A 57,671-nucleotide genomic window follows, 5' to 3' on the forward strand; every position below is an offset into this window, starting at 1 on the left:
GCATGGCTTAAAATTCGATTCGCGCTTTGGAAACCACAGACGAATCTGTGAATTTGTCGTGTAAATATTTCTGATAACCTACGATGCCAATCATCGCGGCATTGTCGGTGGTGTATTCAAATTTCGGTATAAAAGTTTTCCAACCATATTTTCCTTCGGCTGCTTTCAAAGTGGTTCTGATTCCGGTATTGGCCGAAACACCACCGCCAATGGCAATTTGCTTGATTCCGGTTTCAGCGACAGCCAATTTCAATTTGTCCATCAAAATTTCGATGATGGTATGTTGTACCGAAGCACAAATGTCATGTTTGTTTTCCTCAATAAAATTTGGGTTTTCCAAGACATTCTTCTGAACAAAATAAAGTATCTGTGTTTTTAAACCCGAAAAACTGAAGTCCAGGCCATCCACTTTTGGTTTGGTGAACTGGTATTTTTTTGGATTGCCTTCTTTGGCAAATTGGTCTATTAATGGTCCGCCCGGATAAGGGAAACCTAATATTTTAGCAGTTTTGTCAAAAGCTTCTCCAACCGCGTCATCTGTGGTTTCGCCAATGATTTCCATGTTGAAAAAGTCGTTCACTTTTACAATTTGGGTATGGCCACCGGAAATCGTCAGCGCCAAGAAAGGAAAGGTTGGTTTGTCAAAACCTTCTTCGTCAATAAAATGCGCCAAAATATGAGCATGCATGTGATTTACGGCAATCAACGGAATGTCCAATGCCATCGATAAAGATTTGGCAAAAGACGAACCGACCAATAGCGAACCCATCAAGCCCGGACCTTGCGTAAACGCTATGGCAGAAAGCTGTTCTTTGGTGACGTTGGCTTTCTTCAAAGCGACATCAATCACCGGAACGATGTTTTGCTGGTGCGCACGCGAAGCCAATTCAGGAACGACACCACCATATTCTTCATGGATGCTTTGTCGGGCAACGACATTGGAAAGTACTTTGTCTGAGCGCAAAACAGCAGCAGCTGTATCGTCGCACGAACTTTCAATAGCCAGAATAAAAACTTCCTCAGGATGCATAAAAGGCACAAATTTTGATTTATATTTGACAAGCCTACAAAAAGTCAAAAATAAAAATTTTTTGCAAAGGTAATTTTCTTTCCTAAGTCACACACCATTTGGAAAAAAATAAAAAAAATAGCAAGTTAAAAAGAGTCAGAAAGTTTGTTTTGCGCACCATAGCGGTGTTGCTATTGCTTTTGCTATTGACTGTTATTTCACTTTCATTACCTTACGTACAGACTAAAATTGCCCATTATGCGACTGATAGGCTAAACGAAGATTATGGTACCAACATCAACATCGACCAAGTAGCCATTACTTTTTTTGGCGGTGTTAAACTGAAAACCGTCCTCGTTTTAGACCATCATAATGATACTTTGATTTATTCAGACCGTATTAAAACCAGCATATTAGATTTTAAAAACTTGGTTGATGGCAAATTGAAGTTTGGCGATTTGCGATTTGACAGTTTGACTTTAAACATTGTCAATTACAAAAAAGAAAAAGAAACCAATTTAGATTTGTTTATCGCAGCTTTCGATGATGGTAAAAAAGGTTCGGGAAAATTTTTGATGACTTCTTCCAATGTGTATGTTAAGGATTCTCATTTTACGATGATGGATTATAACAGAACAAATCCCAAAGATGTTGATTTTACCAAACTCAATGCCCATCTAAAGAATTTCAGAATACAAGGGCCAAATGTAATGGCCAATATCGCCGAAATGTCTTTTAAAGACCACAGAGGTTTGTTTGTAAAAGAACTGACTTCGGATTTCACTTACACCAAGAAAAACATCAACCTTGAAAACCTCCGACTTGAAACCGATGAATCCTCTCTGAAAGGAAAGGTTTTGCTCTCGTATAGCAGAGAAAATAAAGATTTCAGCGACTTTAATAACAAAGTTGTGTTTGATGTTGAGCTTGACAGCGCCACTTTGTCCACCAATGATATCCGTTATTTTTATGCAGAATTAGGCAAAAACAAAAAGTTCTTTTTGAAAACCAAAGTCAGAGGAACACTCAACGATTTTTATGCGACCAATCTTTATTTGAGAGATGATAAGAATTCCATTATCAAAGGGGATGTGAATTTTAAAAACCTGTTTCCAAGAAGTCCGGCTGCTTTTTACATGAAAGGTGATTTTGATAAAATCACTTCTAATTACACCGATTTGACGAAGCTTTTGCCCAATATACTTGGTAAAAAACTGCCAACTTCTTTGAGCAAATTAGGCCAATTCAATTTTGTGGGAACTGCCGAAGTAACCCAAAAGTTTATCAATGCCAATTTTGTGATGAACACGGCTTTAGGTCTTGTAGAATCTGATTTAAGCATGTCAGAAATCAATAATATTGACAACGCCAGATACAAAGGATATGTCATATTGGACAATTTTGATGTTGGCGCCATGATTAATGACAAAACCATTGGTAAGGTAAGCCTCGATTTGGATGTGGACGGAAAAGGATTTACCCAAAAATACCTCAATACCTCTTTTGTAGGTGATATTTATAAAGTGTATTATAATGGTTATAACTACAGTGAAATTATAGTCGATGGTTCGTTCAAACAGCCCATCTTTAAAGGAAAATTTATCGCCAACGATCCGAATTTGTTCATGGATTTTGACGGTACGGTTGATTTGTCCAAAAAGGAAAATGTGTATGATTTCCATTCTAAAATCGATTACGCCAATTTAGTAGCACTTAATTTTATCAAAGATTCCATTTCGGTTTTCAAAGGTGATATAGTGGTCAAAGCCACCGGAAATTCGTTTGATAATCTCCAAGGGAATTTGGTCATGACCAATGCTTCCTATCAAAATAAAAAAGACATTTACTTTTTGGATTATCTTGAAGCCAATTCAACTTTTGACAGTGCCGGAGAACGGGCTATAACCATCAATTCCCCTGATGCGGTTAATGGTTCGGTTGTTGGTAAATACAAATTCAATCAGGTGCAAAAAATGGTGGAGAACTCGTTGGGTACTTTTTATTCGAATTATAAGCCCAATAAAGTTCTGCCCAACCAGTATTTGAAGTTCAACTTTGCCATCAACAGTAAGATCATTGAGATTTTCAATCCCGAAATTACTTTGGCGCCCAATACACTTTTAAAAGGAAACATAGGTTCGGATACCGAGAATTTCAACCTGAATTTCAGTTCGCCCAAAATCAACGCCTACAACAATACGTTTGACAATGTATTGGTTCAGGTAGACAATAAAAATCCGCTGTATAATGCCTATGTGCAAATGGATTCCATCAAAACGAAGCACTATAAGATTAGGGATTTCAGTATGATTAATACGGTTTCCAATGATACGCTGCGTTTCAGAACGGAGTTTCGCGGTGGCAATAAAGGACTGGATTTTTACAATCTGAATTTTTACCACACCATCAATGCTGACAATAATAATGTGGTTGGTTTTGACAAATCGGAGTTGCAATTCAAGGATTATTTGTGGTATCTGAATGAGAAAGAAGATCCAATGGCCAGCAGGATTGTCTTTGACAAAAAGCTAAAAAACTTTTCTTTTGAAAATTTAATGGTTTCCCACGAGAACCAAAGCATCAACTTTGTTGGTGTCATCAAGGAAAGCCTGACGAAGGATTTACAACTCACGTTTAACAATGTCAATCTGAATAAGGTCACGCCCGATGTGGAGAAATTCAGGTTTGACGGAAACCTGAACGGAAAAGTAAACTTCAAGCAAAGCAGTACGGCTTTCCAGCCAACGTCTGAGTTGAGGATAGAGAAATTATCGGTTAACGATTTGGCTTTGGGTGACTTAAATCTGAACATTGAAGGCGATGAGACGCTGAGAAAGTTCCATATTGCGTCCAATCTGGAAAACGAGAACGTAGATGCTTTCACCGCTGACGGTAATATCGAAATAGTAGACAATCAGACTTTCCTGGATGTGGATTTGAATTTTGATAAATTTAATTTAGGCGTTTTGCGAAAAATTGGTGGCGACGTGATTACCAATATCCGTGGTTTTGCCACCGGAAATGCCCGGATAGATGGCAACATCAATAGTTTGGACTATAACGGCCGATTGTATATCAACGAGGCCGGATTGACCATTCCATATCTTAATACCGATTATGAATTTGTCAATAATTCGATTGTTGATGTCACCGAAAACAAATTTATCATCAGGGAAACGACCATAAAAGATACTGAGTTTGACACCAAAGGATCTTTGAGCGGTTATATCAAGCACAAGCAATTTGGGGATTGGCAATTGGATTTGGCCATCAATTCAGACCGACTTTTGGCTTTGAATACCAAAGACCATGAAGATGCGGCTTATTACGGAAAAGCTTTTATGGATGGCTCGGCTTCGATTACCGGACCAACCGACGCTTTGATGATCAGGGTGAATGCTGAATCCGCCAAAGGAACCGATATCAAGATTCCTATCAATGATGCTGAATCTATTACAGAGAACAGTTCTATCCACTTTTTGACACAACTAGAGAAAGACAATGCCAACCGACCAAAGTTTGTACAGGAAAAGAGATTTAACGGACTCGAATTGGATTTCAATTTTGAGATCAACAAAAATGCAGACATCGAGGTAATTCTCGACAGGGATTCCGGACACGGAATGAAAGGAAGAGGTTATGGTACGCTCTTGTTCAGGATTAATACACTCGGAAAATTTGAAATGTTTGGAGATTTTATCGCTTTGGAAGGTTCGTATAACTTCAAGTATGGCGGTCTGATTGATAAAAAGTTTGATGTAAAAAAAGGCGGATCCATCAACTGGCAGGGCGATCCTATGGCAGCAACGCTGAATTTGGAAGCCGTTTATAAAACCACAGCCAACCCGGCGGTTCTGATTGACAATCCATCGTTCAATAAAAAAGTGGACGTTGAAGTGGTCATAGCCGTGAAAGGAAACCTGGCGAATCCGGAACCCGATTTCAATATCAATTTCCCAACTGTTGGTAGTTCGCTTAAATCGGAAATACAATACCAGTTAGATGACAAGGACAAACGCCAAACGCAGGCTTTGTATTTGCTTTCTACGGGTAGTTTCTTGAGTCAGGAAGGTGTTGACCAAAATCAGTTGTCTAACAATTTATACGAAAAGGCGAGTAGCCTTTTCAAAGATATTTTTTCGAGTGAAGGCGATAAAATCTCTTTTGCACCTGAGTATGTTGTTGCCGACAGATTACAAACCGGTCAGCAATCTGATGCGAGAGTAAATGTAAATGTATCTTCCAAAATCAATGACCGTATTACCGTGAATGGAAAAGTCGGAGTTCCGGTTGGCGGGATTTCCGAAACCGCGATTGTAGGTGATGTGGAAGTACAATACAGGGTTAATGAAGACGGAACGCTTAACCTGAGAGTATTCAATAAGGAAAATGATATTACCTATATTGGTCAGGGAATCGGCTATACTCAAGGAATCGGGATGTCTTATGAGGTTGACTTTGATACGATGAAAGAGTTGATCAATAAGATCTTTAAAAATGCCAAAATAGACAGGGCCAAAACCGAAAACCATGACGACCATGATTCTGATATGCTTCCAAACGATGTCAAAATGAGAGGTAAAAAAGACTCAGAAAAAGACAAGAAAAAATCGGATCCTGTCCAAAATAAAGAAGCTGCTCCCGCAGAGGATTAAGCTTTGACTTCCTTATCCTGTCTGTGATAATTAAAAACTTATCAACGAAAACGATTGAATTTCATCTATTTTATTAATATATTAATAATATGGACGAAAAACTACTTCATCTTTGCTAATTTTACATTTTAATCCAAGAAAAATGTCTAAAAGCATAAAAAAAATTGGCGTACTAACTTCTGGTGGAGATTCTCCCGGAATGAATGCCGCCATCCGTTCTGTGGTCAGAACATGTGCCTATCACCATATTGAGTGTATAGGGATTTACAGAGGTTATCAGGGAATGATTGAAGGCGATTTTAAGGAAATGGGTCCGCGTAGTGTAAACAATATTGTAAACAAAGGCGGAACGATTTTGAAATCAGCCCGTTCTAAAGAATTCATGACGCCTGAAGGCCGAAAAAAAGCCCATCAAAATTTAGTGAATGCAGGCGTTGATGCCTTAGTAGTCATCGGCGGAGATGGTTCTTTTACCGGTGCCGAAGTCTTTAATGATGAATATGGTTTTCCGGTAATGGGAATTCCGGGTACGATTGATAATGATATTTTTGGTACAAGCCACACTTTAGGGTATGATACCGCTTTAAATACCGTAGTGGAAGTAATCGATAAAATCCGTGATACTGCGAGTTCGCATAACCGATTGTTCTTTGTGGAAGTTATGGGAAGAGATGCCGGGCACATTGCTTTGAATGCCGGAATTGGTGCAGGAGCAGAGGAAATCCTTATTCCTGAAGAAGATTTAGGTTTGGAGCGCTTATTAGATTCCTTAAAGAAAAGCAAGGCTTCAGGAAAATCATCCAGTATTGTTGTGATTGCCGAAGGCGATAAAATAGGAAAGAACGTATTCGAACTCAAAGATTACGTGGAAGCCAACTTACCTGAATATGACGTTCGTGTTTCTGTTTTAGGTCATATGCAGCGCGGTGGTGCACCTTCTTGTTTTGACCGTGTTTTAGCGTCAAGATTAGGGGTAAAAGCAGTGGAATCTTTATTGGAAGGCAAAACCAATTTTATGGTTGGACTATTGTCTGATAAAGTAGCCTTAACGCCATTGGAACAAGCCATCAAAGGACGTTCAGAAATTGACAGGGAATTGTTGAGAGTATCAGATATCATGACCACATAAAAAGTGTATTCGGTTATTTTGTTATTCGGTAATTCGATAACAAATAACCAAATCAACATATTAACAAATTAACAAGTAAAAGAAAAATGTCAAAAGTAAAATTAGGAATTAACGGTTTCGGTAGAATTGGTAGAATTGTTTTTAGAGAAACCTTTAATCGAGATAATGTAGAAGTTGTAGCCATCAACGATTTATTAGATGTTGACCATTTGGCTTATTTATTAAAATACGATTCAGTTCACGGTCGTTTCAACGGAAAAGTTGAAGTAAAAGACGGCAAATTATATGTAAACGACAAATTCATCAGAGTGACGGCCGAAAGAGATCCAAAATTGGTGAAATGGGATGACAAGGATGTTGATGTTGATGTAGTTGCAGAATGTACAGGTTTCTTTACCACAATTGATACTGCAAAAGCACACCTAGATGGTGGAGCCAAAAAAGTAATCATTTCAGCGCCATCCGCTGATGCTCCGATGTTTGTAATGGGAGTGAACCATACGGAGGCTAAAGCTACGGATACTGTAGTGTCTAACGCTTCTTGTACAACCAACTGTTTGGCGCCATTGGCCAAAGTAATCAACGACAATTTCGGAATTGTGGAAGGTTTAATGACCACGGTTCACGCCACGACTTCAACGCAAATGACGGCTGACGGTCCATCAAGAAAAGACTGGAGAGGCGGACGTGCAGCCAGTGTAAATATCATTCCATCTTCTACCGGTGCGGCGAAAGCAGTAGGAAAAGTGATTCCTGCCTTGAACGGAAAATTAACCGGTATGTCTTTCCGTGTGCCAACGGTTGACGTTTCTGTAGTTGATTTAACGGTAAAGGTGGCCAAAGAAACTTCGTATGAAGAAATCATGGCGGTATTGAAAAAAGCCTCTGAAAATGAACTAAAAGGGATTTTAGGATTTACAGAAGATGACGTAGTGTCCCAAGACTTCGTGGGTGATTCAAGAACGTCTATTATTGATGCTAAAGCCGGAATCGGTTTGAACTCAACGTTCTTCAAATTGGTTTCCTGGTATGATAACGAATATGGTTATTCAAGTAAATTAATCGATTTGTCAGTTCACATTGCAAACTTAAAATAAGAACATAGAGAATAGAGTAAAGAGAATAGATTAAAATCTGAATCTTTACTCTATTTTTGTTTCAAACAAACTAACCAATAGTAAAAAGTAATTATCTGTATTCTTTTTTCTATTTTCCATACTCTAAAAATATATGAAATTATTAGTTGATAGTGGTTCTACCAAAGCCGATTGGATAGCGATTGATGACAACGGAAAAGTGCTTTTTACCACACAAACTTTAGGCCTCAACCCTGAAGTATTAGACAAAGATGCGGTGATTGAACGTCTTAACGATAAATTTGATATCGAGCACAACAAAGACAAAGCCACACACCTGTTCTTTTATGGCGCCGGTTGCGGTACCGACAGAATGAAAATTTTCCTGACCAAAGTGTTTGAAGAGTATTTCAAAAACGCAGTGGTTTCGGTGCATGAAGATACTTATGCAGCAGTTTACGCTACAACACCAAAAGACGAGCAAGCGATTGTTTGTATTTTAGGAACCGGTTCGAATTGCAGTTATTTTGACGGTAAAGTGTTGCACCAAAAAGTGCAATCGTTAGGCTATATCGCCATGGATGACGGTTCCGGAAATCGTTTCGGAAGACATTTGATTCGTGGGTATTATTTTAACAATATGCCTAAGGAATTGGCCAAAGAATTCGAAGAAGAATACAACCTGGATGCCGATTATATCAAAGCTAATTTGTATAAAGAAGACAATCCGAATGCGTACTTAGCGACTTTTGCCAAGTTTATCATCAAACACAAAGACAATGAGTTTTGCAAAAAAATCATCAAAAAAGAATTGAAATCTTTTGTCAAAAACTACATCATGCAGTTTGACAATTGCAAAGAAGTTCCGGTGCATTTCGTAGGTTCGATTGCGTTTTATCTGAAAGAGGAGTTGGAGCAAATCTTAGCCAAATACGATATCAAAATAGGCAACGTACTCCGCAGGCCAATCGATGGACTGATAGCGTACCACATTTTAAATAAATAATAAAAAAACCTAACAGCGATGTTGGGTTTTTTGTTTTTCAACGGTGTGTTTTTATAATGACTAATAAAACCAACAGCGATTTTTATTCTGATTTTCGGGAGGCTAATTCCCGTTGCATTTCTTTTTGCAGGATTTTATTATTAGCCGAATTTCTAACGATGACATAGGTCAAGAGTAAGGGAAAGAAGGTAAAAAAGCCAAGACCGTTTTTCGCCGCACTGTAAATTACAATTCCAATGGTGAACCCAACAATGGCTGCATCAATTATTGCATTGGTTTTCAATGTTTTTATTTTCTGCATAAGTTCCTGATCGCTAAATCCAGTCAGGTTTTCGGGTTTCATTTTTTCAGTTTTTTATAATTACTCAAATATAAAAAAAATCCTTCATCGTTTTACACAATAAAGGATTTCATTAAAATCGGGTAGTGGTGTATTGTTATTGCTGAACTACAATTTTCTTGTAAACCGAGCTATTTTCAGTGTCGAATTTAACAAAATAGATGCCGTTTGCGATTGTGCCAATGTTGATTGTATTTGATTGGATTGTAGGTGTGGTAACTTGTTTACCGCTTAAATCATAAAGAGAAACCGTTGAGACCACAACATTGGATACAAAAGTAAGGGTGCCGTTGGTCACCGGATTTGGATATATCGTTAGGGAAACAGTGCTAATCTCATTCAGCGACAGATTGTTTACAGTATCCTTCAGGTTGATAGTACCGTCATTGTCATCGTCATCATCCATCAAATTCAGGTTGTTGTTGGTGTCTTCGGCTGCGTTCGTGATACCGTCTCCATCCATATCCTGATTGAAAGGAACCGGTACTAAATAAACATTGATATTGGTATTAAGTGGCCAATAGCATGGAGGTTGTGGTTCAAACATTGGACCACTGCCTGAATAAGTAGCCACAACAAAGTGATCTTCATTGGCCGTAACGTTGGTGTACTGCAAAGGCAAAACAGGGCCAAATAAGTCCTGAAAAGTTAAATTATAGCCCGAAGAGCTCACACCGTAAATATTTTCCAATCTTGGTCTTTGTACGTTTGTGATGTAATAATCCATGTCAAAAGTGGCATGACCATCATTGTCTGTGTCGAGGGCATACACATAATCAGCTCCCGGCGGCGGCGGAGTACCACCACATTGGCCGTTACTCTTTACCATACAGCATATCGAAAAGAAAAGAAGTAGTTTTATTTTCATTTTATCTAATTAAGATTTAATCGCCGTCATCGAAATCTCGACATTGACGCCTTTGGGCAAACCTGCTACCTGAACCGTTTCCCTCGCCGGAGCCGTAGCTTCGTCAAAATAAGAGGCATAAACCGAATTGATTCGAGCAAAATCGCCCATATTCATGATAAAGATAGTCGTTTTAACCACATGGTCAAATGTCATATCTGCTGCTTCAAGAACCGCTTTCATATTTTCCATGACTTGTCTGGTTTCGGTTTCGATATCATCTAAAACCAATTCCATGGTGACCGGATTCAAAGCAATCTGTCCCGAAGTGTATAATGTATTGCCTACTAAAACCGCTTGATTATAAGGTCCAATCGGGGCTGGTGCTTTGTCTGTAAAGATTATTTTTTTCATCAGTATTCTTTTTCTATTATCTCAAACTTCTGTCGGGAAGTGAACGTTTATCCCATTTGATATCGCTCAACACACCCGATTTGATTCCAATAAAGAATCCCCAATAGGCATTGTCGCCAAAAGGAACCCAGTTGAAATCCATTCGCCAGCTCAACAAATCACGCTCAAAACGGAACTGTGTAAACGTTACGCCGTTCTGTACAAAGTCATAACCGGTTGAAACTCCAATTTTCCACTTCGGCGTCAAATCGGTATTCATCGAAATCATAACGGTATTTCCGGTGATTTTCTGCTCGCGGTTTCTGTTGGAGTAGGTTAAGGAATAAGCCAAAGTCATGTCCCATGGCAATTCATATTTGAAAAACTCCGTAGGTTTTTCTTTTTCGCCTTCCCCATCTACTGCAAACTGGCTTTGTCGTCGGTCACTCAAATCGGTATTGGTTCCGAATAAATCATCTTCACGGCCACCATTTCGCTTGCCCTGTTCATTTTTCTTGTCCTCATCGCCATCTTTGCTCGAGAAAGAATAATTCAGCGTCATATTGGCACTGGTCATTCTGAACAAACTTCCGCCGTTATCAATGTTCCAGGTATTGATTCTGCCACCGCTGTTGTTTATCGCATAAGGGTCAAGCGTAGTGGCAAAGTTGATATTCATTTTTTCCTTGAACAATAAGGTTCCACCGCTAACGCGCAATGGTTCCCATCGCAATGAATCGGCAGTCATATCATAACTGGTTCTGAAATTCAAACTGTTTAATAATTTGATTTTCTTTGGTTCTGTCTTGGTCGAATCTTTGTCGGTTACTTTGGCCTCAAAGGAGTTGGACAAATCGAATGACATGATATTTGACATCGTTTTGCCCGGTGCACCAAAAATACCGCCTTCAAAACGCGTATAATCTTTGACCATAGCACCACTGCCATTAGGATCATAAGTATCATAATAGTTGGAAAAACTCGGCGTATAGGCATAACTGATTGTTGGTCTCATGACATGTCTGATGCCCTGAATTTTCTTCTTGTCGCCAAAATTAAATGTTCCGTAAATGGTCGTTCCCAAACTGGCATTGAAATTATAGGTTCTAAAAGCATCAAAGCCCTGAACATCAGTATCGATTACCTGGTTTAGAGTGGCGTCATATTGTTTTTTGATGGTCTTTAAATACCAAACCTCATTATAATTTACCGCTGTTGAAGCGCTGAAGTATTTGAAGATTTTAAAATTGGTCGTCAACGGAACGCTGTGTTGGAAACCAACCTTAGCCGCTTTAAACATCTCCGATTTGAAGAAGAGCGAATCGGTTGTCTGAATCCTGTTTTCGCCTTTTAGGTTATACTGAAAGTTGATATTTTTAAAAAAACCTTTTTTGATTCCGTCTTTTGGGGCAAACGGATACATTCTGTCAACACTCAACTGCAGCGTAGGCAGTGTCATGCTGATTTGCTCAGTATTGGTGTTTTGCGAATGCGTTGCCGTCAGGGAAAAGTTAACCTGTGGTGTCGAATTGAATGTTTTTGAATAGGAAATCGAAGAACTAAGAGAGTTGTTCAGCCCCGAACTCACATTCGACTGGTTAAGCGATTGACGGAAGTACTGGCTGCTTCCTAAGTTTACCGAGGCAGAGAATCGCGAGTTGGGATTTGATTTGCCGTCTTTCTGGTGCGACCATTGGATGTTATAGTTATTGGCTCTGGAATAATCGGGATAACCTCTTTCACTTTGAATCAGGTTTTCAAAACGGATGTTGACATTTCCCGAGAATTTATAGCGTTTGGCATAAGAAGATTCAAAGCGCATACCGTAACTTCCATTGGTATAATAATCGCCCAAAACCGCCAGATCATAGTTGTCACTCAAGGCAAAATAATAACCTCCGTTTTGCAACGAAAAACCTCGGGTATTACTGTCGGTGTAGGTTGGAATAATCAAACCGGATTTTGCTTTTTCCGACATCGGAAAGAAAGCAAACGGTAAAGATAAAGGCGTTGGCACATCGGCAATGACCATATGGGTGAAACCAACAACCACTTTTTTTCCGGGAACAAATTTTACTTTGTTGGTATAAAAATAATATTCCGGGTCTTCGATGTCTTTGGCAGTGGTAAAACGTGCACCTTTCATAAAATAAACGGAGTCATTTTCCTTTTTGGTCACTTCAGATTTAAAATTCATTTCGCCTTGCTGGCTTCTCGAATTCCAAACCAATGCTTTTTTGGTTTTGAGGTTAAATCGAATCGAATCGGGTTCAACCACATTGGCACCTTGTTTAAAAACAGGTCTTTGGGTATATTTTCCGGTAGAATCCTTAATTCTTCCGGCATAAACTTCACTTTTTTGGTAATCAATGACAATGATGCCCGACTTCAGTTCCATGTCCTGATAATACACTTCCGCCTGATTGTAGAGCGTGATGAGCTTTTTCTTTTGGTCTAATTTTTCGTAATCGACCGCTTTTCTTTTGATTTTAGCTTCCAACAAAGGCTTTTTTGGCTTTATGCTGTCGACCTTGGAAGAATCAATCACTTTGGTCAAATCCTTAAGCTCAACTTTAGTGCTATCTGGCTGGTTTTTAGAAGGAAGCAGAATGCTTTTTTGAGGTATCTCTTGTGAATATATTTTTACGTTTCCCAATGTTAGGAAAATTGTTAAAAAAACGATATTAAATAAGTTTCTTTGCAAAGGTTTAATGCTATTTTTGTAGAAATATGGCTTGGTTTTTGACGTGGCAAACTTAAACAATATTTCTGGTCAAAAATAGCTAAATATTACATTTATGACCGTTGGGTTTTAATTAAAATTAACTTTTACAGATGAAATTAAAAAATAAGAACATTCTTTTCACGTTGGTTTCGATGTTGTTCGTTTGTATTACAACATGGTCACAAAACGCTAAAGCATTCACAGTGATACTTGATGCAGGACATGGTGGAAAAGATCCCGGGAATTCTTATCATGGTTTTGTTGAGAAAGAAATTGCGCTCGCAACCACACTCAAAGTCGGGAAGCTGTTAGAAAATCACAGTGATATAAAAGTCATTTATACTCGAACTTCAGATGTTTTTATTGAATTAGCCAATAGACCAAAAGTAGCGAATAAAGCCAATGCAGATTTGTTTGTTTCGATTCACTGTAATTCGGTTACCAATCAAACTCCGGCCGGTACAGAGACTTTTGTGATGGGATTGTCGCGAAGTGATATGAATTTAGAGGTGGCTAAAAATGAGAACTCGGTAATCTTATTGGAAGACAATTATAAAAAAACCTATAAAGGTTTTGATCCTAATAAGCCAGAAAGTATGATTGGCCGTGTAATCATACAGGAAGAAAATTTAAACAGCAGTATTGCTTTGGCTTCGGTGATTCAAGATAATTTCACACACAATTTAAACCGAAAAACACGTGGTGTGAAGCAGCAACCGTTATGGGTTTTGGATGCAGCAACCATGCCGGGCGTTTTGATTGAATTGGGCTTTTTATCCAACAAAGAAGAAGGCGAATTTTTGAATTCGGATGAAGGACAGGATAAAATGGCACATCAAATAGCGGATGCCATTGTGAAGTATAAAAGAGAGTATTACAATGATGGTTACAGTAATGATGAAGTAACTTATGTTGAGAAGGTCGAGAAAAAAGAAGCGCCGGATACCACTGTGGTAAAAGTTGATGAAAGCACAGCTTCGGAAATAAACGGGATGTATAAAATTCAATTGTTTGCCAGTTCCAAGAGAAGAGCGTTGACATCCCCTGATTTTAAAGGATTGGGGAATATATCGTACTCTTTTGAAAATAACCTGTATAAATATTATTACGGTAAATCATCAGATTTAAATGAAGCCAAAAAAATGTATCAGGAAGCCAAAAGTCACGGTTTTAAAGATGCTTTTATTGTCACTACCATAAACGGAAAAACTTCCGCAATAAAATAATTAAATTGTTAAGAATACATTGAAATTGATAAGACAAATGAAAGGAGTTACACTAGCGGTCGGTACGATTTTATTATTTATTTCTAATTTGACCTATGCCCAATCGGATAAGTTTAAGGTTGCGCTTGACGCCGGTCATGGAGATCATGATTTTGGTGCCGTTTACAATGGACATATCGAAAAGAAAATCGCTTTGGCAGTGGTGCTGAAGGTTGGGAAGATTTTGGAAAGCAAATCGGGTGTAGAAGTCATTTACACCAGAAAATCAGACACTTTTATCGATTTGATTGAGCGCGCCAATATCGCCAACAGAGCCGATGCCAATATTTTTGTTTCGATTCATTGTAATGCCAATAAAAATTCGGCTGCCTGTGGATCAGAAACCTATGTAATGGGTATGTCTAAAAACGCATCCAATCTTGAAGCGGCGAAAAAAGAGAACGAGGTAATCACGATGGAGAAAGATTACCAACAAAAGTATAAAGGCTATGATCCAAAATCGCCTGAGAGTATGATTGGCCTAACGATGATGCAGGAAGAATATCTGGACAACAGTATTGCTTTGGCCGGAAAAATCCAGAATCACTTTATTGATGATTTAAAGGTGAAAAGCCGTGGGGTAAAACAAGCGCCATTTATGGTATTGCACAAAGCTTATATGCCGAGAGTATTAATCGAAATGGGTTTTATCTCAAACCTTGAAGAAGGCGCAAGATTAGACTCTGAAGCCGGGCAGCAAGCCGCTGCCGAGGCTATTGCGAATGCCATTTTAAGCTATAAAAAAGAGTTCTATGGCGCTGGTAAAGATGATGAAGTAAAGCCATCACAAAAAGTTGAAACGATAAAAATCGATTCACCGGCAACGACCAAACCGGTAGTGAAAATGCCGGAAGTTAAAAAGCCGGCAACCAATACCGAACCAAAACCGGAACCTGTGAGTTCAGGAGTGGCTACCTTTAAAATCCAACTTTCAGCCAGTGGCAAGAAGTTAGAGACTGTGCCAAGTAATTTCAAAGGACTGAACAATATTTCAGTGTCGTCTGAAGGAACCTTATATAAATACATGTACGGAGAAACCACAAACTATGAAGAAGCCAAAAGATTATTGGCTGAAGCCAAAGCCAAAGGTTATACATCAGCATTTGTGATTGCATTCAAAAACGGAAAAAAAGTTTCAGTTCAGGAAGCATTAAAGCAATAATAATAAAGAGTTTTATTATTTTATTTTAACTTTGCCACACGAGACCGTAGGTCGACTGTATTTTAATAAAAAAACAATTAGCATTGAAAATCACCAGAGAAATTAAGACTGCAATTTTAGTGATTGCTTCTATTTTATTGTTCATTTGGGGTTATAGTTTCTTAAAAGGAAGAGACTTGCTTTCGGGTTACAATAAATTTTACGTAAAGTACAGTAATGTTGATGGGCTAGCGCTCTCTGCACCGGTCACCATAAACGGTTTGGTGGTTGGAAAAGTGAATTCAATTACTTTGGAAAAAGATTGGTCTTCACTGGTTGAATTGCAAATCAACGAAGACTTTAAGATTCCAAAAAACAGTGTGGCCGAATTGTATTCTCCGGGACCAATCGGTGGAAAGCAAATTGCTATTTTGCCCAATGTTGAAACACAGGAAATTGCAAAATCAGGGGAGTTTTTGACATCAGCCAATAAATTGGGCCTGACCGAAGAAGTTTCTAAAGAAATTAAGCCAATTAAGGAAAAACTGGACAAGGTTTTGGCAAATGCCAATACGATGCTGGTCAATATCAATCAGGTATTGGATGAAAAAACCAAACAGAACCTAAGAAACAGCTTGGAAAATCTGAACGCCACTTTGGCCGAATTCAAACAAGCTTCTCAGAGTGTCAACACTATGTTGGCGGATAACAAAACCAAAATATCTTCTACGGTATCCAATTTTGATAAAACATCAGGCAACTTAAAAACGTTTTCAGATTCTTTGGCTAAAGTCAATATCGGACAAACAGTTAAGAATTTAGAGAAAACATTAGCCAGCGTTGATAAGATTATGGCCGATATGGAATCAGGAAAAGGCACTTTGGGCAAATTGGCCAAAGACGATGCGCTTTATACTAATTTTGCCAAAAGCTCTAAAGAATTGGAATTGCTGTTACAGGATTTACGTCTGAATCCAACACGTTATGTCAATGTTTCGTTGTTTGGAAAGAAAAACAAACCTTATGTAGCACCAGCGCAGGTTAAAGACACCATCACTAAAAAGTAAACTATAAGCCATGATGTATATTGACAACATACTTTTTGCTATCATTCTCATTGCGGGAATTGGTTTTTTTGCTCAAAACGTAAAGAAACTAACCCGTAATATCAAATTAGGACATGATGTTGATCGTACTGATAATCCATCAGCGCGCTGGAAAAACATGGCGATGATTGCTTTAGGTCAGTCCAAAATGGTCAAAAGACCCGTTGCCGGATTTTTACACATCATTGTGTATGCCGGTTTTGTCATCATCAACTTAGAAGTATTGGAAATCATCATCGATGGTTTGTTTGGAACACACCGTATATTTTCCGGTTTAGGCGGATTTTATACTTTCCTGATTGGCTCGTTTGAAATATTGGCCTTATTGGTTTTGGTTTCGGTTATTATTTTCTGGATCAGAAGAAATGTAATCAGGCTCAAAAGATTTGCAAGTTCTGATTTAAAAGGTGCGCCAAAGAAAGATGCCGATACGATTTTATATTTTGAAATGATTTTAATGTCGTTGTTCCTGATCATGAACGCAACCGACTTGCATTTCCAGGCGATGAATTCCGGAAATGTGATTTCACAATACATCAACCCTTGGTTTAGCTCATTGGATTTAGTGCAGGTGGAAATCATAGAAAGAACAGCCTGGTGGTTCCATATTATTGGGATTTTAGTGTTCCTGAATTATCTGTACTATTCTAAACATCTGCATATTTTATTGGCTTTTCCAAATACCTATTTCGCCGATTTGAATGCCAAAGGCAAATTTGACAACCTGGAAAGCGTTACCAAAGAAGTAAAACTGATGATGGATCCCAATGCCGATCCGTTTGCAGCACCACCGGCAGATGCAGATGCAGATGCAGCTCCAACTAAGTTTGGTGCTTCAGATGTACAGGATTTGAATTGGGTGCAATTATTAAATGCCTATACTTGTACGGAATGTGGTCGTTGTACTTCATCTTGTCCGGCGAATAATACAGGGAAAAAATTATCACCGCGTAAAATCATGATGGATACGCGTGACAGAATGGAAGAAGTAGGCCGAAATATCGATGCGAATAAAGGTGTTTTTGTACCGGATAATAAATCGTTATTGAATGATTATATCACCGCAGAAGAACTTTGGGCTTGTACATCCTGTAACGCTTGTGTGGAAGAATGCCCGGTCAACATCAGCCCGTTATCGATTATCATGGATATGAGAAGGTATTTGGTAATGGAACAAAGTGCGGCACCACAATCGTTAAATGCGATGATGACCAATATTGAAAACAACGGTGCGCCATGGCAGTACAACCAACAAGACAGATTAAACTGGAAAGACGAAAATTAATTATATAAGATTGATGAATTCTCATAATTGTGAGGCTTGAGGATTTGTTGAATGAATTTGAAAAACTGTAAATAGTAAAAAAATGAAAGCGGAAGACATTGAAAAAAACTTGCAAAGCATCACAGAAAACGGCCAACATTTAAGCCCGATTTTACCCGAAGGAATCAAGAATTACCTAATCGACATTGACGGAACTGTTTGTGATGATATCCCAAACGAAGAACCGGAAAGAATGCTGACCGCAGAGGTTTATCCTGATGCGTTAGTGACGTTGAACAAATGGTATGACGAAGGCCACATTATATTTTTCTTCACTTCTCGAACAGAAGCACACAGAGAATATACTGAGATTTGGTTGAAAAAACACGGGTTCAAATACCACGGAATCCTTTTTGGAAAACCACGTGGCGGAAATTACCACTGGATTGACAATCACTTGGTGAAAGCCACACGTTACCGAGGTAAATTCACCGATTTGGTAGACAAAGAAGTAACCATTCAGGTGTTTGACGACGAACACCACGAGTAGATGATTCGGTTGTTTGTGGATTCGGTTATTTGTAAACCGAATCACCGAATGACCAAATAAACAAATAAACATAAAGAAATGTCAGAAGTATTAAATGTGCCAACGATGGCAGAAATGATGGCTCAAGGCAAGCAACCCGAAGTATTGTTTTGGGTAGGCTGCGCCGGAAGTTTTGATGACAGGGCAAAAAAAATCACCAAAGCATTTGTGCGTATTTTAAATCGTGCCAATGTGGAGTTTGCCGTTTTGGGTACGGAAGAAAGCTGTACAGGCGATCCGGCAAAACGCGCGGGAAATGAGTTTTTGTTCCAAATGCAGGCCATGATGAACATTGAGGTTTTGAATGCCTACGAAGCCAAAAAAATTGTAACGGCTTGTCCTCATTGCTTTAATACTTTGAAAAACGAATATCCTGAATTGGGTGGCACTTACGAAGTAATTCACCATACAGAGTTTCTAAAATCATTATTGGACACAGGAAGATTAACCATCGAAGGCGGACAATTCAAAGGCAAACGCATCACATTCCACGATCCTTGTTATTTAGGTCGTGCCAACAATGTGTATGAAGCACCAAGAGATTTAATCCAGAAACTGGATGCCGAATTGGTGGAAATGAAACGTTCGCGTGCCAATGGGTTGTGTTGTGGTGCCGGTGGTGCCCAAATGTTCAAAGAACCTGAACCTGGAAACAAAGACATCAATGTAGAAAGAACCGAAGATGCTTTGGAAACCCAACCGGAAATCATTGCGGCCGGTTGTCCTTTCTGCAACACGATGATGACCGATGGTGTGAAAGCCAAAGAAAAAGAAAGCAGCGTCAAAGTCATGGATGTTGCCGAATTGATTGCTAATGCTCAAGATTTATAACTCATAACTCATAATTCCAATGTACGTTCCTTTTGAAAATTTACCCGAAGATTCCAGAATTTGGATTTACCAATCCAATCGCAAATTTTCAGATGATGAGATGACCGAAATCGAAAATGACCTAAAGGCATTTGTCGAAAATTGGGCAGCTCACGGAACCGGTTTGGAAGCCTCTTATCTGTTGAAATACAACCGATTTATCATTTTGGCTGTCAATCAGGAAGTCCAACAAGCTACAGGTTGTTCCATCGATTCCTCAGTGGCCTTTATTCAAAATTTAGAACAAAAATATGAAGTAGATTTACTCGATAAAATGAACGTTACGTTCAAAAATGGCGAACATATCGCCCACAAATCGTTGATTGATTTCAAACGAATGGCCAAAGAAAAAGCAGTGACTGCGAATACTATTGTGTTCAATAATTTGGTCAATTCTATTGAAGAATTCAACGACAACTGGGAAGTGCCGGCCGGCGAAAGTTGGCATAGTCGTTTCTTTTAAATCTTATTTTAATGAAGTATTTTTTGTTCAGAATTGGTCTATTCACCGCATTGCTGTTTTTGGTAACGAATTGTTCGTCAACCAAAAAAAAGAAGACAACTGCCGTTGTCAAACCGGTTACTCCTGAAGTGGTTGAAGACAACAGCCCATACATAAAGACCGAACGAAAAATTTTTTTCCCCGAAACAGAAGCCGAAACCAAATGGGTTGACAGCATTTATGGCCAAATGACTTTTGATGAAAAAGTCGGGCAGTTGTTTATGATTGCCGCTTATTCCAATAAAGATACTGTTCACACCAATGCCGTTGAAAAGTTAGTCCGTGATTATAAAATCGGTGGCCTGATTTTCTTTCAGGGCGGACCAAAACGCCAGGCACGTTTAACCAATAAATACCAATCGTTAGCCAAAGTGCCATTGTTTATAGGAATCGACGCCGAATGGGGCATGAGCATGCGTTTGGATTCTACTTTCCGTTATCCTTTCAACATGACTTTGGGTGCCATTAAAGATTTAAAATTGGTGGAAAAAGTGGGTACAGCCATGGGTTCCGAAAGCAAAAGAATGGGTGTTCACTTCAACTTTGCACCGGTTTTAGACATCAATACCAATCCGAAAAACCCAATTATCGGTTACCGTTCTTTTGGGGAAAATAAAGTCAATGTTACCGAACATGCAATTGCCTTAATGAACGGTTCGCAGGGACAAGGCGTTTTTTCAACCGGAAAACATTTCCCGGGACATGGCGACACTTCAACCGATTCCCACAGTACATTGCCTGTGGTGAATGCGTCTTTGGCGCACCTTGACAGTGTGGAATTGTATCCGTATAAAAGAATGTTTGACCAAGGATTGGTTTCCGTGATGGTAGCGCATTTGAATGTGCCGAGTCTGGAACCAAGAGCAGGTTTTCCAACGTCAATCTCACCTGCAGTCGTAACCAATTTGCTGAAAAAAGAGCTCGCTTTTGACGGTTTGATTTTTACCGATGCGTTGAATATGAAAGGCGCAGCCAATTTCCTTAAGCCCGGAGATATTGACTTGGAAGCGTTTTTGGCCGGAAATGACATTTTGCTTTTTGCCGAAAACGTACCGTTGGCCATGGAGAAAATCTGTGTTGCTTATCAGGACAGTGTTTTTACCGAAAGCCGTTTGGCAGAATCGGTGAAGAAGATTTTGCGCTACAAATACAAAGCCGGTCTGAACAAATACCATCCAATTGAAGGCATCAATCTGTTTAATGATTTGAATCCGAAGTCGAATGAAACGCTGCAGTACGAACTGTATGAAAATGCGGTTACGGTCGTAAAAAATGAAGGCGAGATATTACCGATTAAAAATCTGAACCAAAAGATTGCCTATGTAAAATTGGGCGATGACAGCAACAGTTCTTTTGTCAATACCTTGAAGAAATACACCGAAGTGACTGAAGTTGCGGATGCCAATTTAGATTCACTAATGACCAAATTGACCGATTTTGAAACCGTAATTATTGGTTACCACAAATCGGATAAATCCTGGTGGAGATCACCGGAATTGATGGTGAATGAATTGCAGTTGATTGATTCGATTGCTCAAAAGAAGAAAGTAATCATTGATTGTTTTGCCAAACCGTATTCACTTTCCAAAATTTTAAATTTTGACGCGATTGAAGGCATCGTAGTTTCTTATCAAAACGGCGATATCGCTCAGCAAGTTTCAGCTGAATTGATTTTTGGTGCGGTTGATGCCAAAGGATTGCTACCGGTTTCCATCAATAGTTTTTTCAAAGCCGGCGATGGTATAACTACGCGTAAATTGAATCGTTTGGGATTCAGTACACCGGAAAGCGTCGGGATGAGTTCGGAGAAATTAAGCCAAATAGAAAAGCTCGCTCAAAAAGCCATCGATGGCAAAATGACTCCCGGAATGCAGGTTTTGGTGGCCCGAAAAGGAAAAGTAATTTACCAGAAATCTTTTGGGAAACAAACCTATGATGGTGACGTGAAAGTGAAAAATTCCGATTTGTATGATGTGGCTTCGTTGACCAAAATGGTGGCAACCTTGCCCAATGTGATGCAACAGTATGACCAAAAGAAAGTGACTTTAGATACAAAGCTTGATGAAATGCTGCCCATTTTCAGAGGTTCCAACAAGCAACACATGACTTTTAAAGAATTGATGTCACACTACGGCAGAATGCAGGCGTGGATTCCGTTTTACAAAGCGACTGTTGATTCGGCTAAAGTGCCGATGGAAAAATACTACCGAAAAATAAACACCGAAGGCTTTAGCAAACGCGTTTCGGATAGTTTGTACCTGCGCGATGATTACCACGACAGCATCATGAAGCAAATCATCAACAGTCCGTTGATTGAGAAAAAAGAATACAAATACAGTGATTTTACGTTTATCATCCTCAAACAATATTTGGAAAGAACCACAAACAAATCGTTGGACGAATTGACCTATGAGAATTTCTACAAGACTTTGGGGATGAACAATACCCTGTACAATCCGTTGTCAAGATTTGACAAAAGTGTGATTGCGCCAACCGAAATCGACACCTATTTCCGTCACGATACCATTCAGGGTTATGTGCACGATATGGAAGCCGCGATGGAAGCCGGAGTAGGCGGGCATGCCGGGATTTTCTCCAATGCGATGGATGTGGCCAAAATGATGCAGTTGTACCTGCAAAAAGGAAATTATGGCGGTATTCAATATTTTGCTCCTGAAACTTTTGATACGTTCAATACCTGTCATTTCTGCGCCGAAGGCAACCGTCGTGGTTTAGGCTTTGACAAACCGCAGATTAGCGGCGCCGGACCAACGTGTGGTTGTGTTTCGATGTCGAGTTTTGGACATACCGGTTTTACGGGAACCATTGCCTGGGCTGATCCTGAAACCGAAATTGTTTATATTTTCTTATCGAACAGGACTTATCCTGATTCTAATTTGCCAAACACCTTGTCGAAGGAAAACATCCGTGAAGACATCCAGAAAGTGATACAGGAGGCGATTATTGAGAGGTAGAAAATTTATTCTTTTATAATTTTTGTATTGATTACTTCTTTATCTGTATAGGCTTTTATAATATAATTTCCAGTTTTCAGGTGGGTTAGGTCAACGATGTTTTCATATACCGGTAACGAATTCAGAACTCTTCCCATAAAATCATAAACTTCAATCTTTATAATTTCGTCGGCGGTTTTGAAGTGCAGCAAGTCTTTGGTAGGGTTTGGATACACTGAAAAAACATTTCCAAATCCGTTTTCATGTATGCCAAGGGATGAAATAGTTGAAACAAAAGTATTGGTTATTATTGGATAATTATAATCAAAATAGATACTTGCTGTGTTGCTAAAAGTATCTCCAACAACTAAATTGGATTTGGTCTTAATCTTGAAGGCTATAAAACCATCATTATTGGCATCATCAAAAGGAAGATTAATGTTATCGAAAATAAATTCCACTACATTACTATCTATAACTCTTGTTCTCACATTATCACTTGAAGCTATTGGAACTAAGGTTGAAATATCAAATTTTGTTAAATCTATTACGTCCCTAACTACAATATTTTGTGCGTTTGCGGTACCATTATTTTCAAAATTAACAATGTAATGAACATAGTTATTTATTGAAGCTGTAGAGACATTAACGCCTTCCAAACAGATTTTATTATTGGGATCATAGGAGTTTACTACTGTTTGTTGCAAAGCAGAGATATTATCTGTTTGATTTTCATCCAAAGGTGAAGCAGTAATGCTTGCCGTAAAATTTAACAAAGTACCGGCATTGACTGGTGGTGTTTCTATTGGGGAATTGACGTTAAATATAAATTCAATAGTTCTGCTCTCAAAAGGCATTAAATTAGAAAAAGGCCACTGTAAATTGTTTGCTGAAACAGTAGCTATTGGATTAGAAATCACCAAGTCCATCACTGCATCATTGAATGTTAGGTTGATTGAGCCCGATTCTATCTGATTGCCTTTATTTTTGTAAACAATTTTATAATGGGTATCAAATCCCGGTCTTGCTTGCTCTGTTGGCAAAAGAGTCACCTCTACATCATGGTGCGGAATATTTGGTGCTAAGCATAAATTCACATAATCTACAATAGTATTTGGAGTAAAATTGATAACGATTGGGCCTGTTAAGCCGAAATCAAATAAGGGATACAAATCATTTTGAGGAGTAATTGTCACTGAATTGCTTTGTGTGTACAAAATAAAATTCCCTTGAGTGTCTGAAAAATTAAAACAATTAGGGATAGCACAATTGTAGTTGAGCCTGATTCCTTCAACACCAATATTGTTCTGACAGCCATCACCCTCAATGTCAAACCTCACATTGCCGATAACCGTATTATAGGCACAATTTGGGGTGAAATTATAATAAGGGCTTTGTTGGATGGTTGCCGGTAAAAAAGAAAAGTTTTCATTAAAATCAACAGCAACCAAAGTCAGATTCGGGCAAGAATAATAAGTAAATAAACCTGCATTTATGCTACTTTCATTGGAGCCGTTTTTTAAATTAATTCTTTGCAGATTATCACAGTTTTGAACTCTTATTTCGCTGTAATTGCTTGAACATGATAAATCTAACTCAGTCAGATAAGGGTTGCTGTTCACTATCGCTTTATTCAAACTCCAGCAGTTTTTTAGGTTAATCACCTGTAATCCGGTGTCACTAAATATGTCCTCATTACCATAACAATCCAATCGGTACAAATTGGTCAAATCATGCAAATCTAAACTAGTCAAAACATTTCTGGAGCAAATCAGGGTGACAAGATTGGTGCAGCCCTGAACATTCAGTGAAGTGAAGTCATAGGCGAAACTGGTGCTGGCATTATCACAGTCAAGGCTGACAAGGGTTGTCATGTTGGAAACATCCAGCCCTGGTAGTTTATTCCAGCTTAAATCAAGGGTTTGTAAATTGGTAAATAGTGTTTTGTCAAAAGTAGTCAAGTCACTTCCTGAAAGCTTTAACACTTCAATGATATTATTTGGTGCTAAAGTTAAATTTGACAGGCTGTTGTTGTCTAATTCAACGATTTTTAAATTAGGTTTATTACTTAAATTCAACGAAGTAACCGTCGATCTTAAACCTTGATTTCCATGGATGTTCTCAAGGCTTGTTAGATTATCTAAGGTGTTAGCGAAAAAATTACAGCCTACAAAATTAATGGTTTTGATAACCGGTAAATTCAAAAGCGAATAAACAGGGGTAGTTGTATTGCTACCTGCAAACTGGCAATACAGCGTCTCCAGTAAAGGCAAATTTTGAATTGTCATGGAATCAAGCCATTGATCATTATTGCTACAGTCAATATAGGTAAGATGTTGCATGCCGGTAATACTCAGGGCTTCGATTCTGTTATTTCTTAAATCTAATTTAGTTAAATTGTTAAAATTGGTAATTCCGATTACACTTGTAATGAAATAATTAGTACTATTTAAAGGCAGGTTTAGATACAATTCAGAAACGTTATCCGCTTCGTTTTGTTGAATCTCACTATCATTATTGGCATCAATCTTAAAATAATTACCGCTTAAATTTTTTGCAATCATATTAGATGTGCTGGCGCCTAAAAGTTTGGTTTTAAAATTGACATCAGGAATATTCACTATTTGTGCGTTACACAAAGAAGTGACTATAGTGAATAGAAGAAGTAATTTTGCTCTCATTTATAGGATTTTAAGTTTGTTGATGTTTCTTTTTGTTTTAGGTTAGCGTTGCCCATTCTGTCCGGTTTTAACTTCAAGTATAGTTGGAATTGTAAAAATATTTTTTAGCTAAAATATGTATTTTCTGTAGAAAATTGACAATTGACCGAAGTATTATGAAAAATGCCTGTTAGCCAATCACTCCAATTGCTAATATACTAAAAATACCACAAGTCCTGAAAATAACATTTTAACAATCCATAGGGAAATAGGTCTTTAATTTTCCTTAATTTCGTAGTACTAAAAAAACAATATGAAAATAGCGATTGTATGCTATCCTACATTTGGCGGTAGTGGTGTAGTTGCCACAGAACTCGGACTCGAATTGGCCCATCGCGGACACGAAATCCATTTTATTACCTATAGGCAGCCGGTGCGTTTGGCGCTCTTAAACCCCAATGTACATTACCACGAAGTAAACGTTCCCGAATATCCGTTATTCCATTACCAACCTTATGAATTGGCGCTGTCAAGCAAGTTGGTTGATATGGTCAAACTTTACAAAATAGAATTGTTGCATGTACATTATGCCATTCCGCATGCGTATGCCGGTTATATGGCGAAGCAAATGCTAAAGAGCGAAGGCATCAAAATCCCAATGGTGACCACGCTTCACGGAACTGATATCACGTTGGTTGGGAATCATCCGGTGTACAAACCAGCAGTGACTTTCAGCATCAACAAATCAGATATTGTGACTTCGGTTTCCCAAAGCTTGAAAGACGACACCAACAATTTTTTCAATATCAAAAAGGAAATCCATGTGATTCCCAATTTTATTGAATTGGACAAAATCAGAAACGAAAGCCTGATTTCCTGTCAGCGTTCGGTAATGGCGAAGAAAGAAGAACGCATCGTGACGCACATCAGTAACTTCAGAAAAGTAAAATGCATCCCCGATATCATCAAGATATTCTATAAGATTCAGGAAAAAATCCCGGCCAAGCTAATGATGGTAGGCGATGGTCCCGAAAAACGCAGAGCCGAGCAATTGTGCAAAGATTTGGGGATTGAGGACAAAGTGATTTTCTTTGGCAACAGCAATGAAATCGACCAGATTTTATCCTATTCCGATTTGTTCTTATTGCCTTCTGAAACCGAGAGTTTCGGATTGGCCGCTTTGGAAGCCATGGCCTGGAGCGTGCCGGTGATTTCGAGTAATTCCGGTGGTTTGCCCGAAGTAAACTTCGATGGCGTTTCGGGTTACCTTAGTAATGTGGGCGATGTAGAACACATGGCCGAAAACGCCTTGAAAATATTATCTGATGAAGCCACTTTGCAACAATTTAAAACAAATGCCTTGGGAGTTGCCAAGCAATTTGATATCAAAAACATATTGCCGTTGTATGAAAATCTGTATCTTGAAGCCATAAATAAAGCCAAATGCGAAAAATAGTCCCAATAATTTTAGTCTTGTTCCTGGTTTCCTGTTCTTCAACAAAAACCACTGGAGACAAACCTTTGTATGAAGTGCTCACCACCAACAATGATGGCGGAGCCAATATAAAGTTTTATGAAATCCTTACCGAACCAAAGGAAATCATGATGTTGTTGAGCGATGAAACCCTGCGCAAAAAAATTGATAAGAACGATACCACCAACAGTAGTTTTATCATTTTGAATTCGGGGCCAACCAAGGAAAGTTATAATAGGGTAAAAATTGATAGAGTGGTGGAAACCGATAACTTTATCGAGGTTTATGTCAAAGACACACAGAAAAGCGTCGAACCCGATTTGGCCGATGACAGCATTGTCTTTCCGTATACGATTATCAAAATCAATTCGAAAAAGCAAATCATTATCAAATAAAAAAATCCCGCTGTTTAGGCGGGATTTTTATTTATCTGCAAATTATTACCATCTGTAACGGATGCTCAACGCAAGGTCCGGTCCGAAACTGTCATAATCATCAAAGTCACTTCGATTATCACTAAAGTAAATTTCAGGTCTGAAGTCTAATGCTACTTGCAAAGGAATATCAAAATTATATTCTATTCCAATATCACCGGCAGCTAATAAGAATGTTCCTCCATCTGGATCTGGATCTCCGGGACCATCATAGCTCCAACTTCCGATACCACCACCAACTCCGGCGTACCAATTAAATCCTCCTTCGATGTTCCAAACCCATTGGTACAAACCAACAACTTTAATAGCATCAATGTTTTTGCTGTTTCTCCAACCTAAATCTAGTTCCAAACGGTTGTTTTTTGACAGACCTCTCTGATAGGATATTTCACCACCAAAACCGTCATTGTCTCCCAAACGCAGTCCTAATGCGTTCTTTGAAAATTGTTGCGCTTGTGTGCTGAATGCTAATCCTATTAGCATAAAGGCACTTAGAAATAATTTTTTCATAATTCTTGAATTTTGTTTTTAAAAATGTAAAGTTAGATATATTAAAAAGTAGAAAATGTAGCTACAATTAGATTCAATTTGTAGTAACAATTCTACTAAAACAAAGTTAGGGCTATATATCGTTGAGGGCTTACATAATATTTGATAAAAGTTATAAAATTACTATTTCTCTTGCCAAAAAATAATATCAATACAAATTTCGGTAAATAATATCAAAAAACTATATTTGTTTAAAAGATTATACAATGGCCGGAAATAGCTACGGAACACTTTTTAAACTCACTACTTTCGGGGAATCACATGGTGAAGCTTTAGGCGGCATCATAGATGGTTGCCCGGCAGGAATGGCCCTCAATCTGGAGGCAATTCAACTCGAGATGCAACGCAGAAAACCTGGGCAGTCTAGTATTGTTACCCAAAGAAAAGAAGAAGACGAAGTACAGTTTCTTTCCGGTATTTTTGAGGGAAAGACGACCGGAACACCAATAGGTTTTATCATTCCCAATACCAATCAGAAGTCGGATGATTATTCCCATATCAAAGACAGTTACCGACCAAGCCATGCCGATTATGTGTATGAGAAAAAATATGGCATCCGCGATTACCGTGGCGGCGGAAGAAGTTCGGCGCGTGAAACAGCCTGCAGGGTTGTCGCCGGTGCGATTGCTAAACAGGTTTTGGATAATATCAAAATCAATGCTTTTGTTTCGTCTGTAGGCGATATTTTTATCGATAAACCATACCAGGCTCTGGATTTCTCGTTGACCGAAAGCAATGCCGTGCGTTGTCCCGATTTGGCGACAGCCGAAAAAATGGAAAACTACATCAAGGAAATCAGAAAAGAAGGCGACACTGTTGGCGGAACTGTTACCTGTGTGATTCAGAATGTGCCCATAGGATTGGGCGAACCTGTTTTTGATAAGCTTCATGCTGAGCTTGGAAAGGCCATGTTGTCTATCAATGCAGTTCACGGTTTTGAATATGGCAGTGGATTTTGCGGTGCCAAGATGAAAGGCAGCGAACACAATGATTTATACAACGAAGATGGAACGACAAAAACCAATCTTTCGGGCGGTATTCAAGGAGGCATTTCCAATGGAATGGATATCTATTTCAGGGTTGCCTTCAAGCCAGTGGCGACTTTGATTCAAAAACAAGAAGTCTTGACCAATCAGCATACGATTGTAGAGCAACAGGGCAAAGGCCGACATGATCCTTGTGTGGTACCGAGAGCAGTACCAATAGTAGAAGCCATGGCCGCTTTGGTCTTAGCCGATTTTTATTTGATAAACAAAACATACCAATAATATTAGTGGTCAGAATGCGGTAACAGTTGGCAGTAAAGTTAAAACTGTAAACTGAGACTGATGACTGAGACTGAAAACTAAAAAAAATGAATACAACCCAAACTCAAAAGAAGTCTTTTTTCTCCAACCTTACCGTTCAAATCCTGATTGCCATGATTATTGGCGCACTAATCGGGATTTATGTGCACAACAATTACAGCGAAGAATCGGCTAAAGAGTTTAGCGGATACATCAAGATGTTAGCGACCGTTTTTATCCGTTTGGTTCAAATGATAATTTCGCCGTTGGTGTTCACGACTTTGGTTGTCGGCATTGCCAAATTGGGTGACATCAAAGCAGTAGGCAGAATAGGAGGCAAGGCATTGGGCTGGTTCTTTTCAGCTTCTTTGATTTCGCTGTTAATCGGAATGTTTTGGGTAAATGTGCTGCATCCTGGAACCGGTTTGCAATTGACTGATGTTGATGCGTCAACCGCCGCAGAAGTAACGGATAAAACGCAAAACTTTTCGGCACAGAATTTCATCGAGCACATCATCCCGAAAAGTATCGTGGAAGCGATGGCGACCAATGAGATTTTGCAAATCGTTATTTTCTCTATTTTCTTCGGATTAGCGGCCGCTTCTATTGGTGATAATGCCAAGCCGGTAGTGAAAGCATTGGATAAGACCTCGCATATTATCCTTAAAATGGTGAACTATGTAATGAAATTTGCACCGATTGGCGTGTTCGGTGCCATCGCAGGTGTTTTTGCCATCCGTGACTTAAATGAATTATTGATTACCTATGCTAAGTTTTTTGGTTCATTTTTAGTTGGAATCTCAACACTTTGGGTGGTTTTACTTTTGATTGGCTATATCTTCCTCAAAGGTGCCATGACAAATCTCCTGAAAAGAATTGTCAGTCCATTGATTATTGCTTTTGGAACAACCAGCAGCGAAGCAGTTTTTCCTAAATTAACGGAAGAATTAGAGCGTTTTGGGGTAAAAGACAAGATAGTTTCTTTTATGCTCCCTTTGGGCTATTCGTTCAATCTGGATGGTAGTATGATGTATATGACTTTTGCCAGTATTTTTATCGCGCAGGCCTATGGAGTGCATTTGGATACCGGAACCCAAATGACAATGTTGTTGGTCTTAATGCTTACCAGTAAAGGGATTGCGGGAGTTCCGCGTGCGAGTCTGGTAGTAGTAGCTGCCACCTGCGGAATGTTTAAAATCCCTATTGAAGGCATAGCGCTAATCTTGCCAATTGACCATTTTTGTGACATGTTCAGAAGCGCAACTAATGTGCTTGGAAATGCAATAGCCACATCGGTTGTCGGCAAATGGGAAAAAGATAGTTAAAATTGTATGTTATTTCAAATACTTTATTAAATTTGTTTCTTAAACTCTAAAAAAATCAATATTTATGAAAAAACTTTTACTCTTTTCTTTCCTTGTAATGGGAATTTCAAACGTATCCGCGCAGGGATTAACATGTGCTACTGCTACCGCAATTACTGCTGACGGTTTGTACACCAGTCCGGCAATTACAGGAACTTATGTTGGAACTTGTGCACCTAATGGTAACGTTGCTAACCCTAATGCTATGTGGTGGTCTTATACTGCTACAGCAGATGGTGAAGTAACACTAAATAGTGACTTGTTTCAAGCGACAGGTAATGATGATACAAGGGTATCTGTATTTACAGGAACTTGTGCTGCTTTAGTATGTTATGCTGGTTCAGACGACGTTTCTGGAGATAATTATCTAACAACTTTAACTTTCCCGGTTCAGTCAGGAACAACTTATTATATCCAATGGGATGACAGATGGTCTGCTCTTGGATTTGATTTTGATTTCCTTTTTGCAGTTGTAGATTGTGTTATGCCTAATGCTGCCGGAGTAACTCAACCAACAAATATCACAACTACGAATGGTCAATTAAACTGGGCTGTAGGTATTGGAAATCCTGCAAGTTATGATGTAGAATATGGTCCTGTTGATTTTGCTCAAGGAACAGGAACTGTTGTAAACTCTACTACAAACTCTGTGACAGTTAGTGGCGCAGCTTCTACAGTAGTTGATTATTACTTAAGAAACAATTGTGGTGCTTCTCAAAGTGTTTATGTTGGTCCTTTCTCTCTTTATTTGGCGGTTACTTTACCGTATTCAAATGACTTTGATGACGAAAATGACTTAGCAGCCGGATTCTTAGCATCAGGATGGTCATTAACAACTTCTACAACTTTAGGTCATAGTGGTCAGTACTTTTATTTCAGTAATGCCAGTACTACTGCTGCGGTAAATCACGCATTGTACTCAAGAGCTATTGCTTTACAAGCTAATGAGCAAGTAACTGTAACATTCTGGACAAGATTGAACAATGTGGCTGGTTCAGCTCAAACTTTAAAAGTTTGGTTTAACAATGCTCTAACTCTTACAGGTGCTACTCAAGCAGGTGCAGATATTTCTGTTAGTGGAAATGTTTATGTACAACAAACAAGAACATTTACTGCTCCAACAGCAGGAACATACTACGTAATCATGAACAATGCTTCACCAGCGGTTACTACTAATACAAACATGTTCCTTGATACTGTAGCAATAACTTCAGTTTTAGCTAACGATCAATTCTTAGCTTCTAGCTTTAATGTTTATCCAAACCCTGCGAACAATTTTGTAACTATTTCTAATACTACTGACGCTTTAGTTAATGGTGCTGAAATCGTTGACATGAACGGTAGAGTAGTTAAATCTCAAAAAGTAGCTAACGTTTCTGAAACTCAAATCAATGTTTCTGATTTAGCGAATGGTGTTTATATGATGAACATCTCTACTGACAGAGGTAGCTTAACTAAGAAATTGGTTATTGAATAATTTCAAATAATACCATAATAGAAAACGACTAAGGAAACTTAGTCGTTTTTTTTTTGTTCTTATTTTTCAGGAAAGTTATTCCAGGAATTTGTCTTTAAGCTCCGGCGTAGGAATCATGCAGGATTCCTGTCTGCCATACCATTTGTAACGGTTTCTGGCGATATAATCATAAACGGCATTGGAAATGAATTTTGGAAAAATATGGAATATTTGTAACAAAGAATAAACACCACCAAATTCATTTACCGCTTTCAAAGCTGCTTCGGCTTTGTAATAGTAAGCTTTCGTTGGTTCATACAAAACAAAGCTGTCCGTATGTTTTGGGTCAATGCCGATGTGTTCTATGATTTTTTGTCCCAAGGCTGATTGCAGCGCCACAAATCGAAAAATATCTTTCTTATCATGTTTAATGACAAATTGCACCGAAGCATTACAAAGATTGCAAACACCATCAAAGAGAATGATTTTTTTGTCTTTTGGTAAGTCTGCTATTTCCATAGTTTATTTTGCTTGTACAAATTCCAGTTCTTCCAAACTCACTTTTGAAGTAAAGATGCCATAATTGACCACCGCTTTATTCTTCTCTATTTTATCAATGGTGCCAATGGATTTTCCGTCAATCATTCGAACGCGGTCGCCAATTTTCAGAGTCACTTTTGGCTTTTCAGCTTCCAGTTTCTGAGCCTTGATTTTTTTCTCTTTCTTTTCCTTTCGGATTTCTTCTACGATGACTTTGACTTCTTCAACCACCTTTTTTTGGATGACTTCTTTTTCTTTTTTCTCCTTAACAGTGGCTTTCTTGCGTTTGGAGTTTTCGATTTCCACCATTTTGAGGAATTCGCCAATCAGGACTTTTTTGTCTTTGTTATTGAAATATTTCTCCGAAAGATCATCTACTTTCTGGCCCATATAAATCAAGCGTTGGTTGGCATCATACAATTCCTGATATCGTTCCAGTTTGTCCTGGATCTTCGCATTGATGTTTTCCATTTTTTTACTTTCTTCACGGGCTTTGGTTTCTTCTTCTTTGAGGTTTAATGAAGTTTTCTCCAGTTTAGAGCGTTCTTTTTGTAAAGTCGCAATCGTTTTGTCAAAGCGCACTTTTCCACCTTCAATTTTCTTTTTTGCCCGATTGATTAAGCCAAACGGAATACCATTTTTTTGCGCGACTTCAAACGTGAACGAACTTCCGGCTTGTCCCAATATCAATTTGTACATCGGTTCCAATGATTTCTCATCGAAAAGCATATTGGCATTGGAGGCAAATGGCAGTTCGTTCGCCAAAATCTTCAAATTGGAATAATGCGTCGTAATGATTCCGAAGGCTTCCCGGTGATAGAATTCTTCCAGAAAAATCTCCGCCAAAGCACCGCCGAGTTCAGGATCTGAACCGGTTCCGAATTCGTCAATCAGGAATAAGGTTTTGGCATTGCACTTTTTCAAAAAGTAATTCATATTCTTCAAGCGGTAACTATAGGTGCTCAAATGATTTTCTATCGATTGGTTGTCGCCGATATCGGTCAGGATTCGGTCAAACAAGAAAGTCTCGCTTCGTTCGTGCACCGGAATTAAGATTCCACATTGCAACATCAACTGAAGTAAGCCAACAGTTTTAAGCGAGATGGTTTTTCCGCCGGCATTAGGTCCCGAAATCACAATGATTCGGCTGTCATTTTTGAGTTCGATGGTTTGCGGAAATGTTTTCTCCTTTTTCTCCAGATTGTTTAAAAACAAAATAGGATGGAAGGCATCCCTAAAATATAGCCTTTTATCTTCGATGATTTTAGGTAATATGGCGTTGATTTTAAGCGCATATTTGGCTTTGGCCGAAACCACATCAATATCACTGAGAAAGTCCTGGTATTGCTTTAATAAGTTGATATACGGACGTATGTCATTCGATAATTTCTTTAGAATCTTAGTGATTTCCTCGCGTTCTTCATATTCAAGATTGTTCAGTTCCCTTGAATAGCGCAAAGTCGCTTCAGGTTCGATATACGCAATGCTTCCGGTTTTGGAACTGCCCAAAATGGAACCTTTTACTTTTCGCCTGTACATAGCCAGAACCGCCAGAACCCTGCGGTTTTCAACAATGCTTTCTTTGATTTCATCCAAATAACCCAAACCGTTGTATTGGCTCAAAGCCTGACCAAAACTTTGGTTGACTTTGCCTCGAACCAGGTTCATATCTCTTCGGATATTAACCAGTTCAGGCGAAGCATTGTCTTTGATTTCGCCATATTTGTCAACCACTTCATCAATTTTCTGAATGATGAATTTGGTGTATTCTATTTGTGCTGCTTTCTCGTTTAGCTTTGGGTAATAATCATGGAATTTTTTCAGGAACAGTAATAATGCATTCGTAGTTTCCGAAAGTGTGGCTATTTTTCTGAAACTGCCCACTTCAAGGAAACTGTCTTCGATGCCAAGAAACTTAATATCATTGGTGATATTCTCAAATCCGTGATTTGGAATCGCGTTGTTGTTGGTAAAAGAGGATAAGTATTCGGAGGTTTGCAACAGTGCATCCATCAAGGTTTCCTTGTTTTTGAAAGGAACGATTTCCAATGCTTTCTGTTTCCCGATTTCAGTATTACATCTGTCTGAAATGGTATGCAAAACGGTATTAAATTCTAAATCCTGTAGTGTTTTATCTGTAATCGATATCATTCAATCATTGTCTTTGGTTCAAAGTTACAAAGGATAAAATCCATATTGCAACAGAAAACGCTATTTTTGGTAAAATTTTATAAGATGTTAATCAAAATACATTCTTCCTGGCACGACCAACTTTCTGCTGAATTTGAGAAATCTTATTTTGAGAAGTTAGTCTCTTTTGTAAAAAACGAATATGCCACGAAGACTTGTTTTCCGATTGGCACCCAAATTTTTGCTGCTTTTGATCATTGTTCGTTTGACAATGTCAAAGTGGTTATCATTGGTCAGGATCCATATCACGGTGTCGGACAAGCCAATGGTTTGTGTTTCTCCGTCAATGATGGGATTGCTTTTCCGCCATCGTTGATTAATATCTTCAAGGAAATCGAATCCGATTTGAAAATGCCTTTTCCCCGAAGCGGCAATCTGGAACGTTGGGCTGACCAAGGCGTTTTATTGCTCAACGCTACGTTAACCGTTCGTGAAAGCGAAGCCGGAAGCCATCAAAACCAAGGTTGGGAAACCTTTACCGATGCGGTTATACAAAAAATATCAGACGAAAAGCAAAATGTCGTGTTCCTGCTTTGGGGTGGATTTGCCAAAAAGAAAGGTGCTAGAATCGACCGTGCGCGACACTATGTATTGGAAACCGGACATCCGTCACCATTGAGCGCTAATCGCGGACTGTGGTTTGGCAACAAACATTTCAGCAAGACCAATGCCTACCTGCAAACAATCGGTGCAGCCGAAATCCAGTGGTAATGCCTAGTTTACATTGAAATAAAAGAAACCACTGGCGTCAAGATTTGCCACAGCTGCATTCAGGTTTACAATCAAGTTTTTAGTTGAGTTTTGAGAAACCAATTCTACACTGTTGGTTGAAGCACTGTTGTAACCAAAGGCAACACGGTAATTTCCGGCTGTCAATAATGGAAAACCAACGTCATAACGATATTCTTCTGTTACGGTATTATACTCACAAACGCCATAAACAAACGCACCGTTTTGAGCATCTCCTTGGTTGATGTCGAGCTGATTGTCATTTACAGTAACCACCTGCCAATCGGTAGCATTTATTTTGCGTTCAATCACATACGAAAAAACAAATTCAGGTGCATTTCCGGTAGTTCTGTAAACATCTAATTGCGAACCCGGATGTCCTGGTTCGTCAATATAGCGGTTAATATCCGCATTTACATAAAAATAATCTCCCACAGTGTAAGTGGTCTGAGGCGAAAATGTTACAATAGTATTGTTGCCTTCCACATAAATGGTTTTGTAAAACGTATCGTCATTGGTGTCGCAGCCTGTAAATAAACCGGTAACCAATAGTAAAGCGATGTATGATAGTTTTTTCATGTTTTTTGAATTAAAATCGGTAACCTATATTAAATCCTACTCTTGAAATCACATCCGGGCTTTTCTCGCGGTTGGTCAGGTTTGAACCAAATCCGGCTAAAAATTCAATGACAAAAGAATCCTTGATGTACATTTTATAGCCTAAACCACCACCCAATCCAAAGTCGGAATACGTTGATTTTTTTGTGGTGTAATAACCGTTTCCAAATTCATCTTCTAAACGAACAATTTCTTTGAAATCTCCGCCATTATAAGAAGCAAATACTTCGGCAAAGTAGAAACTGCTTCGGCCTTTTGATAATTTGTAACGCACGTAAGGATTGAATTCAAACTTGGGTACATTATTTCGGTATCCGTTATCAAAGTCATCATTCAATTTATTACTATCTGAAAAGTTAACATTGAAACCGGTCGAAAAATTTCCGTTAAAATAACGTTCATAACTCAAACTGGCTTTTTGCCAAACAATAGCTGACAAAACATCAACTCTGAATTCATTTTTCTTTTTGTCCAAAGGTGAACTCTCCTGGGCTTGTGAAGCCAAGGAAACCAACAGAAACAGGCAAAGCAATTTTTTCATTTTGGATTGTTTTATACGAAACGAATATACTAAATAAAATAGTCAGTAATTATAAATTGGATAAGAATTATTCTAAGGTTAACGCTCCTAAAATTTCTTCATTCATAAACGGACCGCCGGGATATTTGGCCGTGTAATCGAGATTCAGCCAAATGTTTCCCCGTTCATCGATGTGGTAATTGATGGGTTTGTTTTTAGTTTCCAATGGAAAGAGTTCTTTTTTAATAGCGTAATTGACCCGTTCCAAATCCTTCTTCTGGCCAATCAATATTTCGGGATACATATGTCCTTTAGTGTGAATAATCCTGGTCGTTCCTCCGATTGATTTGATGGCAGCCACCATCAGAATGGTGTGATCATCACAATCCCCCGATAGGTACTGCAAAGATTCAGTCGCAGTGGCAATATAATCGTGTCCTTTGGGATCGCTGACGTAGTTCCAGCGTGTATTGATTTCCTTAAAAACAGCAAAAGACTGGATGATAGTAAAATAATCGTGATAGCCTTTTACATTTTTGAAATGCTTGGAAGTGGCCATAATGGCAAAATTCCTGATTTTAGGATTCTGATACTCTATGGCATCCAATATCTTAGACTTATTAGGAAAAGGCAATAATTTGGAAATGATAAGATCTTGCGGATAAGGATCATCATTCATCGTATAAATCATCGAACGGTAATCCTCAAAAACGGTATGAAAACCATAATCACTAAACAAACTGCCATAACCTAGTATCAGAAGATAGATGATGACAGAAATCAAAGTCACTCTTCTCAATAGTCGCAGTAGCAATTGCAAGATGACAAGAATTAGGACAAATAATATGATCCTGTCGATGTGAAAAAGCCAATCTAGTTCAATTAAATTGTGATGGATAATGATAAAAACAGGGATGGTAATCAGAATGTTCAGGGCAAAAATGATAACCATGTCCCACGGACTTTTTATCCTGAATTTCTCCTTAAGTTGCTGATAAGTAAGATTCCTTGATTTTATCATATTGCCAATGTAGAAGCTAAACGGCTTTTACGATTTCAGCAAAAGTACCTTTTTTCCCGATAATTTTGAGGTCAAACAATTGATTTTGAATTTTGTTTAACACTTTCTCTTCTAAAGGTTTTTGCGACCATTTGGTCAGCGATAACCATTCCTGAATATCTTCGGTTTTTTGATGGTATTTGGACGCCAAAGTTCTGTCAATACTTGGAATGTCTTTGAACTCGGCGGTAGTATTATTGATAATATCGAGAAGTAGATCAACCGTTTGAAAATTGTTCTCCAAAAATTCATTTCGAACCGCAATCACAAAGCAAGGCCAAGGCGTTGGACAATCGGCAACACGACGAAAAACACCTTTGTCTACCAAAGGTTTGGTCATAAAACGTTCCCACATGAAATAATCGGCAGTGCCATTGGTTAAGGCTTCCACCGCGCCATCAATGGTGTTGACGATTTCAAATTCTAATTTTTCGGTGTTCCAGTTATTATTTTGTGCATTTACATACGCCATCAAATGGGAACCTGATCCATAACGTGAAATCGCCACTTTGGTGTTTTCCAAATCGGCTAAAGTTTTATAATTTGAATGGGCACCAACATGTATTCCCCAAATCAATGGGCTTTCGACATAAACCTGTACAATCGAACTCGGATTACCGCCAACAATGTCTTTGACAATGCCTTCGGTTAAAATTACCGCAATATCAGTTTCACCATCGCGGAGCATTTGACACATTTTGCCTGTGCCTTCAGGAACATCAGTCCATTGCAAATCGATGCCGACTTTCTCAAACTCGCCATCATCGATGCATAAATGCCAAGGTAAATTAAAATGTTCCGGAACGCCGGCGATTCGTATTGTTTTCATGATTGATTTAGTTTTTTTGTTTTGCCATCCATTGCAGCCAGGAATCATAAGCCAGACGTTCGTTGCCGTTCTGATCTTTTAAGCCGGTGTCCTGCCAAAGACCAAATAAATCCTGGTATAAACCCATCGACACCAAAGTCTGATTGGCGTGATCATAATCTTTACTGCAGAACCAAATGATGAATTCGGCCTGATGCGTATTGCAAAGTTGGCACATTTTCTCCAGATAATCCTTTTGCCAAGCTTCGGTGCCCTGTTTGTTTAAACTGAATGATGGAATGACTAAGTTTTCAGCTATATAGGCGGTCTCGGCAATCACCAAAGGTTTGTTGGCCAAATTGATGAATCGCTCAAAATAATTCGCCGGAAACAGCGCGGGATTTGTGTTTCCTCCCGCAGAAGAACTTACGGTGACATAAGGATAAGCACTCAATCCGACATAATCGGTATAGGGAATTAACTGATTGGCATTGTTGAGACCTTCGGTAGTTTCATCCACGATAAAGCTCACGAATAGAGGAATGTTTGGGTATTTGTTTTTCAGATAAGGGTAAATCTGGGATAAAAAATCTTTGTATAACGCAAAATCAGCATTTGGAAAAGTAGCCACATTACTTTCAACGCCATAGTTGATATAATCAGGTTGAAAAGAATCGATTAACCAACTCATATAATTTTTATAGGCCATAATTACATCAGGATGATTGACCGGTAAATTTTCCCAGTTGTCCTGAATCGTTCCGGAAACTGTTGAATTGGCATAGTAATCTGCTTTGTGGATTCGGGTTAAATTCAAAGCCGAAACGCTCAATAAAATTTTCTTATTGGCTGAAGTCCTTGTAATCCTGTTTTGCACATCCTGTTGGAGTTGGACAGGCATGGGTTGGTTGTTGAATGCTTCTTCATAGGGAATGCCATCGTCAAAATGATGGGAAACCATATCGCAATGCTCGTTGATGAACTGGTAAACGGTATCCACTTCTGCTAGAGTGAAATCGCCCGGCCATGGCGTTACGCCCATATAAAACGATCTTTTCTCCGTTCCGGTTGCATCGTTATCGCTGCAACCAACGGTGAAGAAGTAAATAATGCATAAAGTCAATAATAAATGCTTCATTGTTTTTTTGTTTTGTTTAGCGAAAAACTGCTTTAATGGCTGGACTTAATTTTATATGCATTATCAAAGTATTTGTCATATTCACTTCTGCTTAACTTGTATTTACACTTCGCAGATGGATGTAATTGGTCTAACATAAAACCATGAACTGGCATTTTCACTCGTGTACAAGTTCCAGACAAATGAACAGTTACAGTTGCTGTATCTTTCAAATGAGTATGAAATAATTCTCTAATTTCAGAATAATTTCTTTCAGCTAAACCTCTAAAAGCATAACATCTTAAAAGTGCATTGTCATGTTCAGTTAAAAATACTAGATCGTCATTTGAAGCAATATTTTGCAGAGCTTTAAATTTTCTATTTTCGCTTGTTTCATCTAGCAAAACCAGCTTTTCTTTAGATAAGCTATCAACCGCAATCTGGACTTTTTTGTCAAGCTTATCTTTTTCTGTTTGTCTTGAACAAAAGGAAAATAACATTTGGACAAAAAGAAGAAAAATTAAACTATGTTTTCTCATAATAGTTGATTTAGTCTTGCCATTAACTATAATATAAACGTCAAATTCCCCAAAATAGTATTAACGATTAGGGTTTTTCATTTGCCACCAATTCCAGATGACACCATCTTTATCGGGATAGTTTTCAATGAATGACATTCCGATTTTTTCCAAAACACGATTGGAAGCGCCATTTTCGTGATGCGCATAGGCGTTCATAATATCAATTTTCATTTCGTTAAAACCATAATCCAACCAGGCCAATGAAGCTTCAGAAGCATAACCTTTGCCCCAGAATTTTGGGTTCAATCGATAGCCATAATCATAAAAGTTGATATTACCGTTTTCGGGTTCATCAGTGATAAATTTGATACCAGTCCAACCGATGAATTCGCCGGTTTCTTTTAGGATTGTGGCAAATCGACCAATATTATTTCTTTCATATTGACCGTGGATGTTTTCGATAACTTTAATGATTTCTTCAATGGTTTGTGTCGGATTCTGCCAAAGGTATTTGTGCACTTCGGGATTACTATCCATGGCAAACATATCGGCTGCATCAGAAAGTTCCAATGGGCGAAGTATAAGTCGGTCGGTTGCTAGAGTTATGTTCATTTATTGAATTTGTTTTTTTCAAATTGGTACCAACTGTGTGGCTGATTATTGGCTAAATATTCATTGGTAAATTCAAAACCGAGTTTTTGCAAAACGGTATTGGAACCAATATTGTCACTCACGGCGCAGGCATAGATGATAGGCAGTTTCATTGTGTTGAAGCCGTATTCCAACCAGGCGATTGCCGCTTCGGTGGCGTAACCTTTGCGCCAGTGTTCTTCGGCAAACCGATAGCCCAAATCATAAAAATCGATATGATTGTTTTCTAAAGCCGCCCTGTATTTTAACCCTGAAAAGCCGATGAGTTTATTCGTGTTCTTTAAAATCACGGCAAATCTTCCAATCCCGTTTTTCTGGTATTCATTGATGATTTTCTGAATGTACTGTTTGGTTTCTTCTCTTGTCTGCAAAGGATTTCTCAAATAGGCATTGACATTTGGGTTGTTATTCATCGCAAAGAAATCATCCACATCAGAAAGTTCCAATGGGCGAAGGATCAATCGTTCGGTTTCAAGAATTAGATTCATGCCGTTTTTGAGCTTGAAATGATAATGCGATAGCCGTCAGGATCTAAAACCATAATGCCGTTTTGGTTCCAATAGGGATTTTTTGACTCAATGGTTTTAATACCGTTTTCGGCCAGCTGATCAATCAAAGCTTTATATTCTGATATGGTTTTCGGATAAAAAACCAGTATATCGTCTTCATCAAAAGTGTGCTTGGCCAAATCGTCGGATTTTGTAAATTCCAAATGCCAGTCTAGCGTTGGTTTCCCAATAAAAATACCGTCATAACCATCATGGTTTTCAAAACTGCCCAATAATTCCATGCCCAAAACATCAATATAGAAAGCTTTGATTCTTTCTAAATCGTTGGTGTGTCGGGCATATCTGAAAGTCATGGTTTTTACATTTTTAGCCCCGATTGCAGCAAGTATCCTTTTTTTAAAATAAGCACCTCGACTGCGCTCGGTGTGACAAAAAAAGATACTGCGGAAAGCGGGAATTGGCTTCTAAAATTATTGAGACAATTTATCCAAAGTATACGCAATCAAAGCATCTACGGCTTTGTATGGGTCTTCGCTGAACGTTCCCGTCGCCCTGTTGGCGATGATAGCGTTCAATGACAAACAGTTGTGTCCAAGGAGTTTTCCTAAACCGTAAATCGCTGCGGTCTCCATTTCGAGGTTGGTCATTTTAATGCCTTCGAATTCGAAGCTGTCCATTTTGGTATTCAATTCAGGATCCTGGATTTCGAGACGCAACACACGGCCTTGTGGTCCGTAGAAACCGCCGGCAGTTCCGGTGAAACCTTTGTGCATTTGGCTACTTTCGATTCGTTTTTCCAAGGTTTCCGAACAGGTAATTACATATGGTCGCCCTTTTCTCAAGTCCCAATCAGTTTGTTTGATGAAGGCTTCTTCGAGGTTTTTTTCTGAAACTTCGTCAATCAGATAGGAGCGAAGCATATTGTCTAAGCCCATGCCGTATTTGCTCATCACAAAGCTGTCGCAGGGAATATCAGCCTGCAGCGAACCCGAGGTTCCGATGCGGACAATGTTTAGGGAAACCAATTCTTCTTTTGGCTCACGGGTTTCCAAATCGATGTTGACCAAAGCATCCAGTTCGTTCATCACGATGTCGATATTGTCCGGGCCGATTCCGGTGGACATTACGGTCATTCTTTTGCCTTTAAACTTCCCGGTTTGGGTTTTGAATTCGCGTTTTTGGGTCGAGAATTCTATACTGTCAAAGAACTGCGTGATTTTTTCTACTCGGTTTTGGTCGCCCACAAAGATGATATCATGTGCGATATGTTCGGGTTTGAGGTTTAAGTGATAGACGCTGCCGTCAGGGTTTAATATTAATTCTGATGATTGGATCATTTTGAGTTATGAGTTATGAGTTATGAGTTATGAGTTATGAGTTATGAGTTATGAGTTTTTACCTTTTAACTTCAACTCTATTATATGTTTTTTTCTTGCTTTTTTTCTCTTGCTTCTTACTTCTGAATCATCCTCCGACACGTTTGGTTTTGAAGCCTTTGTCCTGAAGCAGTTTCATGATTTTGTCGCGGTAATCGCCTTGAATGATGATGGCGCCGTCTTTGAAAGTACCGCCAACGCTGAGTTTGGTTTTGATTTCCTTGGCTAAGACTTTGAAATCCTCGTCACTGCCATCATAGCCTTCGATGATGGTTGTTGCTTTGCCTTTGCGTTTTTCGTATTTGCAAATCATCGGCTCCTTTTGGATAAAAAGCTCGTGATTTTCTTCGGCAACTGCTTCCGGTTCGTTCGATGGTTCGTGGTCGGGAAAGAGTTTTTTTAATTGTTCCTGTAAGTCCATTTTAATTTGTAAAAAACCAAAAAAGACATCAAGTGTAAAACTCAATGTCTTTAATGAAATTATTGAATTAACCTTTACTTTTTCTTTAATCCTAGTTCTACCAGTCTTTCGTCAAGGAATTCACCTGCCGTGATGTCTTCAAATCCTTTCGGATGATCGGCATCAATACACTTCTCTAGACAGTTTAGTGGCATATCGCTCACCGGGTGCATAAAGAACGGAATAGAAAAACGTGATGTTCCCCACAATTCTCTTGGAGGATTCACTACCTGGTGAATCGTTGATTTCAATTTGTTATTGGTGTGGCGTGATAACATATCGCCCACATTAATCATCAACTCGTCCGGTTGTGCAATAGCATCTACCCATTCGCCGTTGTGATTTTGTACCTGTAATCCTTTCCCTTGTGCCCCCATTAAAAGTGTTATCAGGTTGATGTCACCATGTGCGGCAGCACGTACGGCGCCGTCTTTTGGTTCGTCAGTGATTGGCGGATAATGGATAGGTCTTAGGATACTGTTACCGTCTTTGATGTAGTTATCAAAATAAAACTCGTCCAAACCAATGTACAAAGCCAAAGCTCTTAATACATAAATACCTGTTTTTTCAAGCATTTTGTAAGCTTCCTTACCAACCTCATTAAAATGTGGCAATTCAGAAACGGTTACATTGTCCGGGTATTCGTGAGCGTATTTTGATCCTTCGCTAACGTATTGTCCAAAATGCCAAAATTCTTTCAAGTCACCGGCTGAACGCCCTTTTGCATGTTCTTTTCCAAAAGAAACATAACCGCGTTGGCCACCGATACCGGGAATTTCATAATTAGCTTTGGTTTCCAAAGGTAAGTTGAAGAAGTTACGCACTTCAGCGTATAAATCTCCTACCAGTTTGTCATCAAGAAAATGACCTTTTAGTGCTACGAAGCCAATGTCTTCGTAAGCTTTTCCGATTTCATTTACAAATTTTTGTTTACGTGCCGGATCGTCCGACAGGAAATCACGTAAGTCAACACTTGGAATTTGTTGCATACTACTAAAACTTTTTTGTTAATAACTTAAGTTGGAAAAATTCCAACCATAACTACAAATGTAACTAATTTTTAAATATAAAAATCCAAAGTTATTAACAATTGTTTCAGGATTATAGACTCATTCATAGAAGGTTAAAGACGTGTTGCTTTTTTAAATTAATTCCGTTAAATTTGGTTTATTATTAACCCCCTAAAAAAATACCACTATGAATAAACTTTACACTTTATTTTTATTTATAACCGTTGGGATGCAGGCACAGCCCGGCAATTTGTGTACGGATCCTATAGTGATTACCACTTTGCCTTATAGCACAACTGATAACACTTCCAACTACGGTGATAATTATGATCCGCCTACAGGTGCATCCATTGCCTGCGGTGCGGGAACTGCCGGTAATTACTATCTGGGAGGCAACGATGTGATTTACTCCTTTACGCCAGCGGTCAGCGGAACGGTTACCATTGAACTGCCTTCATCAGTTGCGTGGACTGGTCTTTTTGTTTTTACCAGTTGTGCCGGTATAGGTGCTCCGCCTTATGCCTGTAATTGTAGTTCGGCCGCCGGAAACAGAACCATCAGCAATATGGCGGTAACCGCGGGAACAACCTATTATATCGTAATTTCCTCGTGGCCTGCGCCTCAAACCATTGCCTATACTTTGAATGTAACCCAAACAACCCTGGATAACAATGAAGTTAGCCAACCAAAATCAGTGGCTTTGTATCCTAATCCGGTGCGTCATGAATTGTTTTTGGAAACCAATGACATTATTAAAAACGTGAATATTATATCGGTTAACGGCCAACGTTTGACAGCCAAACTGCAAAGCAATAACAGCATTAATGTAGAAGGTTTGTCAGCCGGGTTTTATATCCTTGAAATGACCACGGAAGATGGCGTTACCTTGCACAAGAATTTTATAAAAGCAGCAAATTAATTTAGAACCTATTTATAGTGAACCCCAAGCGATGATTCATTTGGGGTTTTTATTTTGGCAAAATTGTGGCCAACTTTCCCATAAAAACTACAACGATTGAAATCTGTTTTTATACTTTTGCAACACTAAAATAAAACCGATGAATTTCGACAGAAAAGAGTTATCCAACATCCAGTTATTGGATTTATATAAAAGACTGCTCAAACCCAGATTGATAGAAGAAAAAATGCTTATCCTGTTGCGTCAGGGTAAAGTATCCAAATGGTTTTCCGGTATCGGACAGGAAGCCATTTCAGTAGGAATTACAGCCGCTTTAGACAAAGACGAATACATTTTACCGATGCACCGAAACTTGGGAGTTTTTACCGGAAGAGACATTCCGTTGCACCGCTTGTTTTCGCAATGGCAGGGCAAGAAAACCGGTTTTACCAAAGGTAGAGATCGTTCGTTTCACTTTGGAACCCAGGAATTCAATATCATTGGTATGATTTCGCATTTGGGTCCGCAAATGGGTGTGGCTGACGGAATTGCTTTGGCCAATAAATTGAAAAATAACGGAAAAGTTACCGCAGTATTTACCGGTGAAGGCGCTACTTCTGAAGGCGATTTTCACGAAGCCTTAAACATTGCAGCAGTATGGGAATTGCCGGTGTTGTTTGTCATTGAAAATAACGGTTATGGTTTGTCAACACCAACGAATGAGCAATACCGTTGTGAGAACTTAGCCGATAAAGGTGTTGGTTACGGAATGGAAAGCCATATCATAGATGGGAACAATATTCTTGAGGTTTTTACCAAAATAGCCGAATTAAAAGCTTCGATGATTGACAATCCGAGACCGGTGTTGTTGGAGTTTAAAACTTTTAGAATGCGCGGACATGAAGAGGCGAGTGGTACCAAATATGTGCCACAGGAATTGATGGACCTGTGGGCCATTAAAGATCCGATTTCAAATTACAGAGACTATTTACTTCAGGTGAGTGTATTATCTGAAGAAGAAGATGAAAAAATAAAGAAAGCGATTAAAGCAGAAATCGATGAGCATTGGGCTATTACGGTAGCCGAACCGGAATGTGAAGCTGATTTAGCCGAAGAGCTCAAAGATATGTACGAACCTTACGAGTTCGAAGCCATCAATCATGGTGAGGCTGTTGAGAATATCCGTGTGGTGGATGCGATTTCGAATGCGTTGCGCCAGTCGATGGAACGCCATGACAATTTGGTCATTATGGGACAAGATATTGCCGAATATGGTGGTGCTTTTAAAATCACTGATGGTTTTGTGGCACAGTTTGGCAAAGAAAGGGTTCGCAACACGCCCATCTGTGAAAGTGCCGTAGTTTCGGCTGCCAATGGATTGTCAATTAACGGACACAAAGCGATTGTTGAAATGCAGTTTGCCGATTTTGTTTCGACGGGTTTTAATCCGATAGTCAATCTTTTGGCCAAACAACATTACCGTTGGAATGAAAAAGCCGATGTTGTAGTGCGTATGCCTTGTGGCGGCGGAACACAGGCCGGACCGTTTCACTCACAAACCAATGAAGCCTGGTTTACCAAAACTCCGGGATTGAAAGTGGTTTATCCGGCATTTCCTTATGATGCTAAAGGCTTACTGAATACCGCTATCAACGACCCGAATCCGGTGATGTATTTTGAGCACAAACAATTGTACCGTTCGGTTTACCAAGATGTGCCGACGGATTATTATACCATTCCATTTGGTAAAGCAGCATTACTAAAAGAAGGAACTCAGGTAACGGTTATTTCTTTTGGTGCCGGAGTGCATTGGGCTTTAGAAACTTTGAGCAAACATGCTGAAATTAGTGCTGATTTATTGGATTTGCGCAGTTTGCAACCCTTGGATACAGAAACTATTTTTGCTTCGGTTAAGAAAACCGGAAAAGTGATTATACTGCAGGAAGATACTTTGTTTGGTGGCGTTTCCAGCGATATTTCTGCGATGATTATGGAACAATGTTTTGAGCATTTGGATGCACCAGTGCGACGAGTAGGAAGTTTGGAAACCGCGATTCCTTTTGTCAAAGCATTGGAAGATCAATATTTACCAAAAGACCGTTTTGAAGAGACACTTTTAGAATTAATGGCTTATTAAACCATTAAGATTTCAAATAAAAAAGGCGCTATGATTAGCGCCTTTTTTATTATCAGTATTGCTTAATTTTTCTTTTTTGATTCATCAATTACCGCTCCCGTTCCTGCACCGACGGCTGCCCCGGCAACGCCTCCAATTATGGCGCCTTCTCCTTTCTTTTTGGAAACGATGGCTCCGGTAACGGCACCTACACCGGCACCAATCAGCGCACCTTTAACCGGCGTGCTCATTCCTTTTTTCTTAGCTGTTGTAGTTGTATTTGTATTTGCACTGGCTGCCTGTTGCTGCTGTTCAGCTTCCTGTTGGGCCATAGCAGTTTTCATCGAGTCAATGATTCTTTGTTTTTCCATAACGACTTTCATGGAGTCAATGGTAGCCTGTTTCGCTCTTTCTTGTGCTGCTTTTTCTTCTTCCATATTTTTGCAGGAAAACGAAATAAGAGCTAAAGCAATAACTAAAAATATTTTTTTCATAACCTCAAGTATTTAATAAATGAATTCTAATTTACAAAAATAAATTGGGTGACAGCCTTTTTTATTGTCTAATGTTGCTGAGTCTTTTCTTTTTTGTTTTTTCTCATGTCTTTCTTAAAATAATCTCTCAATTCCCTTTCCTCTTTTCTATTTCGGATGAAATAGTAGATGACAAAATTGATGACGATTACGACTATAATACTAATAAGTATAAAATTGTCTTCCATGACTGTTCTTTGTTTACCCAAAACTAATAAAAAGCACTATCATTCAAAGCCTAAAAGTTTGAGAAATAAAAAAATAACCTTGAGCTGTTACTTTTTTTAAGAAAAAACGTATAAAATTATTATAGAATTTATTGTTTTATGAAAATTAACTGATTATTATTTCTCTTAACTGGCAGTGTAAAGTTTATGAGGTAAAAACTACATCACCTCCATTTCTGTTGACTTCGTCAGCCAGTTTGGCTTCAATATCGGCCATGTTGTTTATGATAACAATGACTAAAAAGGCCTCAATCACCTGTAAAACATCAGAAACCATATAAGCTTGGGAAAGTGTAATAATACTTTCCATTGTTTTGTTATCATCAAAGGCAGCGCTCATCAGGTAACGACCAATAAAATGGCTGATAATAAATAAGAACCACCAAACACCGATGCTAAATCTGTTGGGTTGTATGGTATAATTTGAATCCAGTTCCTTGATTTTATCCTGGGTTTTGTTCCATATTTCATACATCATTTGTACGGGTCTGAAAAGACAAATAATAGGGATGATAAAACTCCAAACCGCCATCGATTCTGAATGGAGTGGATCTTGTTTGATGCGATCCAAATTGCCATAGGCACGACGAAACCAACAGATAAAGAGGATAGCGGAAACAACCATTCCAATCATTTGGATAATAGCCAGTACTCTTTGTCGGGTATCACTGCTGGTAATGACTTCATCTGATAATATTTCACCTGCAGCCATGTCTTTCAAAAGCATAATTTCATAATAATCGGAAACTGAGGCTAATAATGTCAGGCCAAACATCAGCCAAAAAGCGATAATTAAATTTTTAGACCGTTGGGCATTGCTCCATATTTCAAAATGTTCCTTTGGTTCGTTTGTTTCTTCGATTTGGATTGGCTCTGGGAGTATGTTCTCTTCCATTGATTACAGATAATATATTGGATTAACAGTTTAACAAATTTTAAATTTATCAGTGGGCTAACATACAGAATGTCTTTCTCATTTCCTAAATAAAAAGCATAACCGATTTTAATATTGGCAATAGTTTTTATCTATTAAAAAAATAATTTAGCAAAGAAGACATTTGGTAACTTAGCACAACAAGTAATAAACAAAAAACCAATCATAATTATGGAAAACAACAGTAACGCTAACGGTGCAGGTAAGTGCCCGTTTTCCGGAGCACAGGTAAAGCAAGGCAGTGATGTGCCCAACAACAGTTTTTGGTGGCCTAATGCGCTTAACCTTGACATTTTACACCAACATGACACCAAGACCAATCCTCTTGGAGAAAATTTTAATTATGCTGCCGAATTCAAAAAATTAGACCTAGAAGCCTTAAAGAATGACCTCAAGAATCTGATGACCGAAAGTCAGGACTGGTGGCCGGCAGACTGGGGACATTATGGAGGATTAATGATTCGTATGGCCTGGCATAGTGCCGGAACCTATAGGATAGCTGATGGTCGTGGCGGAAGCAATACCGGAAATCTTCGCTTTGCTCCGCTTAACAGTTGGCCCGATAATGGAAATCTTGACAAAGCCCGCAGACTACTTTGGCCTGTTAAGAAAAAATATGGCAACAAGATTTCGTGGGCAGATTTAATGATATTGGCTGGGAATATGGCTTATGAGTCGATGGGCTTTAAAACATTTGGATTTGCCGGAGGTCGTGAAGACATTTGGCATCCTGAAAAAGATGTTTATTGGGGTTCTGAAAAAGAATGGTTGGCACCTTCAGGTAGTGAAAATAGCCGTTACTCAGGTCAGAGAGATTTAGAAAATCCGCTTGCTGCCGTAATGATGGGATTAATTTATGTGAATCCGGAAGGGGTTGATGGTAAATCAGATCCTTTAATGACAGCCAGAGACATGCGCGAAACCTTTTCGAGAATGGCCATGAACGATGAAGAAACTGTTGCCTTGACAGCAGGTGGACATACTGTTGGTAAAGCCCACGGAAATGCAGACGCAGCGGCTTTAGGTCATAGCCCTGAAGGAGCTGATTTGGAAGCACAAGGTTTCGGTTGGTTAAACCCCAAAGGAAAAGGAAATGGAGTCGATACCATAACCAGCGGACTGGAAGGCGCCTGGACTACACATCCGGACAGATGGAATCATACCTATTTTAATTTGTTGTTGAATCACGATTGGCAATTGACCAAAAGTCCGGCCGGAGCTTCGCAATGGGAACCGATAAGTATCAATGAAGAAGACAAGCCTTTTGATGCTCATATTAAAGGCGTGCGAAGAAACCCTATGATGACTGATGCGGATATGGCTTTGAAAATGGATCCGGAGTACCGTAAAATTTCAGAGAAGTTCCAAAACGATTATAAATATTTTGAGGATGTTTTTGCCAGAGCATGGTTCAAGTTAACCCATCGTGATTTAGGCCCGAAAAGCCGCTATTTAGGAGCCGATGTGCCTAAAGAAGATTTAATTTGGCAGGACCCGATCCCTTCGGTTAATTATACGCTTTCTGAATCTGAAATTGAAGAACTAAAAGGTAAACTTTTGAATTGTGGTTTAACCCCAACCGAATTGATCAATACCGCCTGGGACAGTGCCAGAACGTTTAGGGGTTCTGATTTCCGTGGTGGTGCCAACGGTGCCAGAATCCGTCTTGCTCCTCAAAAAGATTGGGAAGGAAATGAACCGGAACGTTTGCAAAAAGTATTAAACAAATTGACCGAACTGCAATCCGGGTTGAGCAAAAAGGTGAGTATAGCCGATTTGATTGTTCTTGGCGGAACTGCTGCGGTTGAAAAAGCAGCCGGAATTAAAGTTCCTTTTGCACCGGGTAGAGGTGATGCCACTGCCGAAATGACCGATGCCGATTCATTTGAAGTATTGGAGCCGCTGCACGATGGTTTTAGAAATTGGTTGAAAAAGGATTACACCGTACAACCCGAGGAAATGTTGCTTGACAAAGCGCAACTGATGGGATTAACAGCTCCTGAAATGACAGTGCTGATAGGAGGAATGCGTGTTTTGGGTACCAATTATGGCGGAACCAAACACGGTGTGTTTACAGACAATGTTGGTGTTTTAAGCAATGACTTCTTTGTCAATTTAACCGATATGAACTATTCCTGGAATCCGGCAGGCAAAAACTTATACAATATAGTGGATAGAAAAACCGGGCAGACCAAATGGACGGCAACAAGAGCTGATTTGGTTTTTGGGTCGAATGCCATTTTACGCGCTTACGCCGAAGTGTACGCACAAGACGATAACAAAGAAAAATTTGTCAAAGACTTTGTGGCGGCGTGGACTAAGGTGATGAACTTAGATCGTTTTTGATTTAGCTTAATAGAAATTTTATCAATAGAAAAAGGTGGTTCATTTGAGCCACTTTTTTTATGGTAGGATTATTTAAAAAATGGCCAATGGTTTTTTTCTACTCATTAAAGCACCTATTACCGTTGCTATCATTCCAATAGGAAAAAACAATGCTGCACCGGTGGCACATCTTGAGGAACTACCCGCTGCCGCCATTGATTCTACGATTCCATTGGCACTTACTATCATTGAGCCAAATGTGCAGACAATTCCACAGCCAATGACTAAAATTATAATTAAAAAATCAGGAAACTTAGGAACTGCTTTTCTTTTGAGTAATTTTAAAAACAAGGCCACTATTATTGGTAACAGCGCAATTAATAACGGATAAATAAAGATTTTCATTTTTTGATTTTTTACTTCCTTAAAATCTTTTCCATTGGTCTCCCTTTGGCCAATTCATCAATCAATTTGTCTAAATACCTTGCTTGTTTTGTTAAAGGATTTTCCAATTCTTCAATCTTATAGCCACAGATGGTTCCTGTAATAAGCTCGGCTTTCGGGTTCAATTTGGCTTTATGAAAAAAGGTTTCAAAAGTTACTCTTTCGTCAATCAGCTCTCGGAGTTTGTTTTCATCAAAACCGGTCAGCCATTCTATGACCTGATGCAATTCCTGTTTTGTACGGCCTTTGCTCTCCACTTTTGTGACATAATGCGGATAGACCGAGGCAAATATCATCTTCGCTATTCGCTCATTGTGTTCGGGTGTTGCTTTCATTGTCTTAAAGATTCTTTGTTGTTTTATCAAATTGAAATCTGCTCCAACAGCATTTTGCATTGGCTGAAAAGACTGTAAACCACGGTTAACCGGCATTTTTTGTATTCAAAAAGGAGCGAACCTCAATCTCATTATCTTTTAGCCTTTGTACTTCGGCAGTAAATTGCTCTTCGTTGAATATGATTAAATCAATAGTAGTCAGTCCCATTGGCCCGAAATTGTTTTCTGAAAGGTAAAGGTTGTTGGATAGTTTGATAAAGGCAGATTGGTCAAAATCAACTTCGTCACCATCATAACTGAAATAAAAATCCAGTATGGTTTGTCCGGCAAAAGAGGTTTTCAATTTATCAGGAACCGACTTTCCGGCCTCAAACATCTTTTTATAATAATCCAAATTGTCATAGGTCAAATTGAGATAATCATCGTCGTCATATTTCGGGATGTCAATAATCCAATTGTTGGCCAGTTTTATATAAGTATGGAAAGACTGCAAACCATATTCATTCTCCGGAATATAGTGAAACCTCAAGTCTTCAATCTCTTGTCCGATAAGCTCTGATAATTTTAGTGTATCCATTTAATGCCTGATAATGTTTTATGGTTTTTCCCCAACTGCTACAATCATTTCGCATGGTCCGGTAAAGCCTTTTTCAGATTCAAATTTTTGAAGCTCTGTTTCAATTTCTTCCCAAACCGCTTCTTTTTCTGCAGCTGATAAATTGCTCATCATTTGATGCAGGGCGCCAAATGACTCTTTTTCAAACCGCACGCAATCGCTTGCTGAGGTAAGCTGTAAAGGCGAATCTACCAATTCTGATTTCACATTTATAAATCCGGCTTGTTCAAATGCTTTTTCAATAACCCCTTCAGCACCCAGGCTGAAAGGTCCGGGTTGACCAGGCAACGGCGGTGGCAAATTGGCCCGGTTGCGGATAATGGAAACCGGAATCGAGAAAAATTTATTTTTATCGGGAGTGGAATACACTATGGCGGCTACTTTTCCGCCTGGTTTAAGTACCCGTAACATCTCTTTCAAGGCGCGCTGCTGATCGGGAAAATAGATCAGCCCAACCCTGGAAATAACAGCATCAAAGGTTTCATCCTCAACCGTCAGGTTTTCGCCATCCATTACTTTTGTCCTGATATTGCCCAAGCCATTTTGCTCAGCCAGCTTTTGGGCAAACTCCAAAATGTTAGAGGAAATGTCAGTCGCCAGGACTTCACCCGAAGGGCCAACTTTTTGGGCTGTGGTGATGGATTGTTCACCCGCTCCTGCAGCGACATCAAGTACCCGATGTCCGGTGCTGACACCTGCCATAACAAGCATTCTTTCTGTGGCATTGCCCAGCCATTGGTGAAGCGTAGGACTCCAGCGATACCAAGCATCGGCAGTTTCCTGCCACTGGTCGCGGGTGGTGTTTTTGTACTTAATGGGGTCAAATTGTGGTGTTGCGGGTTCCATAATATTTGATTTTAAGTTTAAATGTAAGGATTTTTAATGACCTGCGAGGTTTTGTAGGGATGCCGTTCTTGCTTATTGTTACAAGGTTGATGCTGCAAATAGCTGTTGTTATCAGTTTTGTTAATTAAGAGTTGCAACATTTTCAAAATTAAGAGCTTCTTTTATGTTAGGAATTCTATAATAACCTCTTTCAGGTTTTTCCTTTTCGGCTAATTCTGATATCTTTTTTTTGAATTCATTGACATCATTGAGGTCAAATAAATATTTTATTTTTTCAAAATATCTTTTAGAAATTATTTTTGGAAATAACTCATAATTCCAGGAGTTATAACAACTTGTTTCGGGGAACCAATCATGTCTAAAAAAGCCACTTGATTTTGCTGGATAGAATAAAGACATGTAATAGTTTAATAAATCTGAAGTAATATTATCTTCAAATTTTAATATTGTCGAATATTTTTTAATTAAATCAGCAACAACGCTTACTCTTTTGGGATTAATTGATTGGTTTTTAAATTCATTCAAAGTGTAAACATATTGCCTAAACATTGTGAAATTTAATACTTCGGGTTTAGCGGTATCTCTTTTTGTAACAAAGAAATTATTTTGATATATAAAATTTAGTGTTTTAAATCTCTCATTTTTTAAAAGTACTGTTACAAAACTTATGAATAAATCATAGTTGAAAAATCTATAATTGTCGTTGATGGCATCTTGTAGATTATTACTTGAACTTATTCGTACTTCGCTATCTTCATAAAATTGCAATAGTTGTTCAAAAAAATCTAAAAAAAGTTCTCCAAAATCTTCATCAGAATACTTAGATATAACATTTAAAAATTCTATAAAATCATTTTTAAGAGGTTGCATTTGTTCAATTGACAACTCGACTTTTTCAATAAAGTTATTAGTGTTTATTCCGTCTTTTTGAATATCCAGTTTAAATAACAGAAGACTTTGGATAAATGTTTCCAGGTAGTCTTTTATAAACAACAAGCTGTTTTTGTTTCCATTTAAAAAGGAGTTTTTAATTTGAACTACTTTATGAGCGGTTGGCAAGAATAAAGGACTTTCATCTTCCAAGTGTACTGGCATTTTTCCAATTGGAGGCCTCTTTGAAATCGGTTTATTAAAAATATTCCGTATTAATTTTTCATAATTTTCTTCAAAAATTTCATCACTACTTAAGTCAATGAAAATCCTTGAGTTTATAAATGTGGGTAAACAAGGTTTGCTGTTTTCATATTCCATTACTATCGGTATGAATTTTGTTTGCTCCACTTGATTATAAATTTCGTCTGAAACAATTAAACTTTCAATTCCAACACCACCCTTTTTTTCATTAGCTTTTTGGGCATACTCTTTATTGCAAATTAATAATACTTTATTAACGGTTTCATCATTTACCATTTGTTCCATAAAATGGTATTTATCTTGACCTTCTTTTAGATCCCAATCGTCAAGAATTATGTGAATTCCGTCATTAGTCAGTCTTTCAGCCAATTCAATAACTTTCAATTTGTTAGTATATGGTTTCCAGCTATATGAGATAAAAATCTTTTTTATTTCTTGTGACATAAGTCTGTTGTTAAAATTGCTGCCAACTTGTTAATCAGTATGATAAGCTTATTTCTTTTCAGCTAATTTAATAAAAATAGTACAAATTTTATTTTTTGGCGCAATTATTTGTCAGTTTCGTCCACGCTTTCTCCACAGTTTGTTCGCAAAATGACCCTGTTTTGCGAACAAAACCCGAACAAAACCCAAACACTTCGAGTGTTCTCGATACAATTTTTACTTCGCAAAAATCACTCGAACTGACGATACTGAACAAACAAAAAACCACTCACTTTCGCGAATGGTCTTTTCTCTATTTTCTGTGTTCTATTTTCTAAATTCTAATTATGAATCGCATCACAACAGTGATGCTCCATAAAGCTTTCGGTTTCCTCATGCCAAGGGAAAGCCGCGTTGTATTTGTTGTTTTCCCAATAGAACGTTTTGCGGTTTTTTGGTTCGTTGCCTTCTTCGTTCATCGTTTCGGAGTTGTACATTCTGCCGTTGGCAATCGTATAACGCAAAGTTGCCGAGTTTTGAATATTGTCTAACGGGTTTTTGTCCAAGACCAGGATGTCGGCTAGTTTTCCGGCTTCGAGAGAACCAATGTCATGTCCGGCACCGATATAGTTGGCCGAATTGATCGTCGCGGTTTTAAGCGTCTCTAAATTGCTCATGCCGCCTTGGTTGATGCTCCACAATTCCCAGTGAGCACCCAATCCCTGCAATTGCCCGTGTGCACCCATATTTACTTTTACACCGCTATCGGCTAGTTTCTTGGCTGTTTTTGAAGTCAGGATATGATCGTTTTCAAATTCTTCATCCGGCGCCATGGTACGGAAACGCGAACGCGAGTCGATGATGCTTCTTGGGGTGAATTGCAATAGTTTTTTGTTTTCCCAGACATTGGTTTTTTGGTACCAATAGTATTCGGCATTCAAACCGCCATAGTTGACAATCAAAGTAGGCGTGTAGCCCACGCTGCTTTTGCCCCAAAGCTCAAGCACATCTTTATACACCGGTGTCACTGGAATGTTATGCTCTACGCCGGTATGGCCATCAATCACCATCGTCATGTTGTGGAAAAAGTTGGAACCGCCTTCAGGAACGACATTAATGCCTTCTTCACGCGCTGCCTGCAACACCTGTTGGCGTTGGTCACGACGCGGTTGGTTATAACTTTTTACCGACAAAGCACCAAAGGCTTTGGTGCGTTTGATAGACGAGCGCGCGTCATCAAGGCTGTTTACCAAGGCTTTGAAATCGCCATCGGCACCATACAGGATAAAACCGGTAGAGTAAATTCTTGGCCCAACTAAGGCGCCGCTTTTCACCATTTCCGCCAGGGAGAATATCGATTCGGTATTTGATGACGGATCATGCGAAGTGGTTACCCCAAAAGCCAGGTTGGCGTAAAACTGCCAGTTCTGTTGCGTGGTCAATCCATAACGGAAAGCTCCGATGTGTGCGTGAGCATCGACCATTCCCGGCATCAGGGTTTTTCCGGTTAAGTCATATACTTTGGCATCGGCAGGAACAGTCACGTCACTTGAATTGCCCACGGCTTCAATGCGGTTTTGGTTGATGATAAGCGTTCCTTTTTCAATGACTTTATCGCCATCCATGGTGATAATTCGGGCATTGGTTAAGGCAATTTTCCCTTTTGGTTTATCGACTTTAGAAGTCAGGCCAATTTTGATTCCGGCATCGGTTGGTTTTTCTACTTTCTCAGGCGAACCCGGAAGAAAGGTAAAGCGGTCCTTGATATCGTTGGCATAATAACTGTCGCCCAAAGTCCACATTATTTTTTGGCTGTTGCTTGCCCAATGCAGATTGATTCCGGCGTCTTTGGTCAATTCAGCAACTGGAACGGCAGTCGATTTGTTGTCCAAATCAGCTTCCTGTCCGTTCATATTCAATGGCGCGACATAGGCTTTGTGTAAATGCATAAACGCGATCCATTGGTTGTCCGGACTTGGCACCAAACGGTTGGCGTATTTCGATTTGATGTGCGTTCTTTCGTCTTTTCCGTTTAAATCAACACTTTTCAGTTCTTTGGTCAGGCTGCCAAAAAACACTCCGCCGGTTTGGTAAAAAATGCGGTTGCCTTCTTTGGTAAACAAAGGATATTGTCCATTTTCGGTAACGAATTTAGAACTGCCACCATTACTGTTCATGGTATAAATTCCGGGGTTTTTAGCAAAAGCCAATCCTTGGTCGTTGTTACCGCTTTCTTTTCGATAGACGATAGTTTTACCGTCAGGCGATAGGGAAGGTGTTCTGTAGATGCCTTTCTCGGTAGTCAGTTTCACAGCATTTTTGCCATCCAAGCCCACTTTTCTGATGCTGCCCAGTTCGGTATCATTCCAGGTTACATAGATGATGGTTTTGCCATCTGCTGTAAAGGTTGGTTCGGCTTCAAAGTCGGCGCCATTGGTCAAACGCTTTGGTGTACCGTTGGGTAAAGCTTTGGTCCAAATATAACCCAAAGCCCTAAACGCTAGAATCTTTCCGTCAGGCGAAGTTACCGCATCGCGTATCATTTTTACGGTAAAATCATTATCCGAAATCGGTGTATTGAAATGCACGCGTTCTGCCACATCAATCACCACATCAGCGGTGAAAGGAATATTGGTT

At 38.9% G+C, this 57,671-nt stretch carries 52 protein-coding genes (2 of these 52 cut by a window edge); 21 read left to right on the forward strand and 31 right to left on the reverse strand.

Going from position 1 to position 57,671, the window contains the following annotated elements; all coding sequences use genetic code 11:
- On the reverse strand, positions 1-4 hold the beginning of the coding sequence (locus P1K33_RS08640; protein WP_284652546.1) for a 16S rRNA (uracil(1498)-N(3))-methyltransferase. Its footprint begins 704 nt before the window's first position; the window shows 4 of its 708 coding nt (coding positions 1-4); the start codon lies at positions 2-4; its stop codon lies beyond the left edge, outside the window.
- 3 nt (positions 5-7) lie between these two features.
- Positions 8-1,030, reverse strand: coding sequence for a tRNA (adenosine(37)-N6)-threonylcarbamoyltransferase complex transferase subunit TsaD (gene tsaD / locus P1K33_RS08645; RefSeq protein WP_284652547.1), 1,023 nt, complete (start codon positions 1,028-1,030; stop codon positions 8-10).
- Between the two features lie 149 nt (positions 1,031-1,179).
- Here tsaD and P1K33_RS08650 point away from each other — a divergent pair, with 149 nt between their 5' ends.
- The 4 genes from P1K33_RS08650 to P1K33_RS08665 all read left to right on the forward strand — a co-directional run bounded on the left by P1K33_RS08650 (position 1,180) and on the right by P1K33_RS08665 (position 8,875).
- Positions 1,180-5,664 carry a translocation/assembly module TamB domain-containing protein gene (locus P1K33_RS08650; RefSeq protein WP_284652548.1) on the forward strand — a complete coding sequence of 1,495 codons (4,485 nt, stop codon included), beginning with the start codon at positions 1,180-1,182 and terminating at the stop codon, positions 5,662-5,664.
- Between the two features lie 142 nt (positions 5,665-5,806).
- Positions 5,807-6,793, forward strand: a complete 987-nt coding sequence (pfkA, locus tag P1K33_RS08655) for a 6-phosphofructokinase (RefSeq protein WP_284652549.1) — start codon at positions 5,807-5,809, stop codon at positions 6,791-6,793.
- Positions 6,794-6,879: 86 nt separating this feature from the next.
- Entirely contained in the window at positions 6,880-7,890 is a 1,011-nt protein-coding gene (gap, locus tag P1K33_RS08660) for a type I glyceraldehyde-3-phosphate dehydrogenase (protein ID WP_284652550.1), read from the forward strand.
- Between the two features lie 133 nt (positions 7,891-8,023).
- Positions 8,024-8,875: a BadF/BadG/BcrA/BcrD ATPase family protein gene (locus P1K33_RS08665; protein WP_284652551.1), complete on the forward strand. Its 852-nt coding sequence runs from the start codon at positions 8,024-8,026 to the stop codon at positions 8,873-8,875.
- An 82-nt stretch (positions 8,876-8,957) separates the two neighbouring features.
- Here P1K33_RS08665 and P1K33_RS08670 read toward each other — a convergent pair whose 3' ends face one another.
- The 4 genes from P1K33_RS08670 to P1K33_RS08685 form a co-directional block, all read right to left on the reverse strand.
- The gene (locus P1K33_RS08670; RefSeq protein ID WP_284652552.1) at positions 8,958-9,218 is read right to left on the reverse strand and encodes a hypothetical protein; all 261 of its coding nucleotides are present in this window, start codon (positions 9,216-9,218) and stop codon (positions 8,958-8,960) included.
- Between the two features lie 94 nt (positions 9,219-9,312).
- Positions 9,313-10,083 carry a T9SS type A sorting domain-containing protein gene (locus tag P1K33_RS08675; protein WP_284652553.1) on the reverse strand — a complete coding sequence of 257 codons (771 nt, stop codon included), beginning with the start codon at positions 10,081-10,083 and terminating at the stop codon, positions 9,313-9,315.
- A 9-nt stretch (positions 10,084-10,092) separates the two neighbouring features.
- The gene (locus P1K33_RS08680) at positions 10,093-10,476 is read right to left on the reverse strand and encodes a RidA family protein (protein WP_284652554.1); all 384 of its coding nucleotides are present in this window, start codon (positions 10,474-10,476) and stop codon (positions 10,093-10,095) included.
- Between the two features lie 16 nt (positions 10,477-10,492).
- The gene (locus P1K33_RS08685) at positions 10,493-13,111 is read right to left on the reverse strand and encodes a putative LPS assembly protein LptD (RefSeq protein ID WP_284652555.1); all 2,619 of its coding nucleotides are present in this window, start codon (positions 13,109-13,111) and stop codon (positions 10,493-10,495) included.
- Between the two features lie 179 nt (positions 13,112-13,290).
- Between P1K33_RS08685 and P1K33_RS08690 the strand changes: the two genes are divergently transcribed.
- From P1K33_RS08690 to P1K33_RS08725, 8 genes are all read left to right on the forward strand, one after another.
- Entirely contained in the window at positions 13,291-14,406 is a 1,116-nt protein-coding gene (locus P1K33_RS08690; protein WP_284652556.1) for an N-acetylmuramoyl-L-alanine amidase family protein, read from the forward strand.
- Between the two features lie 37 nt (positions 14,407-14,443).
- Positions 14,444-15,607, forward strand: coding sequence for an N-acetylmuramoyl-L-alanine amidase (locus tag P1K33_RS08695; RefSeq protein WP_284652557.1), 1,164 nt, complete (start codon positions 14,444-14,446; stop codon positions 15,605-15,607).
- An 83-nt stretch (positions 15,608-15,690) separates the two neighbouring features.
- Positions 15,691-16,653, forward strand: coding sequence for an MlaD family protein (locus P1K33_RS08700; RefSeq protein WP_284652558.1), 963 nt, complete (start codon positions 15,691-15,693; stop codon positions 16,651-16,653).
- A gap of 10 nt (positions 16,654-16,663) precedes the next feature.
- Positions 16,664-17,977, forward strand: coding sequence for a 4Fe-4S dicluster domain-containing protein (locus tag P1K33_RS08705; RefSeq protein ID WP_284652559.1), 1,314 nt, complete (start codon positions 16,664-16,666; stop codon positions 17,975-17,977).
- Between the two features lie 82 nt (positions 17,978-18,059).
- The gene (locus P1K33_RS08710) at positions 18,060-18,506 is read left to right on the forward strand and encodes an LNS2 domain-containing protein (protein ID WP_284652560.1); all 447 of its coding nucleotides are present in this window, start codon (positions 18,060-18,062) and stop codon (positions 18,504-18,506) included.
- A gap of 78 nt (positions 18,507-18,584) precedes the next feature.
- Entirely contained in the window at positions 18,585-19,376 is a 792-nt protein-coding gene (locus tag P1K33_RS08715) for a (Fe-S)-binding protein (protein ID WP_284652561.1), read from the forward strand.
- Between the two features lie 19 nt (positions 19,377-19,395).
- Positions 19,396-19,878 carry an ABC transporter ATPase gene (locus P1K33_RS08720; protein ID WP_284652562.1) on the forward strand — a complete coding sequence of 161 codons (483 nt, stop codon included), beginning with the start codon at positions 19,396-19,398 and terminating at the stop codon, positions 19,876-19,878.
- Positions 19,879-19,889: 11 nt separating this feature from the next.
- Complete coding sequence (locus P1K33_RS08725) at positions 19,890-22,892, forward strand: serine hydrolase domain-containing protein (RefSeq protein ID WP_284652563.1); 3,003 nt, start codon at positions 19,890-19,892, stop codon at positions 22,890-22,892.
- Positions 22,893-22,897: 5 nt separating this feature from the next.
- Here P1K33_RS08725 and P1K33_RS08730 read toward each other — a convergent pair whose 3' ends face one another.
- Positions 22,898-25,552 carry a DUF7619 domain-containing protein gene (locus tag P1K33_RS08730; protein ID WP_284652564.1) on the reverse strand — a complete coding sequence of 885 codons (2,655 nt, stop codon included), beginning with the start codon at positions 25,550-25,552 and terminating at the stop codon, positions 22,898-22,900.
- Positions 25,553-25,844: 292 nt separating this feature from the next.
- Between P1K33_RS08730 and bshA the strand changes: the two genes are divergently transcribed.
- Both bshA and P1K33_RS08740 read left to right on the forward strand, forming a co-directional pair.
- Positions 25,845-26,987, forward strand: a complete 1,143-nt coding sequence (bshA, locus tag P1K33_RS08735) for an N-acetyl-alpha-D-glucosaminyl L-malate synthase BshA (protein WP_284652565.1) — start codon at positions 25,845-25,847, stop codon at positions 26,985-26,987.
- Positions 26,975-27,400: a hypothetical protein gene (locus tag P1K33_RS08740; RefSeq protein WP_284652566.1), complete on the forward strand. Its 426-nt coding sequence runs from the start codon at positions 26,975-26,977 to the stop codon at positions 27,398-27,400. Before bshA ends, P1K33_RS08740 begins: the two co-directional genes overlap by 13 nt.
- 45 nt (positions 27,401-27,445) lie before the next feature.
- Here P1K33_RS08740 and P1K33_RS08745 read toward each other — a convergent pair whose 3' ends face one another.
- Complete coding sequence (locus tag P1K33_RS08745) at positions 27,446-27,949, reverse strand: hypothetical protein (RefSeq protein WP_284652567.1); 504 nt, start codon at positions 27,947-27,949, stop codon at positions 27,446-27,448.
- Between the two features lie 245 nt (positions 27,950-28,194).
- On the opposite strand from P1K33_RS08745, the gene aroC reads away from it, so the two are divergent.
- The 3 genes from aroC to P1K33_RS08760 all read left to right on the forward strand — a co-directional run bounded on the left by aroC (position 28,195) and on the right by P1K33_RS08760 (position 32,115).
- Positions 28,195-29,256 carry a chorismate synthase gene (gene aroC, locus P1K33_RS08750; protein ID WP_284652568.1) on the forward strand — a complete coding sequence of 354 codons (1,062 nt, stop codon included), beginning with the start codon at positions 28,195-28,197 and terminating at the stop codon, positions 29,254-29,256.
- An 86-nt stretch (positions 29,257-29,342) separates the two neighbouring features.
- Positions 29,343-30,599: a dicarboxylate/amino acid:cation symporter gene (locus tag P1K33_RS08755; RefSeq protein WP_284652569.1), complete on the forward strand. Its 1,257-nt coding sequence runs from the start codon at positions 29,343-29,345 to the stop codon at positions 30,597-30,599.
- A 64-nt stretch (positions 30,600-30,663) separates the two neighbouring features.
- The gene (locus P1K33_RS08760; RefSeq protein ID WP_284652570.1) at positions 30,664-32,115 is read left to right on the forward strand and encodes a T9SS type A sorting domain-containing protein; all 1,452 of its coding nucleotides are present in this window, start codon (positions 30,664-30,666) and stop codon (positions 32,113-32,115) included.
- Between the two features lie 75 nt (positions 32,116-32,190).
- Here P1K33_RS08760 and P1K33_RS08765 read toward each other — a convergent pair whose 3' ends face one another.
- Positions 32,191-32,613 (reverse strand): thiol-disulfide oxidoreductase DCC family protein, encoded by a 423-nt coding sequence (locus tag P1K33_RS08765; protein WP_372508219.1) that lies wholly within the window; start codon positions 32,611-32,613, stop codon positions 32,191-32,193.
- A 3-nt stretch (positions 32,614-32,616) separates the two neighbouring features.
- Complete coding sequence (locus P1K33_RS08770; protein ID WP_284652571.1) at positions 32,617-34,785, reverse strand: endonuclease MutS2; 2,169 nt, start codon at positions 34,783-34,785, stop codon at positions 32,617-32,619.
- Positions 34,786-34,869: 84 nt separating this feature from the next.
- Between P1K33_RS08770 and ung the strand changes: the two genes are divergently transcribed.
- A complete protein-coding gene (gene ung, locus P1K33_RS08775) occupies positions 34,870-35,535 on the forward strand; it encodes a uracil-DNA glycosylase (RefSeq protein WP_284652572.1) in 666 nt (221 codons plus the stop codon).
- Between the two features lie 3 nt (positions 35,536-35,538).
- Here ung and P1K33_RS08780 read toward each other — a convergent pair whose 3' ends face one another.
- From P1K33_RS08780 to P1K33_RS08835, 12 genes are all read right to left on the reverse strand, one after another.
- Entirely contained in the window at positions 35,539-36,132 is a 594-nt protein-coding gene (locus P1K33_RS08780; protein WP_284652573.1) for a hypothetical protein, read from the reverse strand.
- 10 nt (positions 36,133-36,142) lie between these two features.
- Positions 36,143-36,712 (reverse strand): hypothetical protein, encoded by a 570-nt coding sequence (locus P1K33_RS08785; RefSeq protein WP_284652574.1) that lies wholly within the window; start codon positions 36,710-36,712, stop codon positions 36,143-36,145.
- Positions 36,713-36,779: 67 nt separating this feature from the next.
- On the reverse strand, positions 36,780-37,712 hold the full coding sequence (locus P1K33_RS08790) for a transglutaminase-like domain-containing protein (RefSeq protein ID WP_284652575.1): 933 nt from the start codon (positions 37,710-37,712) through the stop codon (positions 36,780-36,782).
- Between the two features lie 16 nt (positions 37,713-37,728).
- Positions 37,729-38,580 (reverse strand): substrate-binding domain-containing protein, encoded by an 852-nt coding sequence (locus P1K33_RS08795; RefSeq protein WP_284652576.1) that lies wholly within the window; start codon positions 38,578-38,580, stop codon positions 37,729-37,731.
- Between the two features lie 7 nt (positions 38,581-38,587).
- Positions 38,588-39,697, reverse strand: coding sequence for a hypothetical protein (locus P1K33_RS08800; RefSeq protein WP_284652577.1), 1,110 nt, complete (start codon positions 39,695-39,697; stop codon positions 38,588-38,590).
- 32 nt (positions 39,698-39,729) lie between these two features.
- Positions 39,730-40,215, reverse strand: coding sequence for a hypothetical protein (locus P1K33_RS08805; RefSeq protein ID WP_284652579.1), 486 nt, complete (start codon positions 40,213-40,215; stop codon positions 39,730-39,732).
- A 60-nt stretch (positions 40,216-40,275) separates the two neighbouring features.
- On the reverse strand, positions 40,276-40,809 hold the full coding sequence (locus P1K33_RS08810) for a GNAT family N-acetyltransferase (protein WP_284652580.1): 534 nt from the start codon (positions 40,807-40,809) through the stop codon (positions 40,276-40,278).
- Positions 40,806-41,336 (reverse strand): GNAT family N-acetyltransferase, encoded by a 531-nt coding sequence (locus tag P1K33_RS08815; RefSeq protein ID WP_284652581.1) that lies wholly within the window; start codon positions 41,334-41,336, stop codon positions 40,806-40,808. Before P1K33_RS08815 ends, P1K33_RS08810 begins: the two co-directional genes overlap by 4 nt.
- Positions 41,333-41,710, reverse strand: a complete 378-nt coding sequence (locus P1K33_RS08820) for a VOC family protein (RefSeq protein WP_284652582.1) — start codon at positions 41,708-41,710, stop codon at positions 41,333-41,335. The genes P1K33_RS08815 and P1K33_RS08820 overlap by 4 nt, the downstream gene beginning before the upstream one ends.
- 117 nt (positions 41,711-41,827) lie before the next feature.
- Entirely contained in the window at positions 41,828-42,694 is an 867-nt protein-coding gene (locus tag P1K33_RS08825; protein ID WP_284652583.1) for a nucleoside phosphorylase, read from the reverse strand.
- Between the two features lie 127 nt (positions 42,695-42,821).
- On the reverse strand, positions 42,822-43,154 hold the full coding sequence (locus P1K33_RS08830; protein ID WP_284652584.1) for a translation initiation factor: 333 nt from the start codon (positions 43,152-43,154) through the stop codon (positions 42,822-42,824).
- 74 nt (positions 43,155-43,228) lie between these two features.
- Positions 43,229-44,182 carry an isopenicillin N synthase family dioxygenase gene (locus P1K33_RS08835; RefSeq protein ID WP_284652585.1) on the reverse strand — a complete coding sequence of 318 codons (954 nt, stop codon included), beginning with the start codon at positions 44,180-44,182 and terminating at the stop codon, positions 43,229-43,231.
- A gap of 208 nt (positions 44,183-44,390) precedes the next feature.
- On the opposite strand from P1K33_RS08835, the gene P1K33_RS08840 reads away from it, so the two are divergent.
- Positions 44,391-45,122, forward strand: coding sequence for a T9SS type A sorting domain-containing protein (locus P1K33_RS08840; RefSeq protein ID WP_284652586.1), 732 nt, complete (start codon positions 44,391-44,393; stop codon positions 45,120-45,122).
- Positions 45,123-45,261: 139 nt separating this feature from the next.
- Positions 45,262-47,238 carry an alpha-ketoacid dehydrogenase subunit alpha/beta gene (locus tag P1K33_RS08845; RefSeq protein ID WP_284652587.1) on the forward strand — a complete coding sequence of 659 codons (1,977 nt, stop codon included), beginning with the start codon at positions 45,262-45,264 and terminating at the stop codon, positions 47,236-47,238.
- A 62-nt stretch (positions 47,239-47,300) separates the two neighbouring features.
- Here P1K33_RS08845 and P1K33_RS08850 read toward each other — a convergent pair whose 3' ends face one another.
- The 3 genes from P1K33_RS08850 to P1K33_RS08860 form a co-directional block, all read right to left on the reverse strand.
- The gene (locus tag P1K33_RS08850; protein WP_284652588.1) at positions 47,301-47,711 is read right to left on the reverse strand and encodes a YMGG-like glycine zipper-containing protein; all 411 of its coding nucleotides are present in this window, start codon (positions 47,709-47,711) and stop codon (positions 47,301-47,303) included.
- Positions 47,712-47,779: 68 nt separating this feature from the next.
- Positions 47,780-47,938 carry a hypothetical protein gene (locus tag P1K33_RS08855; RefSeq protein ID WP_284652589.1) on the reverse strand — a complete coding sequence of 53 codons (159 nt, stop codon included), beginning with the start codon at positions 47,936-47,938 and terminating at the stop codon, positions 47,780-47,782.
- Positions 47,939-48,122: 184 nt separating this feature from the next.
- Complete coding sequence (locus tag P1K33_RS08860; RefSeq protein ID WP_284652591.1) at positions 48,123-48,872, reverse strand: DUF4328 domain-containing protein; 750 nt, start codon at positions 48,870-48,872, stop codon at positions 48,123-48,125.
- Between the two features lie 210 nt (positions 48,873-49,082).
- Here P1K33_RS08860 and katG point away from each other — a divergent pair, with 210 nt between their 5' ends.
- A complete protein-coding gene (gene katG, locus P1K33_RS08865; RefSeq protein WP_284652592.1) occupies positions 49,083-51,257 on the forward strand; it encodes a catalase/peroxidase HPI in 2,175 nt (724 codons plus the stop codon).
- A 72-nt stretch (positions 51,258-51,329) separates the two neighbouring features.
- On the opposite strand, the gene P1K33_RS08870 is transcribed toward katG, so the two are convergent.
- The 6 genes from P1K33_RS08870 to P1K33_RS08895 all read right to left on the reverse strand — a co-directional run.
- Complete coding sequence (locus tag P1K33_RS08870) at positions 51,330-51,641, reverse strand: hypothetical protein (protein WP_284652593.1); 312 nt, start codon at positions 51,639-51,641, stop codon at positions 51,330-51,332.
- A gap of 11 nt (positions 51,642-51,652) precedes the next feature.
- Entirely contained in the window at positions 51,653-52,015 is a 363-nt protein-coding gene (locus P1K33_RS08875) for a DUF2200 domain-containing protein (RefSeq protein ID WP_284652635.1), read from the reverse strand.
- An 85-nt stretch (positions 52,016-52,100) separates the two neighbouring features.
- Positions 52,101-52,592, reverse strand: a complete 492-nt coding sequence (locus tag P1K33_RS08880) for a hypothetical protein (RefSeq protein ID WP_284652594.1) — start codon at positions 52,590-52,592, stop codon at positions 52,101-52,103.
- Between the two features lie 18 nt (positions 52,593-52,610).
- Positions 52,611-53,477, reverse strand: a complete 867-nt coding sequence (locus tag P1K33_RS08885) for a class I SAM-dependent methyltransferase (protein WP_284652595.1) — start codon at positions 53,475-53,477, stop codon at positions 52,611-52,613.
- A gap of 120 nt (positions 53,478-53,597) precedes the next feature.
- Complete coding sequence (locus P1K33_RS08890) at positions 53,598-55,055, reverse strand: toll/interleukin-1 receptor domain-containing protein (RefSeq protein ID WP_284652596.1); 1,458 nt, start codon at positions 55,053-55,055, stop codon at positions 53,598-53,600.
- A 320-nt stretch (positions 55,056-55,375) separates the two neighbouring features.
- Positions 55,376-57,671 carry the 3' portion of an amidohydrolase family protein gene (locus P1K33_RS08895; RefSeq protein WP_284652597.1) on the reverse strand. It continues 1,004 nt past the right edge of the window, so the window shows 2,296 of its 3,300 coding nt (coding positions 1,005-3,300); its start codon lies off the right edge, out of view — the gene reads right to left on this strand; its stop codon occupies positions 55,376-55,378.

The organism is Flavobacterium terrisoli, from assembly GCF_030167905.1.
Classification (GTDB): domain Bacteria; phylum Bacteroidota; class Bacteroidia; order Flavobacteriales; family Flavobacteriaceae; genus Flavobacterium; species Flavobacterium terrisoli.

Excerpts from the sequence above, each read along its gene's own strand:
- P1K33_RS08850 (WP_284652588.1), bottom strand. The coding sequence starts at position 47,711 with ATGAAAAAAATATTTTTAGTTATTGCTTTAGCTCTTATTTCGTTTTCC.
- P1K33_RS08745 (WP_284652567.1), bottom strand. The coding sequence starts at position 27,949 with ATGAAAAAATTATTTCTAAGTGCCTTTATGCTAATAGGATTAGCATTC.
- P1K33_RS08730 (WP_284652564.1), bottom strand. The coding sequence starts at position 25,552 with ATGAGAGCAAAATTACTTCTTCTATTCACTATAGTCACTTCTTTGTGT.
- P1K33_RS08755 (WP_284652569.1), top strand. The coding sequence starts at position 29,343 with ATGAATACAACCCAAACTCAAAAGAAGTCTTTTTTCTCCAACCTTACC.
- P1K33_RS08720 (WP_284652562.1), top strand. The coding sequence starts at position 19,396 with ATGTACGTTCCTTTTGAAAATTTACCCGAAGATTCCAGAATTTGGATT.
- pfkA (WP_284652549.1), top strand. The coding sequence starts at position 5,807 with ATGTCTAAAAGCATAAAAAAAATTGGCGTACTAACTTCTGGTGGAGAT.
- ung (WP_284652572.1), top strand. The coding sequence starts at position 34,870 with ATGTTAATCAAAATACATTCTTCCTGGCACGACCAACTTTCTGCTGAA.
- P1K33_RS08890 (WP_284652596.1), bottom strand. The coding sequence starts at position 55,055 with ATGTCACAAGAAATAAAAAAGATTTTTATCTCATATAGCTGGAAACCA.
- P1K33_RS08840 (WP_284652586.1), top strand. The coding sequence starts at position 44,391 with ATGAATAAACTTTACACTTTATTTTTATTTATAACCGTTGGGATGCAG.
- katG (WP_284652592.1), top strand. The coding sequence starts at position 49,083 with ATGGAAAACAACAGTAACGCTAACGGTGCAGGTAAGTGCCCGTTTTCC.
- P1K33_RS08825 (WP_284652583.1), bottom strand. The coding sequence starts at position 42,694 with ATGATCCAATCATCAGAATTAATATTAAACCCTGACGGCAGCGTCTAT.
- tsaD (WP_284652547.1), bottom strand. The coding sequence starts at position 1,030 with ATGCATCCTGAGGAAGTTTTTATTCTGGCTATTGAAAGTTCGTGCGAC.
- P1K33_RS08880 (WP_284652594.1), bottom strand. The coding sequence starts at position 52,592 with ATGGATACACTAAAATTATCAGAGCTTATCGGACAAGAGATTGAAGAC.
- P1K33_RS08795 (WP_284652576.1), bottom strand. The coding sequence starts at position 38,580 with ATGAAAACAATACGAATCGCCGGCGTTCCGGAACATTTTAATTTACCT.
- P1K33_RS08760 (WP_284652570.1), top strand. The coding sequence starts at position 30,664 with ATGAAAAAACTTTTACTCTTTTCTTTCCTTGTAATGGGAATTTCAAAC.
- bshA (WP_284652565.1), top strand. The coding sequence starts at position 25,845 with ATGAAAATAGCGATTGTATGCTATCCTACATTTGGCGGTAGTGGTGTA.
- P1K33_RS08870 (WP_284652593.1), bottom strand. The coding sequence starts at position 51,641 with ATGAAAATCTTTATTTATCCGTTATTAATTGCGCTGTTACCAATAATA.
- P1K33_RS08675 (WP_284652553.1), bottom strand. The coding sequence starts at position 10,083 with ATGAAAATAAAACTACTTCTTTTCTTTTCGATATGCTGTATGGTAAAG.
- P1K33_RS08670 (WP_284652552.1), bottom strand. The coding sequence starts at position 9,218 with ATGAAACCCGAAAACCTGACTGGATTTAGCGATCAGGAACTTATGCAG.
- P1K33_RS08665 (WP_284652551.1), top strand. The coding sequence starts at position 8,024 with ATGAAATTATTAGTTGATAGTGGTTCTACCAAAGCCGATTGGATAGCG.
- P1K33_RS08725 (WP_284652563.1), top strand. The coding sequence starts at position 19,890 with ATGAAGTATTTTTTGTTCAGAATTGGTCTATTCACCGCATTGCTGTTT.
- P1K33_RS08845 (WP_284652587.1), top strand. The coding sequence starts at position 45,262 with ATGAATTTCGACAGAAAAGAGTTATCCAACATCCAGTTATTGGATTTA.
- P1K33_RS08690 (WP_284652556.1), top strand. The coding sequence starts at position 13,291 with ATGAAATTAAAAAATAAGAACATTCTTTTCACGTTGGTTTCGATGTTG.
- P1K33_RS08695 (WP_284652557.1), top strand. The coding sequence starts at position 14,444 with ATGAAAGGAGTTACACTAGCGGTCGGTACGATTTTATTATTTATTTCT.
- aroC (WP_284652568.1), top strand. The coding sequence starts at position 28,195 with ATGGCCGGAAATAGCTACGGAACACTTTTTAAACTCACTACTTTCGGG.
- gap (WP_284652550.1), top strand. The coding sequence starts at position 6,880 with ATGTCAAAAGTAAAATTAGGAATTAACGGTTTCGGTAGAATTGGTAGA.
- P1K33_RS08875 (WP_284652635.1), bottom strand. The coding sequence starts at position 52,015 with ATGAAAGCAACACCCGAACACAATGAGCGAATAGCGAAGATGATATTT.
- P1K33_RS08855 (WP_284652589.1), bottom strand. The coding sequence starts at position 47,938 with ATGGAAGACAATTTTATACTTATTAGTATTATAGTCGTAATCGTCATC.
- P1K33_RS08785 (WP_284652574.1), bottom strand. The coding sequence starts at position 36,712 with ATGAAAAAATTGCTTTGCCTGTTTCTGTTGGTTTCCTTGGCTTCACAA.
- P1K33_RS08800 (WP_284652577.1), bottom strand. The coding sequence starts at position 39,697 with ATGAAGCATTTATTATTGACTTTATGCATTATTTACTTCTTCACCGTT.
- P1K33_RS08710 (WP_284652560.1), top strand. The coding sequence starts at position 18,060 with ATGAAAGCGGAAGACATTGAAAAAAACTTGCAAAGCATCACAGAAAAC.
- P1K33_RS08820 (WP_284652582.1), bottom strand. The coding sequence starts at position 41,710 with ATGACTTTCAGATATGCCCGACACACCAACGATTTAGAAAGAATCAAA.
- P1K33_RS08815 (WP_284652581.1), bottom strand. The coding sequence starts at position 41,336 with ATGAATCTAATTCTTGAAACCGAACGATTGATCCTTCGCCCATTGGAA.
- P1K33_RS08810 (WP_284652580.1), bottom strand. The coding sequence starts at position 40,809 with ATGAACATAACTCTAGCAACCGACCGACTTATACTTCGCCCATTGGAA.
- P1K33_RS08860 (WP_284652591.1), bottom strand. The coding sequence starts at position 48,872 with ATGGAAGAGAACATACTCCCAGAGCCAATCCAAATCGAAGAAACAAAC.
- P1K33_RS08705 (WP_284652559.1), top strand. The coding sequence starts at position 16,664 with ATGATGTATATTGACAACATACTTTTTGCTATCATTCTCATTGCGGGA.
- P1K33_RS08740 (WP_284652566.1), top strand. The coding sequence starts at position 26,975 with ATGCGAAAAATAGTCCCAATAATTTTAGTCTTGTTCCTGGTTTCCTGT.
- P1K33_RS08715 (WP_284652561.1), top strand. The coding sequence starts at position 18,585 with ATGTCAGAAGTATTAAATGTGCCAACGATGGCAGAAATGATGGCTCAA.
- P1K33_RS08835 (WP_284652585.1), bottom strand. The coding sequence starts at position 44,182 with ATGCAACAAATTCCAAGTGTTGACTTACGTGATTTCCTGTCGGACGAT.
- P1K33_RS08765 (WP_372508219.1), bottom strand. The coding sequence starts at position 32,613 with ATGGAAATAGCAGACTTACCAAAAGACAAAAAAATCATTCTCTTTGAT.
- P1K33_RS08770 (WP_284652571.1), bottom strand. The coding sequence starts at position 34,785 with ATGATATCGATTACAGATAAAACACTACAGGATTTAGAATTTAATACC.
- P1K33_RS08680 (WP_284652554.1), bottom strand. The coding sequence starts at position 10,476 with ATGAAAAAAATAATCTTTACAGACAAAGCACCAGCCCCGATTGGACCT.
- P1K33_RS08780 (WP_284652573.1), bottom strand. The coding sequence starts at position 36,132 with ATGAAAAAACTATCATACATCGCTTTACTATTGGTTACCGGTTTATTT.
- P1K33_RS08805 (WP_284652579.1), bottom strand. The coding sequence starts at position 40,215 with ATGAGAAAACATAGTTTAATTTTTCTTCTTTTTGTCCAAATGTTATTT.
- P1K33_RS08790 (WP_284652575.1), bottom strand. The coding sequence starts at position 37,712 with ATGATAAAATCAAGGAATCTTACTTATCAGCAACTTAAGGAGAAATTC.
- P1K33_RS08830 (WP_284652584.1), bottom strand. The coding sequence starts at position 43,154 with ATGGACTTACAGGAACAATTAAAAAAACTCTTTCCCGACCACGAACCA.
- P1K33_RS08885 (WP_284652595.1), bottom strand. The coding sequence starts at position 53,477 with ATGGAACCCGCAACACCACAATTTGACCCCATTAAGTACAAAAACACC.